This window comes from Acinetobacter sp. G11 (assembly GCF_049808495.1).
GTDB classification, from domain to species: domain Bacteria; phylum Pseudomonadota; class Gammaproteobacteria; order Pseudomonadales; family Moraxellaceae; genus Acinetobacter; species Acinetobacter kookii.
Genome location: NZ_JBNCAT010000024.1, coordinates 1 through 44,054, shown reverse-complemented (window position 1 = coordinate 44,054; position 44,054 = coordinate 1). Strand labels below are relative to the sequence as shown.

At 44.8% G+C, this 44,054-nt stretch carries 35 protein-coding genes, 5 tRNA genes, 1 other RNA gene and 2 pseudogenes; 19 read left to right on the top strand and 24 right to left on the bottom strand.

Features of this window, described 5'->3' with window-relative positions:
• A pseudogene (locus tag ACPUEY_RS10095) lies at nucleotides 1–84 on the top strand (IS1 family transposase); the annotation flags it as partial.
• A gap of 605 nt (nucleotides 85–689) precedes the next feature.
• On the top strand, nucleotides 690–1,112 hold the full coding sequence (locus ACPUEY_RS10090; protein WP_425121980.1) for a hypothetical protein: 423 nt from the start codon (nucleotides 690–692) through the stop codon (nucleotides 1,110–1,112).
• A 103-nt stretch (nucleotides 1,113–1,215) separates the two neighbouring features.
• Here ACPUEY_RS10090 and ACPUEY_RS10085 read toward each other — a convergent pair.
• The 6 genes from ACPUEY_RS10085 to lldP all read right to left on the bottom strand — a co-directional run bounded on the left by ACPUEY_RS10085 (nucleotide 1,216) and on the right by lldP (nucleotide 9,272).
• A tRNA-Ser gene (locus ACPUEY_RS10085) sits at nucleotides 1,216–1,305 on the bottom strand.
• Between the two features lie 97 nt (nucleotides 1,306–1,402).
• Nucleotides 1,403–3,436 (bottom strand): FAD-dependent oxidoreductase, encoded by a 2,034-nt coding sequence (locus tag ACPUEY_RS10080; protein ID WP_425121979.1) that lies wholly within the window; start codon nucleotides 3,434–3,436, stop codon nucleotides 1,403–1,405.
• Nucleotides 3,437–3,618: 182 nt separating this feature from the next.
• Nucleotides 3,619–5,328 carry a D-lactate dehydrogenase gene (dld, locus tag ACPUEY_RS10075; RefSeq protein WP_425121978.1) on the bottom strand — a complete coding sequence of 570 codons (1,710 nt, stop codon included), beginning with the start codon at nucleotides 5,326–5,328 and terminating at the stop codon, nucleotides 3,619–3,621.
• A gap of 334 nt (nucleotides 5,329–5,662) precedes the next feature.
• A complete protein-coding gene (gene lldD / locus ACPUEY_RS10070) occupies nucleotides 5,663–6,817 on the bottom strand; it encodes an FMN-dependent L-lactate dehydrogenase LldD (protein ID WP_425121977.1) in 1,155 nt (384 codons plus the stop codon).
• A 2-nt stretch (nucleotides 6,818–6,819) separates the two neighbouring features.
• Nucleotides 6,820–7,563: a transcriptional regulator LldR gene (gene lldR, locus ACPUEY_RS10065; protein ID WP_131273251.1), complete on the bottom strand. Its 744-nt coding sequence runs from the start codon at nucleotides 7,561–7,563 to the stop codon at nucleotides 6,820–6,822.
• Between the two features lie 32 nt (nucleotides 7,564–7,595).
• Nucleotides 7,596–9,272: an L-lactate permease gene (gene lldP, locus ACPUEY_RS10060; RefSeq protein ID WP_425121976.1), complete on the bottom strand. Its 1,677-nt coding sequence runs from the start codon at nucleotides 9,270–9,272 to the stop codon at nucleotides 7,596–7,598.
• 748 nt (nucleotides 9,273–10,020) lie between these two features.
• On the opposite strand from lldP, the gene argG reads away from it, so the two are divergent.
• The gene (gene argG, locus ACPUEY_RS10055) at nucleotides 10,021–11,364 is read left to right on the top strand and encodes an argininosuccinate synthase (protein ID WP_425121975.1); all 1,344 of its coding nucleotides are present in this window, start codon (nucleotides 10,021–10,023) and stop codon (nucleotides 11,362–11,364) included.
• A 55-nt stretch (nucleotides 11,365–11,419) separates the two neighbouring features.
• Here the strand turns inward: argG and ACPUEY_RS10050 are convergent, their stop codons facing one another.
• Nucleotides 11,420–12,697 (bottom strand): GGDEF domain-containing protein, encoded by a 1,278-nt coding sequence (locus tag ACPUEY_RS10050; protein ID WP_425121974.1) that lies wholly within the window; start codon nucleotides 12,695–12,697, stop codon nucleotides 11,420–11,422.
• Nucleotides 12,698–12,848: 151 nt separating this feature from the next.
• On the opposite strand from ACPUEY_RS10050, the gene pyrC reads away from it, so the two are divergent.
• From pyrC to ACPUEY_RS10005, 9 genes are all read left to right on the top strand, one after another.
• Nucleotides 12,849–13,883: a dihydroorotase gene (pyrC, locus tag ACPUEY_RS10045; protein WP_092819995.1), complete on the top strand. Its 1,035-nt coding sequence runs from the start codon at nucleotides 12,849–12,851 to the stop codon at nucleotides 13,881–13,883.
• The gene (rnt, locus tag ACPUEY_RS10040; RefSeq protein ID WP_092819913.1) at nucleotides 13,868–14,527 is read left to right on the top strand and encodes a ribonuclease T; all 660 of its coding nucleotides are present in this window, start codon (nucleotides 13,868–13,870) and stop codon (nucleotides 14,525–14,527) included. The genes pyrC and rnt overlap by 16 nt, the downstream gene beginning before the upstream one ends.
• A gap of 20 nt (nucleotides 14,528–14,547) precedes the next feature.
• Nucleotides 14,548–14,623 (top strand) — tRNA-Glu (locus ACPUEY_RS10035).
• Between the two features lie 267 nt (nucleotides 14,624–14,890).
• Nucleotides 14,891–15,052 (top strand): hypothetical protein, encoded by a 162-nt coding sequence (locus ACPUEY_RS10030; RefSeq protein WP_425121973.1) that lies wholly within the window; start codon nucleotides 14,891–14,893, stop codon nucleotides 15,050–15,052.
• A 419-nt stretch (nucleotides 15,053–15,471) separates the two neighbouring features.
• Nucleotides 15,472–15,547: transfer RNA gene (locus tag ACPUEY_RS10025), tRNA-Glu, on the top strand.
• Nucleotides 15,548–15,657: 110 nt separating this feature from the next.
• Entirely contained in the window at nucleotides 15,658–17,076 is a 1,419-nt protein-coding gene (locus ACPUEY_RS10020) for an amino acid permease (RefSeq protein WP_425121972.1), read from the top strand.
• An 81-nt stretch (nucleotides 17,077–17,157) separates the two neighbouring features.
• The gene (locus ACPUEY_RS10015) at nucleotides 17,158–18,051 is read left to right on the top strand and encodes a hypothetical protein (protein WP_425121971.1); all 894 of its coding nucleotides are present in this window, start codon (nucleotides 17,158–17,160) and stop codon (nucleotides 18,049–18,051) included.
• Nucleotides 18,052–18,178: 127 nt separating this feature from the next.
• Nucleotides 18,179–18,254: transfer RNA gene (locus ACPUEY_RS10010), tRNA-Glu, on the top strand.
• Nucleotides 18,255–18,264: 10 nt separating this feature from the next.
• A tRNA-Glu gene (locus ACPUEY_RS10005) sits at nucleotides 18,265–18,340 on the top strand.
• Nucleotides 18,341–18,555: 215 nt separating this feature from the next.
• On the opposite strand, the gene ACPUEY_RS10000 is transcribed toward ACPUEY_RS10005, so the two are convergent.
• The 6 genes from ACPUEY_RS10000 to ACPUEY_RS09975 all read right to left on the bottom strand — a co-directional run bounded on the left by ACPUEY_RS10000 (nucleotide 18,556) and on the right by ACPUEY_RS09975 (nucleotide 28,720).
• The gene (locus tag ACPUEY_RS10000) at nucleotides 18,556–19,800 is read right to left on the bottom strand and encodes an NADH:flavin oxidoreductase/NADH oxidase family protein (protein WP_425121970.1); all 1,245 of its coding nucleotides are present in this window, start codon (nucleotides 19,798–19,800) and stop codon (nucleotides 18,556–18,558) included.
• A 100-nt stretch (nucleotides 19,801–19,900) separates the two neighbouring features.
• Nucleotides 19,901–21,490 carry an ABC transporter ATP-binding protein gene (locus ACPUEY_RS09995; protein WP_425121968.1) on the bottom strand — a complete coding sequence of 530 codons (1,590 nt, stop codon included), beginning with the start codon at nucleotides 21,488–21,490 and terminating at the stop codon, nucleotides 19,901–19,903.
• A complete protein-coding gene (locus tag ACPUEY_RS09990; protein WP_261182194.1) occupies nucleotides 21,465–22,478 on the bottom strand; it encodes an ABC transporter permease in 1,014 nt (337 codons plus the stop codon). The genes ACPUEY_RS09995 and ACPUEY_RS09990 overlap by 26 nt, the downstream gene beginning before the upstream one ends.
• Complete coding sequence (locus tag ACPUEY_RS09985; RefSeq protein ID WP_092819919.1) at nucleotides 22,478–23,542, bottom strand: microcin C ABC transporter permease YejB; 1,065 nt, start codon at nucleotides 23,540–23,542, stop codon at nucleotides 22,478–22,480. Before ACPUEY_RS09985 ends, ACPUEY_RS09990 begins: the two co-directional genes overlap by 1 nt.
• Nucleotides 23,543–23,581: 39 nt before the next feature.
• Nucleotides 23,582–25,420 (bottom strand): extracellular solute-binding protein, encoded by a 1,839-nt coding sequence (locus tag ACPUEY_RS09980; protein WP_425121966.1) that lies wholly within the window; start codon nucleotides 25,418–25,420, stop codon nucleotides 23,582–23,584.
• Between the two features lie 27 nt (nucleotides 25,421–25,447).
• Nucleotides 25,448–28,720: a LysM peptidoglycan-binding domain-containing protein gene (locus tag ACPUEY_RS09975; RefSeq protein ID WP_425121964.1), complete on the bottom strand. Its 3,273-nt coding sequence runs from the start codon at nucleotides 28,718–28,720 to the stop codon at nucleotides 25,448–25,450.
• A 223-nt stretch (nucleotides 28,721–28,943) separates the two neighbouring features.
• Here ACPUEY_RS09975 and dnaQ point away from each other — a divergent pair, with 223 nt between their 5' ends.
• The 3 genes from dnaQ (at nucleotide 28,944) to nudC (ending at nucleotide 32,914) form a co-directional block, all read left to right on the top strand.
• Complete coding sequence (dnaQ, locus tag ACPUEY_RS09970) at nucleotides 28,944–30,371, top strand: DNA polymerase III subunit epsilon (RefSeq protein WP_425121963.1); 1,428 nt, start codon at nucleotides 28,944–28,946, stop codon at nucleotides 30,369–30,371.
• 126 nt (nucleotides 30,372–30,497) lie between these two features.
• Nucleotides 30,498–32,141 carry a chemotaxis protein gene (locus ACPUEY_RS09965; protein WP_425121962.1) on the top strand — a complete coding sequence of 548 codons (1,644 nt, stop codon included), beginning with the start codon at nucleotides 30,498–30,500 and terminating at the stop codon, nucleotides 32,139–32,141.
• Complete coding sequence (gene nudC, locus ACPUEY_RS09960; RefSeq protein ID WP_425121961.1) at nucleotides 32,141–32,914, top strand: NAD(+) diphosphatase; 774 nt, start codon at nucleotides 32,141–32,143, stop codon at nucleotides 32,912–32,914. The genes ACPUEY_RS09965 and nudC overlap by 1 nt, the downstream gene beginning before the upstream one ends.
• A 1-nt stretch (nucleotide 32,915) precedes the next feature.
• Here nudC and ACPUEY_RS09955 read toward each other — a convergent pair whose 3' ends face one another.
• The 4 genes from ACPUEY_RS09955 to ACPUEY_RS09940 are packed head-to-tail and all read right to left on the bottom strand — an operon-like array spanning nucleotide 32,916 to nucleotide 35,897.
• Nucleotides 32,916–33,803: an alpha/beta hydrolase gene (locus tag ACPUEY_RS09955; protein WP_425121960.1), complete on the bottom strand. Its 888-nt coding sequence runs from the start codon at nucleotides 33,801–33,803 to the stop codon at nucleotides 32,916–32,918.
• Nucleotides 33,793–34,476: a BON domain-containing protein gene (locus tag ACPUEY_RS09950; protein WP_261182167.1), complete on the bottom strand. Its 684-nt coding sequence runs from the start codon at nucleotides 34,474–34,476 to the stop codon at nucleotides 33,793–33,795. Before ACPUEY_RS09950 ends, ACPUEY_RS09955 begins: the two co-directional genes overlap by 11 nt.
• Before the next feature lie 60 nt (nucleotides 34,477–34,536).
• Nucleotides 34,537–34,965, bottom strand: coding sequence for a YraN family protein (locus ACPUEY_RS09945; RefSeq protein WP_425121959.1), 429 nt, complete (start codon nucleotides 34,963–34,965; stop codon nucleotides 34,537–34,539).
• Nucleotides 34,965–35,897, bottom strand: a complete 933-nt coding sequence (locus ACPUEY_RS09940; protein WP_425121958.1) for a penicillin-binding protein activator — start codon at nucleotides 35,895–35,897, stop codon at nucleotides 34,965–34,967. The genes ACPUEY_RS09945 and ACPUEY_RS09940 overlap by 1 nt, the downstream gene beginning before the upstream one ends.
• Before the next feature lie 12 nt (nucleotides 35,898–35,909).
• Between ACPUEY_RS09940 and rsmI the strand changes: the two genes are divergently transcribed.
• A complete protein-coding gene (gene rsmI, locus ACPUEY_RS09935; RefSeq protein WP_092819929.1) occupies nucleotides 35,910–36,749 on the top strand; it encodes a 16S rRNA (cytidine(1402)-2'-O)-methyltransferase in 840 nt (279 codons plus the stop codon).
• A 93-nt stretch (nucleotides 36,750–36,842) separates the two neighbouring features.
• Here rsmI and ACPUEY_RS09930 read toward each other — a convergent pair whose 3' ends face one another.
• From ACPUEY_RS09930 to ACPUEY_RS09905, 6 genes are all read right to left on the bottom strand, one after another.
• Nucleotides 36,843–37,091 carry a hypothetical protein gene (locus ACPUEY_RS09930; protein ID WP_086194938.1) on the bottom strand — a complete coding sequence of 83 codons (249 nt, stop codon included), beginning with the start codon at nucleotides 37,089–37,091 and terminating at the stop codon, nucleotides 36,843–36,845.
• 176 nt (nucleotides 37,092–37,267) lie between these two features.
• Nucleotides 37,268–38,515 carry an FAD-dependent monooxygenase gene (locus ACPUEY_RS09925; RefSeq protein ID WP_425121957.1) on the bottom strand — a complete coding sequence of 416 codons (1,248 nt, stop codon included), beginning with the start codon at nucleotides 38,513–38,515 and terminating at the stop codon, nucleotides 37,268–37,270.
• Nucleotides 38,512–39,720 carry a 2-octaprenyl-6-methoxyphenyl hydroxylase gene (ubiH, locus tag ACPUEY_RS09920; RefSeq protein WP_425121956.1) on the bottom strand — a complete coding sequence of 403 codons (1,209 nt, stop codon included), beginning with the start codon at nucleotides 39,718–39,720 and terminating at the stop codon, nucleotides 38,512–38,514. Before ubiH ends, ACPUEY_RS09925 begins: the two co-directional genes overlap by 4 nt.
• Before the next feature lie 449 nt (nucleotides 39,721–40,169).
• Entirely contained in the window at nucleotides 40,170–40,406 is a 237-nt protein-coding gene (locus tag ACPUEY_RS09915) for a DUF378 domain-containing protein (RefSeq protein WP_131273268.1), read from the bottom strand.
• Nucleotides 40,407–40,642: 236 nt separating this feature from the next.
• Nucleotides 40,643–41,974, bottom strand: coding sequence for a Xaa-Pro aminopeptidase (gene pepP, locus ACPUEY_RS09910; RefSeq protein WP_425121955.1), 1,332 nt, complete (start codon nucleotides 41,972–41,974; stop codon nucleotides 40,643–40,645).
• Nucleotides 41,975–42,061: 87 nt separating this feature from the next.
• A complete protein-coding gene (locus ACPUEY_RS09905; protein ID WP_092819934.1) occupies nucleotides 42,062–42,694 on the bottom strand; it encodes a UPF0149 family protein in 633 nt (210 codons plus the stop codon).
• 64 nt (nucleotides 42,695–42,758) lie between these two features.
• Here ACPUEY_RS09905 and ACPUEY_RS09900 point away from each other — a divergent pair, with 64 nt between their 5' ends.
• The 3 genes from ACPUEY_RS09900 to ssrS all read left to right on the top strand — a co-directional run bounded on the left by ACPUEY_RS09900 (nucleotide 42,759) and on the right by ssrS (nucleotide 43,881).
• Nucleotides 42,759–43,310, top strand: a complete 552-nt coding sequence (locus tag ACPUEY_RS09900) for a hypothetical protein (protein ID WP_092819935.1) — start codon at nucleotides 42,759–42,761, stop codon at nucleotides 43,308–43,310.
• Between the two features lie 2 nt (nucleotides 43,311–43,312).
• Nucleotides 43,313–43,597: a cell division protein ZapA gene (locus ACPUEY_RS09895; RefSeq protein WP_092819936.1), complete on the top strand. Its 285-nt coding sequence runs from the start codon at nucleotides 43,313–43,315 to the stop codon at nucleotides 43,595–43,597.
• 100 nt (nucleotides 43,598–43,697) lie between these two features.
• Nucleotides 43,698–43,881: non-coding RNA, 6S RNA (ssrS, locus tag ACPUEY_RS09890), on the top strand.
• 95 nt (nucleotides 43,882–43,976) lie between these two features.
• Here ssrS and ACPUEY_RS09885 read toward each other — a convergent pair.
• Nucleotides 43,977–44,054: pseudogene (locus ACPUEY_RS09885) on the bottom strand (IS1 family transposase); the annotation flags it as partial.

The following is a 44,054-nucleotide window of genomic DNA, read 5'->3' as shown; positions in this document are numbered from 1 at the left end:
AGTTGCAACTTTTCTAAAAAGCTCGAAAATCATTTTAAAGCCTTTGATTTGACTTTCTTTTACCTTAATAACGGATTTGTTTAACGCTAGCATACTTTTTGAAACACCACCTGCATCTTTATTTATTGCAGCTTGGTATTTAATCCCTACAGCATTTAAAAAATCTCCTGCTGTTTTCTTAATTTCAAATAACGTAATGTAAGCACCAATTTCATATAACGCTACTTGAGAAAAATTGTTACGTGGAACTCCATTAGGTGTTAGCCATTTTACAGGGCGTCGATTTAAATAAGCATCTTCGTCTTCAGAATTAGCCCTCTCATAATCTCCACTAATAACACCTATATACACCATTCTATCTGATTTGCATGGATAAACTACATAATCTCCAGTTTTTACCACATGCATAAATCTGTATATTGTGGCTACCTGAGTTCGGATAGAAGGCATTGAAGAATCAGGCTGTTTTGCTTGCAAAGCAAATTTAAAAGCTTCCCTATCAGCTTCAATCTGACTTAAATCACCTAGCTCTGACCACCATATTCCAATGTAATTTTTTTCAACTGGTTCAGTTCCAACATGTACACCCATGTGTACACCCCAAACGGTTGGAGTATCAGACATTTATTAACCTTAAATACTTGTAATTTATACTGATCAGAATATCTTAAATAAGGGTAAATTTGAATATGAGTATTATTATGGGTATCGTTTCTGAATTTAAAAAATTTGATGCTGATCTTAAAAATCCAAACTGGTCGGTATCTTCAATTAGTTCTAATAATGAGTTAATTGTTAGTTTATGGGGACATAAACCTTTATTGTCTAAACACCCAACTGAAAGAAAACAAATCTATCGTGACCGTATTGATAGATGGTCTGGTAACGGATGTAATGAATTTAAGAAAAATCTTGATCTTGCATTGGAAGAAAACTTAAAAATTAGACCAATTATAGCAATGCTTGAGAAAAGTTCTGATTTTCAAAATATTTTAGATGGTAAAGATGGCAGCCAATACCCTAAAAGATTTAATGCAAAAACAAATTGGATCGGTGAATTAACTGTTTGGGATGGTATCCAATTTGAGATTGTTTTTAGTCTTGAGCAATAATTTAAACTCAAAATAGGTTTTTATTCCGTTTACTATTGGCTTACATTGCATAACCCTAGAAACAACAAAGCCCTGACAATGTCAGGGCTTTGTGCTTGTAATCTGGCGGAAGCGGTGAGATTCGAACTCACGGAGGACTCACACCCTCGTCGGTTTTCAAGACCGGTGCATTAAACCGCTCTGCCACGCTTCCATGTGCGCCATCATACGGATGTTTTTAAAAACTGACAAGTAAAAATTACAACTAAACCATTCAAATGAATATTGTTTCACCAAATGAACTTAAAAAATTATAATTTAGCTGCCAATTCAGCACCTTCACGAATTGCACGCTTTGCGTCAAGCTCTGCCGCCAGTTTTGCACCGCCAATAATATGGTAATTTGCCAGGGTAAATTCATCTTCAGTTGGCATAATCTCCTTCACTGACTCCTGCCCTGCACACACCACCACGGTATCGACACGTAACAGCTGGTCATAACCATTGGTTTTAATCCATAAGCCTTCATCAGTAATGGATTGATATTGCACCCCACGTAACATTTTTACTGCATGCTTTTTCAATTGTGCACGATGTACCCAACCTGTGGTTTTGCCTAATCCAATCCCCAGCGGTGTCGTTTTGCGTTGCAAGAGATAAATTTCACGTACCGGATGATCCACTTCAGCAGCTTGCAGGCCACCTTCAGAAATATAATTCGGATTAGGGTCAATACCCCACTCCCGCTGCCAGTCCGCCAAGGGTTGCGGCTGTGGCTGATGTTCAGGCTTTAATAAAAACTCAGACACATCAAAACCAATACCACCGGCACCAATCACCGCCACCCGATTACCAACAGCAGCACCACGTAATACTTCTGCATAAGACAACACTTGCGGTGCCTGACTGCCTGCTATTTTTAATGCACGAGGAATCACTCCCGTTGCCACCACAACTTCATCAAAACCTTCACGCTCCAGCTGTTCACGGTTGACTCTGGTATTTAAGCGCAGTTCTACACCAGTTCTTTCAATTTGGACTTTAAAATAGCGGATGGTTTCATGGAATTCTTCTTTACCCGGAACCACTTTAGCCAGATTGAACTGCCCGCCTACTTCATGGCTTGCTTCAAATAATGTGACTTTATGACCACGACTGGCAGCCACTGTTGCAGCCGACATGCCTGCCACACCACCACCGACAACAGCGATTTTTTTCGGTGCTTTGGTTTTTACATACACCAGTTCTGTTTCATAAGCCGCGCGTGGATTGACCAGACAGGTTGCACGCTTATTTTTAAAGGTGTGGTCCAGGCAGGCCTGGTTACAGGCAATACAGGTATTGATTTCATCTACCCGATTGGTAGCAGTTTTGCTGACCCAGAAGGCATCTGCCAACAATGGTCGTGCCATCTGCACCATATCTGCTTTTCCAGCCGCCAAAATGGCCTCGGCCGTTTCAGGCATGTTAATCCGGTTGGAGGCAATCACAGGAATAGCCACATGCTTTTTCACTTCGGCTGTATAATCGGCAAACGCTGCACGTGGCACTGAAGTGACAATGGTCGGAATACGGGCTTCATGCCAGCCAATTCCGGTATTCAGCAAGGTAACTCCGGCTTTTTCCAAAGCCTGTGCCACCGTAATCACTTCCTGCATGGTATTGCCATCATGTACTAAATCGAGCATGGATAAACGGAAACAGATAATAAATTTTTCACCGACTTTTTCACGAATAGCTTTAACAATCTCTATGGCAAAACGCATGCGGTTTTCAATGTCGCCACCCCAGCGGTCGGTACGCTGATTGACATGACGGCTTAAAAACTGATTCAGCAAATAGCCTTCAGAACCCATAACTTCCACGCCATCATAGCCGGCTTTTTTGGCAATGCTAGCCGTGTGTGCATAATCTTCGATGGTCTCTAAAATCTGCTTTTCACTCATTTGACGCGGTTTAAATGGTGAAATTGGAGATTTAATCGGGCTGGCAGAAACCACAAAAGGCTGATAGCCATAACGGCCCGAATGCAAAATCTGCATCAAGATTTTTGCACCATGCTTATGTACGGCATGCGTCACCAAACGATGTGGCGCCACATCCGCCAAATTATTCATGGTACCGCCCGCCGGAAGCAACCAACCCTGACGGTTCGGTGAAATTCCCCCGGTAATAATCAGCCCTACGCCACCTTTTGCCCGTTCGCCAAAATATGCGGCCAATTTAGGATAATTATAAAAACGGTCTTCCAGACCGGTATGCATGGAACCCATCACGACACGGTTTTTAATGGTCGTAAAGCCCAAATGCAGCGGTTTTAATATATTTGCATAGCGAGTTGTCATGATGGATCCTTTATATATTGGCTTTGCAACTTGTTGATATTACTTTACCTATTTTTACTTTTTTGTTTATGACTTGTTTTAAACATTGTCTGACGAAACTGTCAATTTTCCATAAAAAAAGTGCAGTGATTAGACTGCACTAGAGATAGAACCCGTTATGATTTTTGATTTAATTCAGTTTTTTAATTTGTTTCTTGATTCCAGTATTTTAATTTTGAAGTATGACCAATTCCCACATTAAAGCTATTGGTCGGGTCCAGTTTTTGATAATGCTTTTTGAGCGCAGGCTTGGCCACATATAAATGCCCGACATTATGTTCTGCGGGATATTCAGCCCCACGTGCATCCAGTAAACTCCACATCTGATGTTCTATTGCCAAAGGATCTACGCCTTTTTTCACAATATAGTCCTGATGGAACACATGACATAAAAAATGACCGTAATACAGTTTATGAATAATCAGCTCATCCATTTCTTTCGGCAAAGTTTCTACCCATTCACGGTCATTACGGCGTAAGGCAATGTCCAGCGCAACAATATCTTCCACTTCTGAACGATGGGTGTCGCGATAACGAATGGCAGCTCCGGCTACGGCAAAACGGTGTAGAAAGGCTTTGCGTCCTTCTTCTTCGGTACACAGGAAATAATTTCCAGTGGTGTTAGCTGAAAAATAGTGCTGTAAAAACTGCTGCACCTGTTCTACATCCTGATTTTCGATGCGCAGCACCAGATGATGCTCATACAAATCTCGGAACTCATTCATGCGTTTCGGTAAATGCGACGGTAAAAATTTGCTCAACATTTGCAGGACTTTATCAGACAGCCCTTTCATGCCGATTTTTTCCAGGTAGCCATCGAGCTTATCTTTCATGGCAAAAGCCGCCGGCACTTTGGCGGTCCCGAATTTTTCAATGAACATGAAAGTGTCTTTGCCATATTCCGCGCCAATATCGTAAGCCACCCGGTGAATATATTCGCCTGCAATTGGCAAACGCGGCAAATCGGTAAGTAGAAAACGGCGGATTGCGGTTAAATCTTGCTGGGTATTGGTGCCGACATAAAACACCTGACTGGGAATTTTTTCAAATGTATCCAAACGTACCGCAAACACGCAGACTTTTCCTGCCGAACCGGATGCTTCATACAAGCGCGATGGATCGGCATTAAAACGCGCCGGCGTGTTCTCATCGACCTGAGTCACGTCATGGGCATAGCGATGATCCGAAGCACAGCAGTGCTGATCATTTTCAATATCCGTCAATTGATATTGCTGATTTTCCAGATTAGATAAAATTTCTTCTGGTGTTGAACCGAGCTGGATGCCCAGATGGTTGACCAGTTCCAGTTGCCCCGATTCATTTACTCGGGCATACAGGGCCAGTTCGGTATAGGCAGGTCCACGGCGAACCAGTGCACCACCGGAGTTATTGCAGACTCCACCCAAGACCGATGCACCGATACAGGAGGAACCAATCACGGAATGTGGCTCGCGATTAAACACTGCCAGTTCTTTTTCCAGTTTGTCTAGCGTTGCACCGGGCAAACAAACCACTTGTTTCGCATCATTAATCACTTGAATGCCAACCAAGCGTCGAGTGTTGATCAGAATCACCGGACGGTCATAATCATCGCCAAAAGGGGTTGAGCCACCGGTGAGCCCGGTATTGGCAGCCTGCATAATTACAATACAGTCTGCATCCACAGCAGCCTGCAAGACTTGCCACTGTTCCAGCAATGAACCCGGGACGACCACAGCCAGGACTTGACCGGAACCGTAACGGCGACCTTGCCGGTATAATCGTGTGTCATTGTCATCTGTGAATACATGTTGCTTGCCAACAATATTGATGAGCTTTTGAATGGTTTGTTGTGGATTTGCTAGAGAACTCATATTTGGCATTTTCCAAAAATAAATGTCTAAATGATTTATTTACGTCATTTTATGGATATAGATTTTTTACTGATAAAGTGATTTTCAGTCCGAACATCTCTGGTCTAGAAAATACACAGAAAAATTAAGTGAAAGTTCCCTCTCCTTCTAGGAGAGGGTTAGGGAGAGGTCTTGATGAAAAGAAGATTAAGTTCAAGATCCCCTCATCCTAACCTGCTCTTGCACTTCGCTTTAAAGGAATACTTAAAGCTTGTTCAGGGAGAAGAGACTTTCAATATAAAAAATTGATGGTTAAGCTTAAATACTGCTGACTAGCTTAAAATTGCTGAACATCTCAACCCGCCAACTCTTTCTCCAACTTCACCAAACAATTCGAAGTAATATCGGCGATGGTTTTGGCACCGGTCAGCGTCATTGCCACGCGCATTTCCTTATCAATCAGTTCAAGCAGATTGGAAACACCCTCACCACCGGCAGCGCCCAGTGCATAGACAAAAGCACGACCCAACATACAGGTATCGGCACCTAAGGCCAGCATCCGCACCACATCCAGACCATTACGGATACCCGAATCGGCCAGAATTTTGATGTCGCCTTTAACTGCATCGGCAATCGGTGGAAGCGCACGCGCGGAAGACAAGACTCCATCCAGCTGACGGCCACCGTGATTCGACACCACAATACCATCTGCACCGAAACGTACTGCATCCTTGGCATCTTCAGGATCTAAAATACCCTTGATCACCATTGGACCATCCCAGAACTCACGAATCCACTCCAGATCCTTCCATGAAATAGAGGGATCAAAATTAGAGCCTAACCAGCCAATATAATCCTCAAGACCCGTTGGTTTGCCCAAGTATTTGGAAATATTGCCCAGATCATGCGGACGGCCCATCAAGCCCACATTCCAGGCCCAATGCGGATGGAAACAGGATTGCATATAACGGCGCATTGCCGCATTTGGCCCGCTCATACCCGAGTGGGCATCTCGGTAACGCGCGCCCGGCACAGGCATATCTACTGTAAATACCAAGGTAGAACAGCCTGCCGCTTTGGCACGTTCCAGGGCATTTTTCATAAAGCCGCGGTCACGCAGTACATACAACTGGAACCACATTGGACGCTGAATTGCTGGCGCCACTTCTTCAATCGGACAGACTGACACGGTCGATAGCGTAAAAGGAATGCCTTTTTTATCTGCCGCCACTGCCGCCTGAACTTCCCCGCGACGTGCATACATCCCGGTTAAACCGACTGGCGACAATGCCACCGGCATCGACAGGGTTTCATCAAACAGTTTGGTTTCCAGACTTAACTGCGACATGTCATTCAGTACACGCTGTCTCAATGCAATTTTTGATAAATCTTCCACATTACGCTTCAGTGTATATTCCGCGTATGCACCACCATCAATATAGTGAAAAAGAAAAGGCGGCAACCGACGTTTCGCAGCTTCACGATAATCATTCGCAGAAGAAATAATCATGCTTATATCCTGTTTAATCTACTGGCACGCTGGCGACGAGCTTCTTCTTCATCAATCAAGCGTACCTGTTGTACTACAAACTCAATGTGTCCACAGACTGCACTGCGTGCAGCATCCGGATCACGGCGTTCAATCGCATCCATCACCTGAAAGTGCTGATCGTGCAATTGATCAAAACGGTGCGATTCGCTATAGACTTTCCGTCGGCCCAAAACCACGTTGTATTTCAACAGGTCAAACAGGCCGCGCATCATCTGTATTAGCACTAGATTATGTGAGGCTTCGGCAATGGCTAAATGGAACTCGGCATCCGCTTTAGAAGCCTGATCATCATCCCCAATAGATTGATAATGGGCAATCCGATCGTAGCAGCGACGAATATTTTCCAGGTCTGCTGCTGTTGCACGCTGAGCGGCATACCAGGCAGTACCACCCTCCAAAACGCTACGGGCTTCCTGTACATCAAACCGGTAAGCCGGGTCCTGATCGATCAGATTGCTTAAAGGTTCTACAATTTGATGATTGGTCCAGGCGCTCGGCAGCAGCTGCAAAAAGGTGCCAGACCCCGCCTTGCTCAGCAACATGCCCGTACTGGCCAGATGCTGAATGGCTTCACGCAGCGATGAACGCGACACCCCGAGCTGTTCACATAATTTACGTTCTGCAGGCAAACGGTCTCCAACCTGCATATTGCTCTGTTCAATCAACATACGGAGCTGCTGTACGGCTTGGTCGGAAACTTTCATCTGCATTTCTCTACTCTTGCATCAATTCCAGTTTATGGAATCATCCATGGGAACACATAGGCTTGTAAGGTAATGATAATACCAATCATCACGGTAAAGGAGATACTGTGTTTCACGGTAAAGCGGAACAAATCAGATTCTTTACCCACCAGACCTACCGCCGCACAGGCAATGGCAATCGATTGAGGTGAAATCATTTTCCCGGTCACCCCGCCACTGGTATTGGCCGCAACCAGCAATACTTCCGGCACGCCAATCTGTTGTGCCGTGGTCGCCTGAAGTGCCGAAAAAAGTGCATTGGCAGATGTGTCTGAACCGGTCAGGAATACCCCTATCCAGCCAAGGAATGGCGAGAAGAAGGTAAATGCCTGACCGGTATGTGCCAACGCCAAAGCCAGGGTAGCCGACATGCCTGAATAGTTCGCAATAAAGGCAAAAGCCAGCACCATACCAATGGAATAAATAGGAACTTTCAATTCATTGATGGTTTCGCCAAAAGTGATGACTGCTGCTTTAGGCTTCATTTTCAGGAAAATGATGGTGATGATGGCGGCAATGAAAATGGCTGTGCCTGTAGCAGAAATCCAGTCAAATTTATAAATCGCATCGTAGTCCTTAATTTCAGGGACCACCGGCGGCATCTTCTGGATCAGCTGATGCAAATACGGCACCTTGATCGAAATCACCAGATCATGCAGCGCGCCATCTTTGGCAAATAAATCCTTAAAGGGCTTGATACTCCAGATGGTGACCATTGCGGTTAAAATGGCAAATGGCGACCATGCCTTGGCAATTTGGGCAATGCTATATTTCTGCTGTTTTTGAGCTGCGAGCTGTTGAGCAGCGGATTCATCCACATTTGCGTCCTGGTCTGCAAAACGGAAAATGTGTTTTGGCTGCCAGAATTTAAGCAAAATTGTTAAAGAAACCAGTGAAGCAATTGCAGCGGTAATGTCTGGCAGTTCAGGACCTACAAAGTTAGAGGTGAGATATTGTGCAAGCGCGAACGATCCACCACCCACAATCACCGCTGGCCAGGTTTCTTTCACACCGCGCCAGCCATCCATAATCGCCATAATCCAGAATAGAACAATCGGCACCATAAACGGCAACTGACGTCCTACCATCTGGCTGATTTCCATGGTATCCACCCCGGAAACCTGCCCGGCCACAATAATGGGAATCCCCATTGCGCCGAAGGCAACCGGTGCAGTATTGACAATCAGGCATAAGCCCGCTGCATATAAGGGTTTAAAGCCTAATCCCACCAGCAATGCAGCGGTAATGGCAACCGGAGCACCAAAACCTGCTGCACCTTCAAGGAAAGTACCAAAGGCAAAACCCACAAAGAGCATCTGTAAGCGCTGATCTTCGGTAATCGACAGAATGGAGGAACGAATAATATCGAACTGCCCTGTTTTAACCGAAATTTTATATAGAAATACGGCCCCGATGATGATCCAGGCAATTGGCCACAAACCATAGAAAAAACCGTAAATCATCGATGCAAAAGCCATCACGGCCGGCATCTGATAGGAAAATAAGGAAACCAGCAGCGCCAGGATCACGGTAATTGTTCCCGCTACGCTACCTTTCATGCGGAATACCGCAAGTGCTAAAAAGAAGAAAATGATGGGAATCAGGGCAATCAAACTGGAGAGCCAGATATTGCCCATAGGATCGTAAATCTGTTGCCATTGTTGAAGCATTGTCCTCTCCTTGAAATGCTTTTCCAGAATACAAAATGGTCTGATCACCTACCAATGAATACTTAAATTGGTATGACCAATAATCATTTAATTTAAAAAATATATCTCTAAACTTTAAATATGCTACTTTTTAACCAATTAAAGATCAATATCCAATTTATTTATTTAAAATTGGTCATACCAATATAATGTATAAAATATTCAAAATCTGCACAGACCACACTGGTTAAAATTCACTCAGATATTTTTAATTATTTCATTTTTATTATTTTTTTGGAAAATTAAAAAATCCGGGACAACCATCTAATACTTTAGTCGATAATAGGGGTTATTTGAACGATGCTTGCTCAAAGCAAAGCACTATTTACAGTAAGCGTAGATCCTGATCATTAGTCTCCTGGATAATTAGAGACAGATAACAGGTGCGACAGAAAACCATGCTGACAGGAAATAAAATGCGCGGACATGTTGCAGGCGATCAAACTTTGAATGTGCTGCTCAAAATTGTTATGGGCCTTGCTTTTAAACCCTGTATAACGCCGGTTTATAAGCCACAGCTTTGCTCTGCTTCACGATTCAATCCAAATCTTTGCTTATAAACATATATTGAATCTATCAGTTTCAAATTTTCAACGAGATTTTCTTTTGTAAAACCATTAGAAATAAAATAGTGCTACAATTAAAGAAATGTGTATTTTCTTGGGCCACCAAATTTCTCGGTGCCTATTTCATATCGTTAGGATTAACAATGTCTGATAATGCAACTATCTTGCAGAATGTCCCAGTAGGCAAAAAAGTTGGTATTGCCTTCTCTGGTGGTCTAGATACTTCAGCTGCTCTATTGTGGATGAAACAAAAAGGCGCAGAACCTTATGCTTATACAGCAAACCTGGGTCAGCCTGATGAAGACGACTATGATGCGATTCCGAAAAAAGCGGAAGCGTATGGCGCAGTAAAAGCTCGCTTGGTTGATTGCCGCTTACAACTTGCATTAGAAGGTATTGCTGCTATTCAATGTGGCGCTTTCCATATCAGCACTGGTGGTGTTCCTTATTTCAATACTACGCCATTGGGTCGCGCAGTAACCGGTACCATGCTTGTTACCGCAATGAAAGAAGATGACGTCAATATCTGGGGTGACGGTTCAACTTATAAAGGTAACGACATTGAACGTTTCTACCGTTATGGCTTGTTGACCAATCCAGCGCTTAAAATTTACAAACCTTGGTTAGACCAGACTTTTATTGATGAGCTTGGTGGTCGTGCGGAAATGTCACAATTCCTGATCGACAACGGCTTTGACTATAAAATGTCAAAAGAAAAAGCCTACTCAACCGACTCAAACATGCTGGGTGCAACGCACGAAGCGAAAGATCTTGAATACCTGAATGCCGGTATCAAAATCGTTGACCCAATCATGGGCGTTGCGTTCTGGAAAGATGACGTTGAAATCGCTCCTGAAGAAGTTTCAATTACTTTCGAAGAAGGTTTCCCGGTTGCAATCAACGGTCAACGCATTGAAGATCCGGTTGAGTTCATTCTTGAAGCCAACCGTATCGGTGGTCGTCACGGTCTCGGTATGTCGGATCAGATCGAAAACCGTATCATCGAAGCGAAATCTCGCGGTATTTACGAAGCGCCGGGTATGGCACTGCTTCACATCGCTTATGAGCGTCTGGTGACGGGTATTCATAACGAAGACACCATTGAACAATACCGCATCAACGGTCTGCGTTTAGGTCGTTTGTTGTACCAAGGCCGCTGGTTCGATTCTCAAGCACTGATGCTGCGTGAAACTGCACAGCGTTGGGTTGCTAAAGCAGTAACGGGTACTGTGACTTTAGAACTGCGTCGCGGTAACGATTACACCATCATGAACACTGAATCTCCTAACCTCACTTATGAAGCTGAGCGTTTAACCATGGAGAAAGGTGATTCTATGTTTAGCCCTGCTGACCGTATTGGTCAATTGACCATGCGTAACCTTGACATCACGGATACGCGTGCAAAATTGGGTATCTATACAGGTGCAGGCTTACTTTCTGTAGGTACTGGTTCAGCTGTTCCTCAATTAAAAGACAAAAACAAATAAGTTTGTTTTAGGTCAAAAAAACCGCTCGAAAGAGCGGTTTTTTTATCTGACCCGTTTATGATTTGATTAATTCAGTGTCAGGAATATTTGAGCGAATAGATTGATAATAAATCTGGTTACGGCCTAAGTGCTTGGCACGATATAAAGCCTGATCAGCAATTTCCAACAACTCTTCTTTACTCAGCTCGGTCTCGCCATGATAAACAGTAATGCCCAAGCTGATGGTAATAAAATTGGAGATTAAAGATTTTTCGTGTGGAATTTCTAAACGCTCGATGGCCTTAAATATATTTGAGGCTACGGCATAAGCACCATGAGCATCCGTTTCAGGCAACAATACGACAAACTCTTCCCCGCCATAGCGCGCTACGAAATCCATATGCCGAATGGCATTTTTAATTGATTTGGCGATAGAGGAAATCACATCATCGCCTTTTTGGTGCCCATAAAAATCGTTATAGTTTTTAAAAAAATCAATATCAATAAACAGGATCGCCAAATCACTTTGTTCTTGACGGGTCTGCTCGTAAAATACGTCCATCATTTCATCGAAAGTACGACGATTCGAGATTTTGGTCAGGTCATCATGCTGACTTAAATGCAATAATTCCGAATTATGAATCCGATGCATTTTTTCACTAATTCGCGCACGCATAGTAAACAAATAAATCATTCGTTCTCGCGCAAAAATCATATGACTAATCACATAACCAAATACGCAACTGCCAAAAAGAATACGCCCCAACACCACGGCATCAAAATCAACATGAAGTAGAAAGAAAAGAATGACTGTTACTGAGGCTGCTAAAAACCCGGTCATCAGCATCTGAAATGGCTTTACTCCAGTAATAAGGGAACCCATGATATAAATCATGCACAGGATAGCCATACCTTGTTGTCGCAAGGCGACGGTTTCTACGGTCAAGGTTAACCAGGACATGGAGACCATGGCCCAAAACATAAGCACCATGGAAGCCGGAGCAAAATAGGGACGCAGTTTAGGAAAATGCGAAAAAGAAAATAAGACCAGCAAGCATAGAGCACCATTGGCCAAACCTAAGCTACAGTTCAGAAAATCATGCTTGAGATACTGTTTGTCAATTACCCAGTAATCGCTGGGTAAAATCACCAGAATAAAAATAAAATAAGATAAAACGCCACCCCACAGGTATTTTTGTACATGCTTACGGGCACGTTCCAAGTTTTTCGACCAAAATTCCTGTTCCATTTTTTTTGGAAAAACCTGTCCTACGCGTTGACTTTGCCGCGTAATCAGTTCTTCTATCTTTTCTTTATCATATTGTAATTTCGCTAGATTATACTTGGATTCCATTGCCCAGCATTTCTTATTTCTTCTAGTTACTAAAAATAACATATTTTTCTTATTTAGAATTATATATATATAACCATTTGTCTGTAATTCTCGTTACCATTTTCACACTTTATGGATTATCATCTGTTTTATTTCTTCGATTGAAATGGCCTTGAATACAATCACCCTTCTCCAGCCAGACGATTGGCATGCTCACTTACGTGACGGTTTATCTTTAAAACGCACAGTTCCAGATCTTGCCAAGCAGTTTGCTCGTGCCATCTGCATGCCTAATACTGTCCCTCCAATCAAAACAGTTGAGGAAGCACTGGCTTATCGTGAACGCATTATGGCGCATGTCCCTGAAGGTGTCGCATTTGATCCCCGGATGGTGCTTTATTTTACCGACCAGACCCAACCGAGCGAAGTCAAAAAAATTAAAGAATCCGAGCATGTGAATGCCATCAAGCTGTATCCAGCCGGTGCAACCACAAATTCAGACAATGGCGTCAGTGATATCCGTAAAGTCTATGCGGTGATTGAACAGCTTGAAGAACACCAGGTACCGTTGTTGCTTCATGGTGAAGTCACCCATAACCATGTGGATATTTTTGACCGTGAAAAACGCTTTTTAGATGAAGTGCTTTCACCGCTTCTAAAACAATTCCCTAAACTTAAATTGGTTTTAGAACACATCACCACAAGCGACGCGGCACATTTTGTACTTGAACAAGACCGCAATGTCGCTGCGACCATTACCCCACAGCATTTACTGTTCAACCGTAACGATATGCTGGTGGGTGGTATTAAACCGCATTTCTATTGTTTGCCAATTTTAAAGCGTCAAAGCCATCAGCAAACCCTGCTTGAAGTGGCGACCAGTTCTAATCCCAAGTTTTTCCTGGGAACAGACAGCGCGCCGCATTCAAAAAATGCCAAAGAAAATGCCTGTGGCTGTGCCGGTTGCTACAGTGCACCTACCGCAATTGAATTATATGCTCAGGCTTTTGATCAGGTTGGCCGACTGGACCGCCTGGAAGGTTTTGCCAGCCATTTCGGTGCTGATTTCTATGGCCTACCGCGCAACACCAATACCATTACTTTGGTCAAAGAAGAACAAGTTATTCCGGAAAGTTTAGACTATTTGGATGGCGAACAGATTATCCCATTGTATGCGGGTAAGACCATCCAATGGAGAAAAGTGTGACAGATGAAACCCCACCAGTAATTGGTCAGCGTTTCCGTGGATTTTTACCTGTTGTTGTCGATGTCGAGACAGCAGGTTTTAACTCACAGACCGATGCCTTGCTGGAAATTGCAGCAATCCCCATCATTTATAATGAAGAAGGTCAATTTGTACCTGGTGAAGCGTACCATGCACATATTAATCCTTTTGAAGGGGCGAACTTAGACCGTCGTTCCCTGGAATTTATTGGTATTGATCCATCCAACCCAATGCGTATTGCAATGGCGGAAGATGAAAAAAGTGCATTAAAACGCATTTTCAAGTCGGTCAATGAAGTTCGCCGTCAGCAAAACTGTACCCATGCAGTTTTGGTCGGCCATAATGCACATTTCGATTTGGGCTTTGTACAAGCGGCCATTGCCCGTACGGGGACTAAAAATCAAAATCCTTTTCACAGTTTTTCGGTGTTTGACACCGTGACTTTAAGTGCCGTGATGTTTGGTCAAACCGTACTGGCAAAATCCTGCATTCAGGCGGGAATCGAGTTCGATGGCAAGGAAGCACACTCTGCCTTGTATGACACCCAAAAGACTGCAGAACTGTTTTGCTATATTTTGAACAAACTCGCTCCCCATCTACTTGACACCTTGGTGGCGGATCAATAAGATACCGCCATCTTCTAAACGTCCCTATCGTCTAGAGGCCTAGGACATCGCCCTTTCACGGCGGTAACCGGGGTTCGAATCCCCGTAGGGACGCCATCTATTTTTCTCTTCTTTATTTTTACTACCGAAAACATTTTAAAATTAAAACCTTGATTCGTATATTCATATCCCGAGCCTCTTAAAAAGCCGTCATAACTTGCGGATAATCACCAAACATAATTGCTAAAATTACTCATCTGCTCATCCTGAATAATCGTTTCCAAAGCTTGATTTTTAAAGTTTAGCCTTAAGTGCTGCGACACCCTTTTTTTATGGCAATTTGCATGCTAAGTTTCCCCCATTGCAATTAATGAACCTGCTCGTATGTTGAAAAAATTTTTCCTTGTTTTAATCATTCTCCTGCCCTCTGCTTTATATTTATATATCGTCAGCAGAGATGAAGCTCCAGCCAAGGATTCATCCATTACCCCGGCAGAAGCTCCAGCGCAAGAACAGTCTGAGAAATATCAAACACCCGACTACTAATATGTGGTCTTTTTAATTTAAAACCGTCCTCAACCCAGCCTTCATCATCGAAAAGTTTGGCTGATTTAACATTCACCTAACCCATAATTAAAATAATGCTTTCAGCCTATTTTTTATCTTACACAACCCTCCCCAACCTTCACAGTATTCATCTGCCGAGGAGCCGAAGTCATCGCTAAAAAGAGCAATGGCTGCACTTTATCTCATTAAGCCATCCCTAGAGGGTGGATTGATGCAAGTTGTATCGTGCTGAAAATAAATGTGCTTTTAAAGCGATAGATCAAGTCCCGTTTAAAAAACTGCTCTTTTTATTTTAGATTTGTCATTTTTTATGCAATTAATTCAATATTTTAAAAATAACACAATTACAGGTTTGACAGCTTTATTAAAAATCCATAATATACGCATCACCTCCTCACGACCCTATCGTCTAGAGGCCTAGGACATCGCCCTTTCACGGCGGTAACCGGGGTTCGAATCCCCGTAGGGTCGCCATATATCGTGCTATACGATCATTCAAGCTTCAACACCTATCATTATTACATTGCAGATTCGTAGTTTTTCACTACAATAGTTCGCTTCATTTTTCTTTTTCTTTTTCTCTTATGCAGTCATCTCATACTCCGAATGATGCTATGCATCAGGGCAATTCTGCGCCTTTAAAACGCGCTATGAGTACTCGACACCTGGTCATGATTTCGCTAGGCGGCGCAATCGGCACGGGGTTATTTTTAGGTTCGGGTGAAGTCATTGCACAAACGGGGCCTGTAGGTGCCATCATCTCCTATGTATTAGGCGGTTTAATCGCTTATGCAGTCATGCTTTGTCTGGGCGAACTTGCGGTGCACATGCCCGAATCAGGTTCTTTTGGTACCTATGCACGCAGATATATTGGTCCAGGTACCGGTTATATGATTACCTGGTTGTACTGGCTGACCTGGACTGCCACCCTGGGAACCGAATTTACCGCCGCAGCCTTGCTGATGCAGGAATGGTTTCCGCAAATTTCAGTCTGGATCTGGACCATCGTTTTTGCAACCATTGTGTTTGGGCTCAATATGAGTTCAACCAAACTGTTTGCAGAATCTGAATTCTGGCTTTCCCTGGTCAAAGTCGTGACCGTGATTAGCTTTATTATTCTCGGCTTGTTGGCAATTTTTGGTGTGCTTTCGTTTCAGGGGAACACTTCTGCGCCTTTATTTAGCAACCTTACGGCTCAGGGCTGGTTCCCTCAAGGCTTATTTCCAATTTTCGCCACCATGCTGATTGTCAACTTCGCTTTCTCTGGCACCGAACTGATTGGTGTTGCCGCAGGTGAAACTCAGGATCCGGCTAAAAACGTACCCAAAGCGATTAATGCCGCAATCTGGCGACTGCTGATTTTCTTTGTCGGCACAATTGTGGTGATTAGCGCACTGTTGCCGCATCAGATGGCAGGCTTGGGTGCTGAAGGCGTCAGTAGCAGTCCGTTTGTAACGGTATTTACGTATATCGGTATTCCACACGCGGAAGATATCATCCGCTTTGTGATTATTACCGCGCTATTATCGGCAGCCAACTCGGGTTTATATGCCGCTTCCCGCATGATGTGGTCTTTATCTGACAAAAAACAGCTACCTGCCGTGTTCTCCAAAGTGAACCATCGTGGCATTCCTTTTGTGGCGATTATTGTCACCATGTTTGGTGCAATTCCGGGATTACTGTCAGAGCAGTTTGCACCGGAAACCATCTTCAAGAACCTGCTGGGTGTGGCTGCATTTACCATGGTGGTGGTCTGGATGAGCATTTGCTTAAGCCAGTTTAATTTCCGTCGCCAGTGGTATAAGGCCGGCCATAGCGTGGAAGAGCTGGGCTTTGCCGCACCGCTGTTCCCGATTGTACCGATTCTAGGTTTTGTGTTCTGTTTTATTACCTGTATCAGTATGGCAGCAGATCCGGAAATGCTGGCCGGCTTTATTGGCTGCCTGCTATTTATTGCGGGTTGTTATCTCAGTTATTATGTTTTCTATCGAAAGCAAAACTAACACAGAAAAGGAGTGGTCAAGTACCGCTCTTTTTTTTAAGCTCAATCAAGATAATCCCTTTGATAAAAGCTCTGACCATGTATGAAAATCATTTTTATTCACGGCATGAATCAACAAAATTATGATCAACCCTCATTAAAACAGCGTTGGCTATCTGCTTTTCAGACTGGTTTGCGTAATTCTCAGCAAAATATTGATCTTAATGCCCTGGAAATACGCTTCCCCTTTTATGGAGATTTGCTCAGCAAACATCATTTATATAACAACCTTGATCTGGAGACTTTTTTACCCAAGTCTATTCCGCATTTGCATCTTCCCTTTCATTTAAGGCATAACACTACCCTTGTCCCGGAACAGCATCCCTGTGCGAGTAGATTACCGAGTGTAAACGCCGAATGCGCCAAGTCATTCACACAGCGATTAGCCCTCATGAGCGCACTCACCAGAGATCATGCATTTAAGGAACTGGCACTATTTCTGAATCATTATCCCAAGCTGCATGAAACCTTTATCCATAAATTCCTGATTGAAACCTATTTATATTTATCTAACCCGGATTTCATGCATGAAGTCCATCACCGGATCATGTCTTATCTTCATCCCGAGCTAGATCATATTATGGTGGCGCATTCCCTCGGTTCGGTCATTACCTACAACCTGCTGCATCAATATCCGCATTTTAGAATACAGCGCTTTATTACCTTAGGCTCTCCCCTGGCTTTTAGAGTCATTCAGGAAAAACTCGTCACCCCGATTTCCAGACCACCGCAACTGCAGGGCGACTGGTTTAATTTTTATTCGCCTGATGATTTTTTGACTGCTTTCCCTTTATCCGAAGCGCCCTTCAATTTTCAGCCACCCATCATTAACCAGGCCATTACCACATCTTTTTATAATCCTCACAGCATTAGCGGTTACTTACAGCATCCAGCGGTGATCAACAGCATCATTGAGGGTTTAAGCGCAGAAAAATAGTGCTTTTCAAAATACATTTCACGCTTTTGCTTCATTTTTATTCAGTTGAATCCGTTTTTAAAAATTATCCTAGAAAAAGGTTTGACAGGGTGTCCTATCCACCCTATTATACGCCCACCTCTGAAACGTCCCTATCGTCTAGAGGCCTAGGACATCGCCCTTTCACGGCGGTAACCGGGGTTCGAATCCCCGTAGGGACGCCAATTCTTAGATGACCCTATCGTCTAGAGGCCTAGGACATCGCCCTTTCACGGCGGTAACCGGGGTTCGAATCCCCGTAGGGTCGCCATATTCGAGATAGCAATATCTCAGCAAAAAGCCTGATCATGATGAATCAGGCTTTTTTGTTTTTAAACGGATTGAATTCCTGCATCGCCTAATCTTTGCTACACAGCCAAAAAAATCATAAAAATAGAGCAGACCTGCCTTTCAGCATGCACGGAAAAAAGGATGATGGTCTGCTGCACAATTTAAATCTTCCTGGTCTAAAGCAGGCTCATCCCGTTAAGCACTACGGCGTGAATTAATCTGCCCTTTAATAATCGCGGTAATATTGTTTTTGGCATATTTAAGGAAAACTTTTATCGGAGACAGTTTTGGATTCGGACGCTTGCCTCGCGCAATATCTTTAAACTGTGCGGCATACCAGATGATTTCCATAATTGCCATTTTGTCGACCATGGGAACGCCGGTTTTAATTTTATGCACCGCATAACGTACATCCTGCCCCGCAATCAGGCGATCGGTTAAATCTGTTTCCACTGCCAATGGACGGGCAATGCCAATAAAATCGCAGGCACCACTGTCGAGTGCCGCATTCATCCCCTCTACGGTACGGAAGCCACCGGTCACCATTAAATGACACTTCACTTCTTTACGAATTTTCTCGGCAAAATCGAGGAAATAGGCTTCGCGGGCAATGGTACTGGCTTTGCGTTTTTCTGCCTTGGCTCCTGCCATGGCCGGAGCTTCATAGGTTCCGCCTGAAACTTCAATCAAGTCGATTCCTGCGGCATCTATGGCTTTAAACACCGCAACCACTTCTTCTTCGCTAATGCCGCCACGCTGGAAATCGGCCGAGTTCAGTTTTACGGAAATGATAAATTGATCCGAAGTTGCCGCACGGACAGCCTTATAAATTTCCAGCAGTAAGCGCATCCGGTTTTCTATCGAACCGCCCCATTGATCCTGGCGCTTGTTGGTCAATGGCGATAAAAACTGGCTGATCAGATAACCATGCGCGCCATGCAGCTGCACGCCTTCAAAGCCGGCTTTTTCGCAGATTTGTGCAGAAGTGGCAAAACGCTGGATAATGTCAAAAATTTCGTCTTCACGTAATTCACGCGGCGTACCAAAGGTGGTTGCCAACATCGGAGAAAAAGGCACCGCCGAAGGCGCAACAGTTTCCCTGTTTAAACCTTTGGGACACTGACGGCCAGGATGTGACAATTGCACCAGCTGCACCATGCCATATTTCTTGCCGAGCGCTGCCCATTGCTGTAGTTTGGGCAAATCACGTTCTGACTCAATCACTACCACGCCCGGTTCATTTTTGGCGCGAACATCCACCATGACATTGCCGGTAATCGCACAGCCCAAGCCACCTTTAGCCCAAGCTTCATACAGATTAAAATGCAACTGGCTTGGCTGACCTGCGTCATTTGCCAAGGCTTCACTCATCGCAGCTTTGATGATTCTGTTTTTAAAGGTGGTATGTCGAATACTTGTTGCTTCAGCAAGATGGCTCATCTCTTAATCCCGATGTATTTGTATTTATTTAGCCTTAATACCCTAAACTTATTTCGTTATCCGTCAATGACTCTTCTGACAATATGACTTGTCAGTAATTTTAAACATACTGGCTGGCTTCGATTAATTGACGGGTATATTCCGTTTGCGGATTTAAAAACAGCTGTTCAGTACCTTGAAATTCCATCACCTGTGCACGGCGCAACACCAGCACTTTCTGACACAGGGCTTTGACCACTTGCAGGTCATGGCTGATAAAAAGATAGCTGATCTGATGCTCTTGCTGCAAGCGTCTGAGCAATTTCACAATCGCGCGCTGCGTGGTACGGTCCAGCGCCGAAGTCGGCTCATCCAGTATCAGCAGTTTAGGACTCAATACCAAGGCACGTGCCAGGGCGACACGCTGACGTTGCCCACCAGACAGCTCATGCGGATAACGGCTTCGAAACGACACCGGCAATTCGACTTTTTCCAGGGCTTCATCAATCCGCTGCGATATTTCTGTCGCTGAGAATTTTTTTAGGCCCAAACCTTCACCAATAGTCTGTTCCACATTCAGGCGCGGATTCAGGCTGCTAAACGGGTCTTGAAACACGATCTGAAATTCAGCGCGTAAAGGCCGTAACTGCTTTTCATTGCACCGGTTTAAATCGGTGCCCAGCAGCACAATTTCACCGCCACTTTTAATCAAACGGCTAATGGCCAAAGCCAGCGAGCTTTTGCCTGAACCGCTTTCGCCGACAATGCCAATCGATTCACCTTGCATTAACTGCAAATCCAAGGGTTCTACCGCGACAAAGTAGTCTTTGACCCGGTTGAGTAATCCCTGCTTGATCGGGAACTTCACCGCAACCTGCTTTAGGGTCAATAAATTTTCAGCTTCTGGAATGTGCAGCGCCTCACCAAAATCATGATTAAGCAAATCACGGGTATAGGCCTGTTTCGGATGTTGAAAGATTTCCGCCACGCTACCCTGTTCTTCCACTACGCCTTTGTTCATCACAATGACCTGATCGGCATAGCGACGCACCAGATTAAGATCATGACTGATCAGGATCATCGCCATCTTGCGGCTTTGCTGCAAGGATTTAAGCAGTTTTAGAATCTGTGCCTGTAAGGTGACATCCAGCGCCGTGGTCGGCTCATCTGCTATCAGAATGTCCGGATCTAAGGCGAGTGCCATGGCGATCATCACGCGCTGCCGCTGCCCGCCGGAAAGCTCATGCGGATAACGGCGCAATTTATCTTCAGGGTTGGTAATACCAACATCTTGCAGCAATTCAATAATGCGTGCCCGGGTCTTCTGTTTGGACCAGCCTTGCAGCAACAAGGTTTCCCCAATTATTTTTTCCACCCTGTGCAAGGGATTTAAAGCCGTCATCGGTTCCTGAAAAATCATGGCTATTTTCTGGCCGCGAATTTGGCGCAGCTGTTCGGTTTTCAGTGCCAGTAGATTTTGCTGTCCCAATATGGCCTGACCTTGAATCTTTAAGGTACTGGGCAACAGCCCCAGCAAGGCCAGACTGCTAATCGACTTGCCCGAACCACTTTCACCGACTAGGGCAACAGTTTCACCGGCATGCAACTGAAAATTCAGGTCAGCTACCAGCACCTGCTCTGCTTGCCGGATATTTAAATGCTGGACAGTTAACAAGGCTTGCGGATTATTGGCGTCTTGGATCGAATGCATCGCGTGTCGCCTCCCCAATATAAATCAGTAAAGATAGGACAATGGCCAGGGTAAAGAAGCCGGACAGTGCCAGCCATGGTGAATTCAGGTTGGATTTGCCTTGTAATAACAATTCACCCAAAGAGGCTGCATCCGGAGGTAAACCGTAGCCTAAAAAGTCCAATGCGGTAAGAGCGGTGATGTTGGCGGTCAACATAAAAGGAAGCTGCGACAGGCTGGAACTCATGGCATTCGGCAAGATGTGGCGCAGCATAATGGTCCGGTCTGTAACTCCCAGGCTGCGTGCGGCACGCACATAGTCCAGATTGCGCGCCTTTAAAAATTCGGCACGCACCAGACCGACCAAAGTGGTCCAGCCGAATAACAGCATAATCAGAAACAGCCAATAGACGTTTGGGGTAAACATGCTGACCAGAATCATCACCATGAATAACATCGGCAAACCGCCCCACACTTCCAGAATACGCTGACCCAATAAATCGACCCATCCCCCGTAATAGCCCTGAATCGCGCCAACCGCGATGCCCAGCAATGCTGAAGCAAAGGTTAAGGCAAAGCCAAACAGCAGCGATACGCGCAAACCATAAAGGATACGGGCCAATACATCTCGTCCCTGGTCATCGGTTCCCAACCAGTTTTGTGCAGTCGGTGCAGAAGGTACGGGGACTGCCAGTTCCAGATTAGGCGTCTGGTAGGAATATTGAATCAGCGGCCAGATCGCCCAGCCCTTTTCATCAATCAATTGCTGCACCACCGGATCTTTATAATCGGCTTCGGTTTCAAATACCCCACCAAAAGTCGTTTCCGGATAAGACTTCAACACCGGCACATAAAGTGAATGATCGTATTTCACTAAAAGGGGTTTATCATTCGCGATCAGTTCAGAAGCCAGCGACAATGCAAAAATAATGGCAAAGATGATGAGACAAGCAAAGCCGAGTTTATTTTCCTGAAAGCGTTTCAAGCGCGCCTGCATTAATGGGGACATTATTCAGCACCTCGCGATTCAAAATTAATCCGCGGGTCAATCACCTGATATAGCACATCGCTAATCAGTCGCAGCACCAAACCGAGCAAAGTAAACAGAAACAATGTGCCAAAAATCACCGGATAATCGCGCTGTTGAATGGCCTCAAAACCGAGCAGGCCCAACCCGTCCAGATTGAAAATGATTTCAATAAACAGGTTACCAACAAAGAAAATGCCAATCAGCGCTTCCGGTAAACCGGCAATCACGATCAGCATGGCATTACGGAAGACATGACCATAGAGCACCCGTGATTCGGTGAGACCTTTGGATCGTGCCGCCAGCACATACTGTTTGTTTAATTCTTCCATAAAGGAATATTTGGTGAGATAGGTCAGTCCGGCAAAACCGCCAATCACCATAGCCAGCAAAGGCAAGGTCATATGCCAGAAATAGTCCTGGATTTTGCCCAGCCAGCTTAGGCTGTGGAAATTTTCCGACACCAAGCCTTGCAGCGGGAACCACTGAAAATAGGAACCCCCGGCAAAAAATACAATCAGTAAAACCGCAAATACAAAGGCAGGCACGGCATAACCGATCGCCAGTAACAGCGAGGTGGATTTATCGAACAGCATGCCATGCTGGCGGGCTTTTTTAATGCCCAAGGGAATCGACACCAGATAAATCAGCAAAGTGCTCCACAGGCCCAAAGATAAAGACACCGGCATTTTTTCCCACAGCAATTGCGTGACCGGCTTGTCTTTAAAAAAACTGGTCCCGAAATCGAAGCTGGCATAACTTTTCAGCATGTTCCAGAAACGGATGTGCGCAGGCTGATCAAAGCCATATTGAGCTTTAATCTTCTGCACCATTTCATCACTTAAGCCTTTCGCTCCCTGATAATTGCTTTTGGCACTGGCCGTTTCGCCACCCGTTGCACCCAGCCCCTGAAAAGCTTCTGCCTGTTGAATGGCTTGCTCAACCGGGCCACCCGGTGCAATCTGGATCACCACAAAGTTAATCAATAAAATGAAAAACAGCGTTGGAATAATCAGCAGCAGTCTTTTTAATATATATATGCCCATCGAAACAGCGTTCCTTGTGCCTGCGTTATGACTTCTTGTTTATTTTTGACGTAAATACTGAGTGACTTTTTTCGCTTGTCCGGCATCACTCCACCAGTAGTCAATGCCCGATGATAGCTTCGGTTTTACCTTGGGCTGATGATACATGTTCCAGTAGGCAAACCAGTTTTCTCCCTTACCATAGGTCGGAATCTGATAATAACCGGCACGCAGCAAACGATCCAGCACCCGGGTTCTGAGTACCAGCTGCTCACGACTCGGTGCATGAATAAGCTGCTGGACCATCGCATCAATCACAGGATTTTTAATGCCTGCATAGTTGTAGTTCCCCGGCTGATCTGCCGATGCACTGCCCCAGAACTGTGCCTGCTCATTGCCCGGATTGAGCGACTGCGGCATCACGTTGGTGGTCATGTCAAAATCCTTGGTGCGCATGCGCTCGATATACTGCGGTACATCGACATGACGGATCGCCACTTCGACGCCCAGACGTTTCATGTTGCGAATAAACGGCATCAAGGTACGCTGCAAACCATCCTGATGGATTAGAAATTCGATCCGGATCGGCTTGCCCTGGGTATCCAGCAAACGGCCATTTTTAAAGGTATAGCCGGCTTTGATGAGTAGCTGACGCGCCGTCAGCAGATTATTGCGGTTAAATCCGCTGGCATCCGACACCGGATATTTCCAATCTTTCAAAACACCCTGCCGCTGAATCGGACTCAGTCGGGCTAGATAGGGTTTTAAAATTGCCAGCTCTGCAGGGCTGGGCGTGCCTTTAGCCTCCAGTTCACTGTTGGCAAAATAGCTCTGTAAGCGTCGATACTGTCCGTAAAACAGCGCCTTGTTTTGCCATTCAAAATCGTAAGCGTAGGTGATGGCTTGTCGAAACTTGATGTCTTGAAAAGGTGTGCGGCGGCTATTAAACACAAAACTTTGTGTCGGAATCGGGTTCTGATGCTTGAATCTATATTTCACCACCATGCCTGCCTGGACGGCGGGAAAACGATATTCCGTGACCCATTTACGTGCGGTAAATTCTTCATGCAGGGTATATTGCCCCGACTTAAAACCTTCAAAGGCAATGTCCAGATTGCGGTAATAAACATATTTCAGGCGATCAAAATTATATCGGCCTTTATTGACCGGCAGGTCTTTGCCCCAGTAGTTTGGATTGCGTTTGTAGCTGATGCTGCGACCGGCATCAATCCGGTCAATCAGATAAGGCCCTGACCCCAAAATCGGCTGCATGGTGACCCGGGTGAAATCCTTCTTTTGCCAGTCTTTTTTGGAATAGATTGGCATCTGCGCCAGAATCAGTGGCATCTCTGCATTATTGGCAGAATTAAAGCTCATCTTGACCGTATATTTGGACAATGCTTCAGTTTTATCCAGATCGGCCAGATACATTTGCAGTCCAGGATTGGCCTTGGTTTGATAAGTATCAAAAGTAAATTTGACGTCTTCGGCAGTCACTGCACTGCCATCGCTAAAACGTGCTTTGGGATTGAGGTGGAAAATGACATATTGGGTCTGCTTGGGATCATAAGTCACTTTCTCGGCCAGCAAGGGATACATCACCCCCGGCTCATCCAGCGAATTCGACATCAGCGAATCAAACAGATACTCCACCCCATCGGTTGAGCTGCCTTTGCCATTCATACTGTTTAAATTGTCAAACGTGCCATTGCTGGCAGTACTTAAATAGCCGCCTTTAGGCGCTTGGGCATTGGCATAGGGCATGACCAACAAGCCAGCATATTTCGGCTGGCTATGTACCGCAATATAGGGCGTGGTCTGCACCGCAGCCCATAGCCCCTGGGTCAAAAGACTGAGCCCCCATGCAAAACCCCAATATTTCGCCCTGGCAAATGACATCTAAATGACTCCCTGTCTTTGCATTTATTATAAGTTTGGAACTTTAATCACATCACCAATTCGCAATTGTTTATTGGGTTGCATCTCATTCATTTCCGCAAGTTTTGCACTTTCCAGACCATAACGGTTGGCGAGGCCAATCAGGGTATCACCACGTTTGACTTTATATTCAACCACAGTTTTAGGAATAGCAATCTGCTGGCCGACACGTAAACCGGAACGAGGGCTAAGACCATTCATCGCTGCCAATTCAGCAACCGATACCCCTGTCCGACTGGCAATGGCGTTCAATGACTCGCCCGATTTCACGGTATACCCATCGGTGTTGTTAGATGACTTCACTGCTTTTGACATAGGCTCATCCACTTTAGCGTCCAGCTTTGGCAGATCCCCGTCAATTTTTAAACGCTGTCCAATACGGACCGTTGAATTGCGGGTCAAGCCATTCAATGCTGCCAAATAATCCCGCTGTAAATGATATTTTTTTGCAATATTGCTTAAGGTCTCGCCCGGTTTAACCACATGGCTATCACTCTTTTCAAAGCTGACTTTTTCAATTTTCGCTTCGACTTTGTTTGATGCTGCGACCGGTTCTTCACCCGTCAGTTTCAAACGCTGTCCCACACGTAAGCCAGCATTGCGGTTAATGCCGTTAATATTGGCAATATAATCCATGCCTAAATTGTATTTGGCAGAAATGGCAGACAAGCTATCCCCGGATTGCACGGTATAACTCTCCGGAACAGTTGAACTTGCAGGAATCTTCAGGGTTTGGCCTATCCGGACGCCACTGTTGCTGGATAATTTATTCAGCTGTGCCAGTTCGGTTAAGGAAATTTTCGATTTGGCTGCAATGCTCGACAGGGTATCGCCACGTTGCACCTGATAACTTTCCGTTTTATAGGCTGGCTCAATATCTACCGGATCTATTTTAACCGGACTCGCTTTTTCTTCTGGCTTGCTGTCTACTTCATGCAGTGGCACATTAATTTTTTGCCCCACCCTTAAACTACTGCCCGCAGTCAGACCGGTGGTTAAATCGGCCAGCTCCTGATTGGACAAGGCATAACGGTCAGCAATCAGTTTAAGATATTCGCCACGTTTCACCACATAAGATTTGGTTTTCACTTTAGCAGCAGATTTTGAATTATTGCTTTTGCTTTCAACAAGATCGGAATTATTTTGTGCCGTGTCTTTTAACGATAATTTTTGCCCCACACGCAAACCGCTGCTGACCGATAAGTTGTTGAAATCTGCCAGCTGTTTCACCGACAAGCCAAACTGGCTGGCCACTCCGGTCAGGCTGTCATTGGCCTGCACTACATAAGTTTCAGGCTGTGCTTTAGACTTGGCCGATGAAGAAGCTTCAGTATTTTTCTCGCTTTGTGGTTTGGCATCATATAAATAGATACTGGTTCCCACGTACAGCGGAGAGCTTGGATCTATCTGGTTCCATTTCGCGACATCGCGCCAGTTCAGGCCATTTTTCATGGCAATGACGGCTAAAGTATCGCCCTGTTGAACGGTATAGGTACTGCGTTTTCCTTTTGGCGCAACCACTACGATTTCAGTATCTGTCTTAACGTAATTTTTGCCCTGGTTACGTTTGGCTTCATCTGAATCAGGCTTGGTACTTTCCGCCACACCTTTTGGATAAGCAAAACCTTTGGTTAACTCCTTACCTTGCTGTTCAGCTACCGACAGGCTGGTTTGAATAGCCGTTAACTTGATTTTGCCGTCAAACGGATCGACAATTTCGGTGCCTTGCGGTGCAATCGCTTTAATTTCTGCTACGACTTTTTCTTGTTCAGCTTTACTGGCTACCGGTTGCAGTACCTGTTCTAGCGTTTTATTTTCACCTTCTGCTTTCACTGCTGCCATAATCTGCTCACGCTCAGCGGCAGACAATGGAGGTTCTACCGTCACAGGCTTGACATTTGCCACCTGACTCACCGCAACAGGAATACGTGGTGCACTTGGAATATCGCTATTTGCAGCAAAAGATGCCAAGGCATCAGAGCCTTGAGGCGTAGCCACACGTTTGGTACCTGAAGGCTTGGTGACTGTCACAGGATTTGCCGCAGTCACTGGCTGAGAACTTTTAGAAGTACTTGTAGAAGTACTGGCGGTTAATACTGGTGGCGCTGTTTTTGCCGGATTAATCACTTGCGTATTGAGCTCAGGCGGATTGCTTCTTTCCGGAATAAAAGGTTTTGCCGTACTTGCCCATAACGCCCCAGAACTTGGCGATAACTTTTTAAGCCGGGCATCAATAGCAGGACTTAAATCCGCAGGAATAATGATCTTCATCGGGCTTTGCTCATCAACCCAGTCTCCACGATGCCCTGGATTTAGCTGGTATAGCTCGGCGCGGCTTAAACCGGTAATGGAGGCAACTTCATTTAAGTTTACCGGCCCTACCGGAACTTCTCTAAAGTGTGGTCGGTTGGCAATCGGAGGTAAAGACACCCCATAGGCCCCAGGATTTTTAATGATTTGTGCCACTGCCAGGAAGCGTGGCACATAGTTCATGGTTTCCTGAGGCAGTTTCAGTGACCAGTAATCTGTAGGCAAACCGGCTGCCTTATTGCGGTTAATCGCCTGCTGGATCCGCCCCGGACCCGCATTGTAAGCTGCCAAGGCCAGTTCCCATGAACCAAACTGGTTATATAAGCCACCCAGGAACTCATAGGCTGCACGGGTCGATTCCACCACATCACGACGGCCATCATACAGACTGGTCTGTCTTAAACCATAAATCCGTCCGGTACTTGGAATAAACTGCCACATCCCGGCTGCTGCCGCACTACTGGTCGCAGCAGGGTCATAGGAACTTTCAATAATCGGTAATAGAGCCAGTTCCGTCGGCAAACCGCGGCGTTCCGCCTCTTTCACGGTATGATACAGATAGCGTGAAGCACGGGCACTTAAACGGTCCAGATAAGGCTGTCGGGAAATGAACCAGCCGCGCTGTGCTTCAATACGGGCATCCCAATGGCTATGATCCATCTTGAAACCGACGGTCATACGCTTCCAGACATCACCATGTTTTAAAATCAGCAGGCGATCGCCTTCTACTGCGCTCATATCTGTAGCAGACAATAAATCTTCCAATGAATCCAAGCTGTCGGCATCCAGATATCCGGATGAACCCACCATTTTCGATTTTGAGCCATGTGTCGCACTCTGGCTTGAAGAACAGCCTGACAGTCCTAATGCAGCTAAAGCTGAACCCAGTACTGTTATTTTTAAAAAATTGGGTAAGGTTGGCTGCCACAAAATCGCGGTTGGTTTATACATAAAAAAATCCAAACAACTCGTATAAAATTTATTTTTTAGATCTGCCATTGTAGTGAAGCATGGGGTAGACACAAGGGATTAATTTAGCGCGATTTCACTATAAATGTTACAAGAATTTAAAAAATAACCGTGTAATACACTTTTAAAGTGAAATTGCGTTATACAATATGCCAGTCACCTGGTTTATTTTGACTCTCATTTATAGCGTTCGGATTTGGTTTATATGACTCAAACAATCACTCTTTATGTCGATGGCGCGTGTCGCGGCAATCCCGGTTTAGGCGGTTGGGGTGCATATATCATTACCGAATCGGAAAAGCATAAACTGTGTGGTGGAGAAGCGGAAACCACCAATAACCGCATGGAACTCACCGCGGCAATTGAAGGTATTCAGTTTTGTCCGCGCGATGCCAAACTGATCATCTGGACCGATTCCAAGTATGTTAAGCAAGGCATCACTGAATGGATTCATGGCTGGAAAAAGAAAAACTGGAAAGATGTCAAAAATCCGGACCTGTGGAAATTACTGGATGCGACCTGTCAGGGGCGTGATATTGAATGGAACTGGATTAAGGGCCATACCGGTCATCCAGGCAATGAGATGGCGGATCAACTGGCCAACCAGGGTGCCGATCAAACCTTAAAAGCCATGAAAAATCTCTTGTCATCTGCCGAAACTGTTTTAGAACAAGCCGACATGCTGGATAAAAAAAAAGCTGAGCAGGACTGGCTATTAGATGATCCCTTTGGTTTTGACCTGATGGAAGCCGAGCTGCAAGATGACAGCGAAGCTTTAGAAAACGATGTTTTAGAAAATGCGGAACAGGAAAACCCTCAGGCAGACACCATGCAACCACAAGTGCAAGTTCCGGAACCTGTTTTAGAAAGCGCAACATCTGCTTCCGAAAAACCGTTACACCCACATATCGTGATTACCCCACGCAGCAAAGAAGTTCACGGTCCCCGCCAGCTGATTCTGGATACCGAAACCACCGGTTTCTATTTTCAGGACACTGACCGGATTATTGAGGTCGGGGCAATTGAAATGGTCAACCGCAAACTGACCGGCAGCTCGATTCATATTTATATCAATCCGCAAAAACCGGTCGGTGAATCTGAAAACATTCACGGTATTTCAGATGAGTTCCTGAAAGACAAACCGCTTTATGCAGAGATTGCCGATGTGCTGTTTGACTATTTAAAAGGCACAGAAATTATTGCGCATAACGCGACCTTCGATATGAACTTCCTGGATATGGAGTTTAAACGCGCAGGCTTTGTGGCCTTATCGGAAGTCTGTGAAGTAACCGATACCTTGGCCATGGCCAAGAGCAAGCATCCGGGACAAAAAAATTCGCTCGATGCTTTGGTGCGCCGTTATGAAATTCCGCAGCGTGACCGTACTTTCCACGGTGCCTTACTCGATGCCGAAATTCTGGCAGATGTCTACCTGGCCATGACTGGCGGTCAGGTGTCTTTCGATATGGATACCCTGACCGAGGCTGATCAACAACAGGGGCAAACTGCCCGCTCCGCTGTGCAAATTGACCTGCCTGTCATTCTACCTTCAGCCGAAGAACTGGAAGCACATGAGAATTGGGTCAAACAATTTGAAGAAAAACATGGAACAGCTTGTCTTTTTGCAAAATAAAATCTACATTTCTAGTGGTTTTTTGTATTTAATCGTTTAGCACTTACGTTATAGTTAAACGCAAAGAAGTTTGGCCTTGAACGGGCTAATCACAAACAGATAAAACACTAGGAAAGGTGCAGATACATGTCTTACCAAACCTCTATTCATTTTGACCCGACTGCATTGCTGATAATAAAAAATGAGGTTGATAATTCAATTAAATTAGTTGAATCAGCGGTTAGTTCCTTGGCAGAAGACCAGACTTTACCTTTCGGTATTGATGATGCACTTAATCAATTTGAGCAGTGTGCTCAGGTTCTTGCTCTTATTGACATGCAAAGCCTGGCTAAAATTGCCCAATATTCCGCAGAGTTAATGCGCAAGATTATGGGGAATCCTGCGCAGATTAATACTCAGGAAGTGGTGGCCTTAAGTGAAGGCACCACCATGTTGAAACGTTACATCGAATTTATTTGCTTACGTGAAGTTAAAATTCCACAATTCCTGCTCGATACCCTGAATCGTCTGGAAATTGTGCTGGGTAAACCGATTACGCATGAAGGTCAGCATATCGAGTCATTACTGGACTGTATTACTCCCGATTTTAAACTTCCTCAAGCACCCAGCCTGGAAAAGTCGCAATATGTACATCGCCTGTACAAACTGTCTTTAAACAAGCTGATTAAACAGGAAGAGACTGAATTAGATCTGCAGGCCATCAAACTGGTCGGGGCCTATCTGGCAGGTCTGGCAGAAAACACGCCAAGCAAGCAATACTGGAATCTGGTGCATGTGGCATTTAATCAGGTAGATCACTTATTGATCAATGATGCGCGTTTACGTACCCTGATCAGTATTGAACGCAATATGGCACAATATTTCAGTGCTCCAGAGCGCTTTAAGCCAAGCCTGCCGGATTTAGCCAACATCTTGAGCTTGTGCATTAGCCAGGAAGATGAGACGGCCCAGCATATCCGTAGCCAGCTAAATGTGGGTGAAGATCATTTGACCGATACCCAATTGCAGGTATTCAGCCGCCATCTCTATGGACCTGATTTTGATACCATGCATACCATTAGTGAACTTGTGACCACAGAAATGGCACAAATTCGTAATGACATCGAATTCAACTATCAAAACATGACAGCTGAGAAAACGAAGGAATTACAGGACAAATTAATCAGTCTTGCCAACATTTTCAAAGTATTGAATCTGAGTGAAGCTTTCAACGATTTATCTCGCCAAGCCAACTTGCTGGACAAGGCTGAAGTGCTGAAAGATGAAAATTTTGCTCAGCAATTGATGAGTTGCATTTTATCGGCAATGAATTCGATTGGGGTTCTGGAACGTCATCACACTTCAAGCCGTTTACAGCTTCGTGTCCATAACATGAACATCTCTTTGGACCGTTTAGATGAAGCGCATGAGGCTTTACTCAATGAAACCAAAGCCGTGATTGAGCTTTCCAGCCAAATCCTGATGCAGTACATGCAAGATCAAAATCTGGCTGCGCTTGAGAATATTCCAACCCAATTGCGTGAAATTGGTGGTGCCCTGCTGTTCTTAAATGCCCCATCCGGTCAGACTTCATTGAACACTGCTGCAACGTTTATCCAACAGCAAATTGAAAATTCTGCAACGATTACTGCTGAACAAATCAACCACATCCTCGACACCTTAGCCAGTGCCGACATGCTGATTGACAATTTAAAATCAAAACAGCCTGTCCTGCAGTCGATGTTTGATGTAGCATTGCAAAGTAGCGAAAAACTGAAAACTGTTGCCTAATGTCCGAATTGTCACTTGCTTATATCTTCCATCAGCATCAACTTTTAGTCGATGAAAACTTTCAGCTCCCCCGAGTAGAACGTTTAGCAAGTGACCTTCAGTTCAACACGGGTGATCAAGTGATTGCCCGTGACCTTCTCGAAAACGAGCCTATTCCTGCCGGCCTGCAACTGGTGCCCATCCGTCAATTATTAACGCTCTGGGATACCCAACAATTCGAAGCCGCCAGTCGTGCCATCCAGCTGTTAGAATGGCGCCGCAACCACAAGTTCTGTAGTCATTGTGGACATCCAACTGAAGCCCATGCGACTGAATATGCCATGGTTTGTCCAGCATGTGGTTATCATCAGTATCCACGGGTACAGCCCTGTGTCATTACCGTGATTACCCGTGGTCAAGATGAAATTCTGCTGGCTAAAAATGCCAAAAACAAAACGAATATGTACGGTCTGATTGCCGGTTTTGTTGAGGTAGGAGAAACCCTGGAAGAAGCAGTACGCCGTGAAACTTTTGAAGAAGTGGGCTTAAAACTCAAAAATATCCAGTATCTTGCCAGCCAGCCCTGGCCTTTTCCAAGTAACCTGATGCTCGCCTTCCGTGCTGAATATGCTTCTGGCGACATTCAGTTACAAGAAGAAGAGATTAGCGATGCGCAATTCTTTAAATTTGACCAACTGCCTGAAATTCCATTTAAAGGCAGTATTGCATATGCCATGATTAAACATATTACCGAAGGTCATCCTGTAGCAGATGACACCCGTGAATGGCTTTAAGTCAGGGTTTTAGCGCTTCATCGAGAACCGCCAAAATCTGTTTCTTGGTCTGGAAATAGCGGCTGAACAAACTGGAAACCGAACCCATAATAGACACATGTCCAGTACCCGGGATGGTAATTATCTGGCTATGGTTGCCCTTTTCCTGCAGAATCCGATGTAAATCTTCTGAATTATTATGTCCGACCACCTGATCATTGGAGGCTAAAAACAGGTAATGTCGCACCGTATTGCTTTCCACGAAATAGTAAGGCATCACCTGCTGATAAGGCACGCTTTGGTCAAAAGCATCTGCACAGATCGGATCATCTTTATAATCAAAATGATATGGCCCAGACAAACCAATAATGGCACGAATTTGGCTGCGGCATTGCAAAGGATAAGGTGTCGGATGATAAAGTGCCGACATCACGTTAAATGCACCCGCCGAGTGCCCCATCAATACCAGTTTTTCAGTCTGGATATTGTATCTGGACTGATGCTGGGTCAAATAGTTTAAGGCCAAACTCAGGTCATCAATATAACTGGGAAATACATGCTCGGGCGCAAGATGATAATTAATCACCGCAACATCATAACCTTCTCTGGCAAAGGCTTCACCCACGAAACGGTAGTCTTTTTTATCTCCATGCAGCCATGCCCCACCATGCACAAACACGATTAAAGGCCGATGCTCTAGAGGAGATGCCGCAGAGAAAATATCTAAACGCTGACGTGCTTTTAAACCATAAGCAATGTTTTCAGTGACCGTATAGCCTTTACGCGGGGTTAAACGGTTCAGGGCATAGCTACCAAAATCGTAAAGGCGAAAATCCTTGTACAATATTTTCACTTTTTCGACTTTTTGCTGAATTTCTTTACCAACTGTTTGTACAACCTTATTGAGCATAGGTTGGCTCTGCTTGATCCGGATCAATAGCCACCGGTGTCTGTTCAACCGGCAGTGCATTCACGACAGGACTACTAAAACTTGAAGTCATGGCACGCGATTGCTCAATATTATCAATTAAAGTAATAATTTTAGTCACGTTGCCGACTTGTTGCAGCACCTGATTCAGATCATTAATTTCAGCCGTGTTTAAACGCCCCATCACATATAAAACACCATCTTCGGTGTGAATGCGCACTTTACTGTCAGACACCACCACAGCTTTCATAATCAGGCCACGCGTATTTGCCGTCACAGTGGTATCTTGCATAATGGTGCCATAACCAATCTGGTTACCGACAGCAATGTAATTATGCACGGTTTTCACATCACTCATGGCACGGACATTATCTTCCGCCAGCTGTTTCAAGTGCGCATCTGGCACTTGACCGGTTAATAATACATTGCCATGAAAACTTTCAATATTGACACGGGATTGTTTAAAACGACTGTCTAATTTATATAAATTGATTTTAGCGGTACGTTCGATTGAGGAATCAATAAACACCTGTCCAAGAGAACGGGCGCCACTTTCTGTACCCACCGGGGCTGATCCTGTGCCACTAGAGATAAAACTTGCACAACCAGATAAACTTGCTACACACAGTAACGTCATTGCAATACGGTTAAACACTCAGCAAGACTCCTCATTATTCAGTTCTATTTTATGTCAGCATTTACGCTATGATTTTGTTCAAAGATTAATAAACTCTTCATCAAAAGTAAAAGCATTTTCAATCCATTGTTGATCATAAGTGAATTTGGAAAAATCTTGCTGTATGGTTTTTGCAAATTGTTGAAGAAAATCAAAACAAATCACATCAAAACGACAATAAAAGGTTTGCAATTCAGGATGGGCATACAAAAAGCACAGTGCCGATTTCATCATTTTGCGCTGTTTGGATAAAGAAATGCTTTCGAAGGATTGGGCATACTGGGTCACTGAACGCGCCTTGACTTCGACAAAAACCAGTTCCTGAGCCTGCTGTACAATCAGGTCAATTTCCCCGTAACGGCAATGATAATTTGCCACAACCAGCTGAAAGCCTTGGGTCTGTAATAATATTAAAGCCTGCTGTTCAGCCCATTGTCCCAGATTTAAATGTGCCGGAAGATTTGACATTACAATCCTTTGATTCCCTTTTTGGTATTTTCATAACAGTGTGGAATGCGCTGGATTTGATTGTTATTGACTTGAATCAGTCCGGTCCGCCCCTGGAACTGCATAATTTTTAAATTGGGTTCGGCCAAATACTGGCTCGCAATATGCCAGGCATCCCCACCAAAAGCGATCAGGCGCTGATAGGCCATGGAAGCGGCGTTTGCTTGAGCGGCCTGGATGACATCTGGCCATTCAGATTCATATAAGGCCGGCGCATCACAAAACTTTACCCCTACAGGCAATACCTGATCTTGTTCAATGGCATTCGGTAAAATATAGATGTTTTTATGCGGCAGCTTGGGCAGTTTATTCAGCCAGGCATTGTTTCCCAGTAGCAACAAACCGGTATGTTTATTTAACTTTTTGGGTATTTCTTCAATTAAATTCAGAGGATAATTGGTTTCAGTGAGTAAAGAAATCAAAAACAGTTCATTGTCAGTTCCCGAGTCTTTTTGCTGCAACACATACAGCTCTTTGATTTGGTCATTCTGCAATACCTGATTTAGCGCCACCGCATCATCCTGCTTGGACAGGCTAAATTGTCCTACCTTTGCAGATTGTGAGGATACTTCATTCAGGGCCAAAACCCGAACCTTCGGCTGTATCTGGATTAAAGCTTCCACCTCCTGCCGTGCCAAAGGTCCGACTATCATTTGGGTTTTTTTATTGACATTTTGTTTAAGCAACTGCGCAATCGGTTTTTTGTCCGAGTTTACAAATTTAATGGGTGTTTCCAGCTCTGATGCCTGATAAGCACTCATAAAACCCTGTTTGACACTTAATCCGGCTCGCGCCATAGGCCCCGATTCAGGTAAAATGACCAGCACTTCAGCTTGAGCGTGATTGAAAATGCAATACAGGATGAAGCCAATTAATTTTTTATTATTCAACATTGGAGAAACCTTATGAGTGCTCAGTTATTTGTTGTAGCAACCCCAATTGGGCACTTAGATGACATTACTTATCGTGCTATTGATATTCTAAAGTCTGTAAGTATCATTGCGGCAGAAGATACGCGTACTTCCGCTCAATTATTAAAGCACTTTAATATAGCAACTCCACTGACTGCCTGTCACGAACATAATGAAAGTAATAAAATTGACATCTTGATCCAGCGCTTGCTGAATGGCGAAAATATGGCCCTGATCAGTGATGCGGGTACGCCGCTGATTAGCGATCCGGGGTTTAAACTGGTTCGTGCGGCACAAGAACATCATATTCGCGTTATTCCGGTTCCGGGTGCCTGTGCCGCCATTGCGGCGCTCAGTTCTGTCGGCTTGCCGAGTGACCGCTTCAGTTTTGAAGGTTTCTTGCCCTCACGCCAAAGCCAGCGTCTCAGCCAGCTGGAAAAGCTGAAAGATGAAACCCAAACCCTGATTTTTTATGAAGCACCGCATCGTATTTTAGAGTCAGTCAAAGATATGGCACAGGTGTTTGGTGCCGATCGTCCTGTGGGTTTTGCCCGTGAAATTACCAAAACCTTTGAAACCATCAAAAAGATGACCCTGGCAGAACTGGTTCAGTTTATTGAAGCTGACCACAACCAGCAAAAAGGTGAAATTGTGCTGGTGATTGGCGGTGCAACTGAAGAAAAGGATCTGGAGCAGGAAAAACTGGACCAGCTCTTGACCCGTTTATTACAGGACTTATCCGTCAAGGCCGCTTCACAATTGGCCGCAGATTTAACGGGAATAAAAAAGAAAGTGGCGTATCAACGCGCTTTGGAACTCAGCAATAAGGTCTAAGCGGCTGTAAGGTTAAAAGCAGGTTTAAAAGCAAAAAGCATCACGAAAAGTGATGCTTTTTTTATTTTGTAGCCAAGCTGGCAAAAGAATCTATTAATCTTTTGCTGACTCGTCTGCAGGCACTTCAGTGATGCGACCGCCACGAGCAAGGAAAGCAGCCACTTCATCTTCCAAAGCTTGACGCTGTTTCAGTTTAGCAGTCACTGTCAGTGTTTCGGCTTCAGCAACATCACCATCAGTTGCAACTGAATCACTGTCAGATGCGCCTTTTTCAGCAGCTTTTGCTTCATCTTCATCGACTGCAGTGTCTTCTACATCATCGTAGTCATTCATATCTGTCATCTTCCTTTCTCCCCAAAAATGACGTCTATCCATCCAATTTAAATTGATTGTGAACTAGGAAGAAATTTAGCAATCTCTTTAGCTTTCGCATAGGGTCAATTTAAAAAAAATCGTATCTTTTTTAATCAAAAAAGTAACCTTATATAAATATTTGTACAAAAAACAGTTTTTCCTGCTTAAACCGCATATCGTGTATCTTTTAAGATCTGTAATCCGTTGGCTTGAGACATAAAAGCATCTTTTAATGCGGCATGTTGTTCCACTTGTTTCAAGCCAAAATTTCGTGCCCACACCACGGGGAAAAGCGGGGTCCTTTCCATCCATCCAATCGCAGACATGCTGTGCATCATGGCATCGTTTTGACCTTTGCGACGGTGTTGGTAGCGCTGCAAGGTCTGTTCATGTGCCCATACGCCACGTTTCAGATCATGCAACAGTGCATCGCATAAAATGGCTGCGTCCAGACAGCCAATATTGACCCCTTGACCTGCCAGTGGATGAATCACATGTGCAGCATCTCCAATCAAGGCTAAACCGGCTTTGACATACTGCTGTGCGGCACGTGCTTTCAGTGGGAACTGTGCCCGTGGTGTTGCCTCTAACACCTCACCCAGCATGTGATGACTTTCACGCGTGAGCAACGCGGTAAAATCGGCATCATTCAAGGCTGCATATTTTTCAGCATAATCGTCTGGCAATGTCCAGACAATAGATTGCCAATAGCCTTCCTGTTCCGGCTTTAAACTGGCCATCGGTAAAAGGGCCAATGGGCCAGTTTCCAGAAAAATCTGACGGGCCACATGCTGATGCGGCTGGGCCGTTCGAATGGCACAGCTCAACCCGGCCTGTTTATAATCCAGAATATCCAGGTCAATAAAGGCCTGTTCACGAACAAAGGAATTTGCGCCATCCGCGCCGATCAGCAGTCTGGTTTTTAATTGGGTGCCATCTGCCAGGTGAATCTGCCAGATTCCCCCCACACCCTGCTCTATAGCTGTGACCTTGACCTGAGTACGATAATCCTGAAGCTGCTCCAGCATTTTTTCCTGAATGGCCAGGTTCAATAAACTTGGCTCGACCATCGACCCCAAAGCTTGCTCAACCGATGGCGTCTGCGCTGTTGCATGCCCAAAATTAATTTCACCATAGCCATTTTTATTCCACACTTGCATGCCTGTATAGGGCTGCTGGCGTGCCAGCTTTCCCCAGACACCGACCGTTTTCAATAAATGAATAGTCGCCTGGCTGAGCGCCAGCACACGCGGGTTGGCAACACTTTTGGTTTTCCCGGCATCCAGGATTGGAGCAGCATCCAGTACCGTGGCCTGCACGCCACCTTGTGCCAGTAATAATGCTGTCAGACCACCGACCAGACCACCACCAATAATGACGACATCGAAAACATCAGCTTGAACTGGACTCATGCTTTTAACCCCATTGCGTAATTGGCCACCAGAGGCTTAATGCCTGGGATGGTATCAAAAGCGACCAAGCCTGTATTCCGAATAAATTTTAGAACGGGGTTGTTATTGCTAAAACCACGGACCACTGAATCACAGAATTTAATCACGCGTTGCTGATCGGTCAGACGGGATTTTTCGTAGTCCTGCAGCATTGCTGCATCGCCCAAGTCGGCTTGCTGTGCGACTTTTTCGGTTAAATAACGGAGCAAGACATAGGCATCACGCATACACAGGTTAAAGCCTTGGCCGGCTACCGGGTGGATGGTATGGGCTGCATTGCCCATCAGCACCACACGGCCCACCGCCTGTTTTTCTGCAAGTACTTGCGACAATGGGTAGCTAAAACGCCGACCGGTTTTCTGGAATTTACCGGCACGGTCACCATAGGTGTGTTGCAGGGCATCCAAAAAGTGCTGATCATTTTCATCGCCCAGCCATTCGCCTTCTGTGCCCTTTTGCACCGGCCATACCACCGAACGGCGGTATTCACCCGGCAATGGCAACAGTGCCAAAGGTCCAAGCGGGCTAAATCGCTCAAAACCGACATGCTTATGCGGTTTTGAGGTTTGTACGGTTGTGACAATCGCCACCTGGTCATAGTCATGTACCGATGCCCCAATGCCCAGGGCTTTACGGCAGAATGAATCACGGCCATCGGCAGCGATCAGCAGTTTTGCTTGTAAGGATAAGGTTTCATCGCCACGTTGTGCTTCGATATAAGCCCAATCGGCATCTTGGGTCAGTGAGGTCACTTGTACGCCATCAATCAGTTCAATTAAAGGCTGTTTACGTACTTCCGTAAGTAGTACACGACCAAGCCAGGCATTTTCGATGACCTGGCCAAAGCTTTCGACTTTTTCCTGTTCTGCTTTTAAACGCGCCTTACCAAAGCTGCCTTGTTCGGTAATATGCACTTCCAGAATTGGTGTGGCATGTTCCTGCAAGGAATTCCATAAACCCAGTTCCTGATAAATTTGTACGCTACGGCGTGACAAGGCACTGTTACGCGCATCAAAACTGGAATGATAGGGTACAAGATTGGCATCATCATAATTGGGGTACTTAATGGCTTCGAGCAGCTTCACTGCAATGTTTGCCTTAGCCAACATCAAGGCTAAACTTAGCCCGACCATACCACCACCGACGATGATCACTTCTTGCTGCATGTTTTGATCCTTTTATGTCGTATCTATCAGGTCTAGATACTTATAATCTTGATTGATTTTATATTACCTCAAAGAAATGCATTTTTATAATGAATTAGCACTGCCCGTTATAGATGATATCCAATGCTGAATGGATTTCAGTCAAACTCGGCTTATTCCCTCGCGTCTTGGCTCCATAAAAAATGTTTAACGCTTAGGCGCTAAACACCGTGGCGATATTCCTCAAATAGCCACCATGAAAAAACATGTTGAAGCGATGGGCTTCAAGTCTATATGGAGATGAAATTTCCTCAGGAAAACCGTCATGTTTCAATCTCGAAACATAAAAAAACGGAACTTAAGCTCCGTTTTTCCGGACTCAATGAAATTCTCATAACACGATGATACAGATTACAGAAAAATCGCCTTCATGAGGTTTCAAGTGGGTCTTTGTATTCGGTCGTGATCTGCTAACGCAGCACTCTTGTCTGAGGCTCATGATGCACTGTTCTGCCTAATTTCGTGCCTGTATAAATCAGGTAGAGTGCCGACAAGCCGACCAAGATATAAATAATCCTGGATAGAACGCTCATTTCACCAAAAATAGCAGCAACTAAATTGAAATCAAATGCACCAATTAAGCCCCAGTTCAGGCCACCAATAATCGCCAAAGCGTAAGCAATCCAGTCGATCGTATTTAATCTCATCATTTTTCTCCCACTGTTCTTTAGTTTATTTAAGAGTTTATTTAAGGATCAAAGAAATTATGGGAAAGAACGCAGATTTAATATGTTGCTTTGATGCTAATAACCGATTTCTTGTGTTGAAGTCGTGTCAGTTTTTAAACTTTAAATTTTAACTGGGTTGGTTTTATTTAAGTTATTCGCGATAAACGTAAGTAAAAAAGCCGATCATCTGATCGGCTTTTCATCCTAAAAATCGCTTAGGCTACTTTGGCTTTTGCCATCAATGCTTCGATATCTTCAACTGTTTTGACCACATCTTTGGTGAGCACCAGTGGCCCATTTTCGGTAGCGACCACATCATCTTCAATACGGATACCAATACCACGCCATTTTGCATCGACAGTTTCATCATCCGGTGCAATGTACAAACCCGGTTCAACCGTCACCACCATGCCTTCTTCATAGACACGCCATTCGCCATCCTGTTTATATGAACCGACATCGTGCACATCCATGCCCAGCCAGTGTCCGGTACCATGCATGTAGAACTGACGGAAACTTTCTTTTTCAATAATTTCCTCAATATTACCGTGCATAATGCCAAGGTCCAATAAACCCTGAACCAGAATGCGTACCGCCACATTGTGCGGTTTCTTATAAGAATTGCCAATGCGTACGGCATCAATCGCAGCCAGTTGTGCTTTTAATACCAGCTCATATAGGGCTTTCTGTTCAGGACTGAACTTGCCATTGACCGGAAAAGTACGGGTGATGTCTGAGGCATATAACTGATATTCGCAGGCTGCATCAATCAGCACCAGATCACCATCATTCAGCGCTTTGTCATTTTCCACATAATGCAAAATGCAGGCGTTGGCTCCCCCACCGACAATACTGTTATAGGAAGGCACGCAGCCATTTTTACCAAAAATATAATTCAGCTCGGCTTCCAGCGCATATTCCATCATGCCCGGTTTCACCGTTTGCATGGCACGGGTATGCGCTTCTGCCGAAATATCCGATGCAAGCTGCATGAGCTTGATTTCTTTTTCAGATTTATGCAAACGCATTTCATCCACAATGCGGTCGAGTTGAATCACTTGGGCAGGTGCAGAAGTACCTTTGCGTGATTCACCACTGGCTTTGGCAATCCATTTTGCTACACGGGCATCAAAATCGGCCTGATGACCAATACGATAGAACAGCTTTTGTTTATTGTGCAGTTTCTCGATAATTTCTTCATCGAGCAGGTCAATGGCATAGGCTTCATCCGCCTCGTAATCATCCACTGCACCGTCTACACCGGCACGGTAACCGTTCCAGATTTCCATCTCGCGGTTACGTTCACGGCAGAACAGACTATAGGTATAACCTTCATCAATCGACTCAAAAGTCTCGATCACCGCCACGGCTTCAGGCTCTGCAAAGCCCGTCAGATAGAAAAAGCTGCTGTCTGCACGGAATTTATAATCCGCATCGCGGTTACGCAGGGCAACCGGACTGGTGGCAATAATTGCAATACTGTGCGGACCCATTTCTTCTGCCAGGCGGTCACGACGTTCCTGAAAATCTGCTTGAGTCAGTTTCATCATTAAGTGTACTTTTGTCTTTTATGGGTAGGTGATAACTTTTAAAGGGTCAGTTAAATGGTCTGTTCTTGAACACCATCGCCCGAATTAACTCGGACGATGCGGAGTAAACATTTCAACTACACTGCTGGCTTCTGTAGGCGCAGTATTTTTTTGCAATTGCGGCTGGATGTTTTGCAGCAATGGGGTTTCTGCCACTTCCACTTTCTTGCGTCCCAATGACAGGCTGACAGGAATCAAGCGCACAAATTCGTAAAGCTCCTGATAGCTTTCTTCGCCTTCTTCGTCATCATCCGATTCATCAAACTCGACTGCTGCGACATCCTGCAGATGTTCAATCAGTTCCATTTCATCCTGACGGATATGACCGGAAGCCAAACCAAATCCCAATACTACACCTGCACACCAGTCTGCCAGGGCCTGTACACGATCCGCAAGAACATGTTCATCATCCGGAAGCAAAGGCAAATAATCGAGTTCATCTTCAGATAAAGCATGGGCAATATCTTCTGCTTCATCGGTTAATACCTCTAAAACCTGCTGCTCTAGCGCCGGAATTTCAAGGGTCGCTAAAATCTGTTGCCATTCATCACCGGTGGGTGCCTGAGTAACACAAACAATACCCGTTAGCAGTCCATGTAACTCACTTGGACTTGAAATCTCTTCAATTTTTGAAAAATTGTGGTGCCATTCTGACCAACCTGAAATATCGTCTTGCATTCGCTTATCCAATCTCTATACTTCTTATATATTACCTTTGTTTGCGATACTGTGCGACTACGATATGTTAGAAGAATTACAGCGTCTACAGGCGCATATTGGCGTTTTAAAAACGCGACTTGCGCATTTTAAAAGTGAAAATGATGCCCTCAATGCTGCAAAAGCAGATTCCAACGAGCACCATCATGCCCAAATTGTGCAAAAAAATGGCATCATCACCCAGAAACAAGAAGAAATAGATAATCTGAGCGAGCAATTAAGCGAAACCCAATCACAATTCAAGCAATTGAATAGCGATGCAGCCTCTTTGGCAGACCGTTATAGCCGCCTGGAAAAAAGCTGTACCGATCTTAAGAACCGTTTTCAGGAAATTCTGGCTGAGCGTAATGAATTACGTGTCATTAAAGAAAAGATGCAAAATGATCAGCGTCTTGCTCAACAGGAAATTCAAGGCTTGCAGCAGGAACGTGAAAGATTGTTACAAAAAAATGAACATGCCAAAGCCAAAGTTGAAGCCATTATTCAGCGTCTTTCTATTTTAGGTACTGCTCAAGATCAGCATGCGCAAGAAATTCAACAGCTTGCTCACCCAGCCGATGTAAATGAGGATATTTAATCATGAGTGAACAAATTGCTGTGGAATTGCGTGTACTCGGCCATAATTTTCGTTTAGCCACCACTGAAAAAGAAAAAGCTGATTTAGAGCGTGCAGCTGAACTGTTAAATGAAAAATATGATGATTTTCGCCGTAAAGCGCCACGTGTCGAACCAAGTAAACTGATTATTATGGTGGCGCTTGAACTGATGCAGGAAGTTCTTTCAATGAATAAATCCTTGCAAGAATACGCCCATTGCGAGCGCTTGCTGACGACCATTTTAGAAGACGTCGAGGATTTGGTTTAATTTCCTGTTAAATTGAATAAACTATCAGCATTTGCGATTTAACTTTACAGTTGTTGCACATTGAGGATTTGCCAACACCTCATTATTGGTTATACTTATTCTATCTCTGAGGTGTTCGCCAGTGAGTCTATATCCCTGCCGATACTTAAATCTACGGATTGTGTTCTGCATATTTAGAGTGTATGCCCATCTTCGAATGGGAAACCCAGCAAGTATGCGTCGCGTCCACCTTGAACTTCTTCGGGTTCAGGGTAACGACATGCAGCGGCATCTTCGGAGTGTTTTTTCTTATTAGTCTCAGTGACCTTGATTACAATATTTATTCCTTTATTTTTCTTTTTAAAACATTTTTGGTGGTGTTTCAAAAAGTATGCTAGCGTTAAACAAATCCGTTATTAAGGTAAAAGAAAGTCAAATCAAAGGCTTTAAAATGATTTTCGAGCTTTTTAGAAAAGTT

Coding starts and splice junctions, on each gene's coding strand:
- ACPUEY_RS10090 (WP_425121980.1), top strand. CDS start 690: ATGAGTATTATTATGGGTATCGTTTCTGAATTTAAAAAATTTGATGCT.
- ACPUEY_RS10080 (WP_425121979.1), bottom strand. CDS start 3,436: ATGACAACTCGCTATGCAAATATATTAAAACCGCTGCATTTGGGCTTT.
- dld (WP_425121978.1), bottom strand. CDS start 5,328: ATGAGTTCTCTAGCAAATCCACAACAAACCATTCAAAAGCTCATCAAT.
- lldD (WP_425121977.1), bottom strand. CDS start 6,817: ATGATTATTTCTTCTGCGAATGATTATCGTGAAGCTGCGAAACGTCGG.
- lldR (WP_131273251.1), bottom strand. CDS start 7,563: ATGAAAGTTTCCGACCAAGCCGTACAGCAGCTCCGTATGTTGATTGAA.
- lldP (WP_425121976.1), bottom strand. CDS start 9,272: ATGCTTCAACAATGGCAACAGATTTACGATCCTATGGGCAATATCTGG.
- argG (WP_425121975.1), top strand. CDS start 10,021: ATGTCTGATAATGCAACTATCTTGCAGAATGTCCCAGTAGGCAAAAAA.
- ACPUEY_RS10050 (WP_425121974.1), bottom strand. CDS start 12,697: ATGGAATCCAAGTATAATCTAGCGAAATTACAATATGATAAAGAAAAG.
- rnt (WP_092819913.1), top strand. CDS start 13,868: ATGGAGAAAAGTGTGACAGATGAAACCCCACCAGTAATTGGTCAGCGT.
- ACPUEY_RS10030 (WP_425121973.1), top strand. CDS start 14,891: ATGTTGAAAAAATTTTTCCTTGTTTTAATCATTCTCCTGCCCTCTGCT.
- ACPUEY_RS10020 (WP_425121972.1), top strand. CDS start 15,658: ATGCAGTCATCTCATACTCCGAATGATGCTATGCATCAGGGCAATTCT.
- ACPUEY_RS10015 (WP_425121971.1), top strand. CDS start 17,158: ATGAAAATCATTTTTATTCACGGCATGAATCAACAAAATTATGATCAA.
- ACPUEY_RS10000 (WP_425121970.1), bottom strand. CDS start 19,800: ATGAGCCATCTTGCTGAAGCAACAAGTATTCGACATACCACCTTTAAA.
- ACPUEY_RS09995 (WP_425121968.1), bottom strand. CDS start 21,490: ATGCATTCGATCCAAGACGCCAATAATCCGCAAGCCTTGTTAACTGTC.
- ACPUEY_RS09990 (WP_261182194.1), bottom strand. CDS start 22,478: ATGTCCCCATTAATGCAGGCGCGCTTGAAACGCTTTCAGGAAAATAAA.
- ACPUEY_RS09985 (WP_092819919.1), bottom strand. CDS start 23,542: ATGGGCATATATATATTAAAAAGACTGCTGCTGATTATTCCAACGCTG.
- ACPUEY_RS09980 (WP_425121966.1), bottom strand. CDS start 25,420: ATGTCATTTGCCAGGGCGAAATATTGGGGTTTTGCATGGGGGCTCAGT.
- ACPUEY_RS09975 (WP_425121964.1), bottom strand. CDS start 28,720: ATGTATAAACCAACCGCGATTTTGTGGCAGCCAACCTTACCCAATTTT.
- dnaQ (WP_425121963.1), top strand. CDS start 28,944: ATGACTCAAACAATCACTCTTTATGTCGATGGCGCGTGTCGCGGCAAT.
- ACPUEY_RS09965 (WP_425121962.1), top strand. CDS start 30,498: ATGTCTTACCAAACCTCTATTCATTTTGACCCGACTGCATTGCTGATA.
- nudC (WP_425121961.1), top strand. CDS start 32,141: ATGTCCGAATTGTCACTTGCTTATATCTTCCATCAGCATCAACTTTTA.
- ACPUEY_RS09955 (WP_425121960.1), bottom strand. CDS start 33,803: ATGCTCAATAAGGTTGTACAAACAGTTGGTAAAGAAATTCAGCAAAAA.
- ACPUEY_RS09945 (WP_425121959.1), bottom strand. CDS start 34,965: ATGTCAAATCTTCCGGCACATTTAAATCTGGGACAATGGGCTGAACAG.
- ACPUEY_RS09940 (WP_425121958.1), bottom strand. CDS start 35,897: ATGTTGAATAATAAAAAATTAATTGGCTTCATCCTGTATTGCATTTTC.
- rsmI (WP_092819929.1), top strand. CDS start 35,910: ATGAGTGCTCAGTTATTTGTTGTAGCAACCCCAATTGGGCACTTAGAT.
- ACPUEY_RS09930 (WP_086194938.1), bottom strand. CDS start 37,091: ATGACAGATATGAATGACTACGATGATGTAGAAGACACTGCAGTCGAT.
- ACPUEY_RS09925 (WP_425121957.1), bottom strand. CDS start 38,515: ATGAGTCCAGTTCAAGCTGATGTTTTCGATGTCGTCATTATTGGTGGT.
- ubiH (WP_425121956.1), bottom strand. CDS start 39,720: ATGCAGCAAGAAGTGATCATCGTCGGTGGTGGTATGGTCGGGCTAAGT.
- ACPUEY_RS09915 (WP_131273268.1), bottom strand. CDS start 40,406: ATGAGATTAAATACGATCGACTGGATTGCTTACGCTTTGGCGATTATT.
- pepP (WP_425121955.1), bottom strand. CDS start 41,974: ATGAAACTGACTCAAGCAGATTTTCAGGAACGTCGTGACCGCCTGGCA.
- ACPUEY_RS09905 (WP_092819934.1), bottom strand. CDS start 42,694: ATGCAAGACGATATTTCAGGTTGGTCAGAATGGCACCACAATTTTTCA.
- ACPUEY_RS09900 (WP_092819935.1), top strand. CDS start 42,759: ATGTTAGAAGAATTACAGCGTCTACAGGCGCATATTGGCGTTTTAAAA.
- ACPUEY_RS09895 (WP_092819936.1), top strand. CDS start 43,313: ATGAGTGAACAAATTGCTGTGGAATTGCGTGTACTCGGCCATAATTTT.